The following is a 42,179-nucleotide window of genomic DNA, read 5'->3' on the forward strand; positions in this document are numbered from 1 at the left end:
TTCCACATGCCGACACATAAATGTCAACCAATTGGACTGATTATTTCGTCTTACCTTTGGTATAGGCCAATTTGAAAGAAAAAGATGTGCTGTTGCAGCATGACTTGTTGATCCTGTTGCCCTAATTTGCATCCCAACTGGACTAGCACTACGGCTTACAATCATCTCCTGCTTCGCAGGCCACGCTTCGGAGGGAACACCATGCCGTCTGCATCACGCCATCTGACCGCCGCCCTGGTGCTGGCCCTGGGAATTCCGTTCGCACCGCTAGCCGATGCAGCCAGTTACCTGGTGCATGACGCCGGCGAATACGCCACGGCCTCCGCCAACCTGCAGCCGGGCGATGAGATCGTGCTGGCCAACGGCACCTGGAACAACGCGCGCCTGCTGCTGAAAGGCAACGGTACCGCCGCCGCGCCGATCACCCTGCGCGCGCAGACGCCGGGCCAGGTGGTGCTCACCGGACAGTCCGACCTGCGCCTGGCAGGCCAGTACCTGCACGTGGCCGACCTGGTGTTCCGCGATGGCTACAGTCCCAGCGATGCGGTGGTCGCCTTCCGCGAATCCAGCAAGGCGGTGGCGCGCAACAGCCGGGTCACCGGCCTGGTGATCGACGATTACAGCAACCCGGATCCGGCCGACCAGGACCAGTGGGTGATGCTGTACGGCGCGTTCAACCGCCTGGACCACAGCCAGCTGCGCGGCAAGACCAACGCCGGCCCCACCGTGGTGGTGGTGCGTGATGCTGCCCAGGGCCTGGACAACCAGCACCGCATCGACCACAACTGGTTCGGCCCGCGGCCTGCGCTGGGCGTCAACGGCGGCGAAACGCTGCGCATCGGCACCAGCGATACCTCGCTCAGTGATTCCAACAGCACCGTCGAAGCCAACTGGTTCGAAGGCTGCGACGGCGAAACCGAGATCATTTCCAACAAGTCCGGCGGCAACACCTATCGCGGCAACGTGTTCTACCGCTCGGCCGGGTCGCTGACGCTGCGCCACGGCAACGGCAACCGCGTGCTGGACAACGTGTTCATCGGTGAGGGCAAGGCCGGCACCGGCGGCGTGCGCGTGATCAACGCGCAGCAGCAGGTCAGCAACAACTATTTCCAGGCGCTGGCCGGCAGCAGCAACCGCGCCGGGCTGGCGGTGATGCACGGGCAGGCCAACGCCGCGCTGTCCGGCTACTCGCCGGTGGTGGACGCGCTGATCGAGCGCAATACCTTCGTCGACGTGGCCAAGGTCAGCTTCGGCGTGGGCTACAACGCGGCCAGCGGCATCGTGGTGCCGCCCAGCAGCAGCCAGTTCCGCGGCAACCTGATTGTCAACCGCAGCGGTGCCAACCCGGTGACCGTCGATGGCAGCCTGGCCGGCGTAGCGTTCAGCGGCAACGTGCAATCGCCGCTTGCCTCCACCGCGCTGCCCGGCGGCGTGGACAGCATGACCGTGACCCTGGTGCAGGCGCCGAACGGCCTGTGGTCACCCTCGCCGGCGCTGGCCGCTGTGGGCGCGGCAACCAACCTGGCGGTGATGCCGCGCGACGCTACCGGGGTCACCTGGTATCCCAAACAAGGGGAATGGACGGATGCGGCCACTGTTGGCCACCGCCTGCCCGCCAACGGAGCTGATCGATGAAACACACGTGCCTGTCGCTTGCCCTCGCCGTGGCCACCGCTACCGGAACCCTTGCCCTGCTGCCAGCGTCGACAGCCTTCGCCGCGGCCCCGGCAGCAGCGGAAAGCAGCACCGCCCCGGTGCTGGTGACCGCCGCGCAATGGCAGCAGATGGCCAGCGATGGCGCGCGCTATCCCTGGTTCGCCAAGGAACAGGCGCGCAACAAGGCCATGCTGGAAAAGATGATGAAGGCCGGCATCGACGTGCCCTTCCCCAAGGACAAGGGCGGCGGCCGCACCCACGAACAGCACAAGCGCAACTACCAGGCGCTGCTGGCCGCCGGCACGCTGTACCGGCTCACCGGTGACACCGCCTACGTGGACTACGCGCGGCGCATGTTGCTGGAGTACGCCACGCTGTACCCGACGCTGGGGCCGCATCCGGAAGGCCGCGGGCAGATCCCGGGACGGGTGTTCTGGCAGGTGCTGAACGACTCGGTATGGCTGGTCAATGCAGTGCAGGGCTACGACGCGATCCGCGATGCACTGCCGGCCAGGGACCGCCAGACCATCGATGACAACGTGTTCCGTCCGATGGCCGAATTCCTCGCCAGTGAGCCGAAGAACTTCGACCAGATCCACAACCATTCCACCTGGGCGGTGGCCGCCACCGGCATGACCGGCTATGTGCTGCGCGACCAGGAGCTGGTGGAGAAATCACTGCGCGGCAGCCGCAAGGACGATGCGTTCGGCTTCCTGCGCCAGGTCGACCTGCTGTTCTCGCCGGATGGGTACTACGAAGAAGGCCCCTACTACCAGCGCTATGCGCTGGCACCGTTCCTGCTGTTCGCCAATGCGATCGAACGCAACGAGCCGCAGCGCGGGATCTTCCAGCGACGCGATGGCGTGCTGCTGAAGGCGGTCGACGTGCTGGTGCAGAGCAGCTATGACGGCCTGTTCTTCCCGATCAACGATGCGATCCTGGACAAGGGCGTGGACACCGAGGAACTGGTGGCCGGCATCGGCATCGCTTACGCCCGCACTGGCGACGACCGCCTGCTGTCCGTCGCCGAGCAGCAGGGCCGCCTGCTGCTGACCCCGGAAGGGCTGAAGGTGGCGCAGGGCCTGGCCGCCGGCAAGGCCAAGCCGTTCGATTACGCCCCGATGCTGCTGCGCGATGGCCCGGACGGCGACCAGGGCGGCCTGGCGATCCTGCGCATGGGCGGTGAGCGCGGCCAGGTGCTGGTGCAGAAGGACACCATGCAGGGGATGGGCCACGGCCACTTCGACAAACTCAACTGGCTGTTCTATGACAACGGCCAGCGGGTGGTGACCGATTACGGTTCGGCGCGCTTCCTCAACGTGGAAGCCAAGCGCGGTGGCATCTACCTGGCCGAGAACCGCAGCTGGGCCAAGCAGACCATCGCCCACAACACCCTGGTGGTGGACGAGAAAAGCCACTTCAACGGTGACTGGAAGGTAGGCGAGGACCATGCCCCGTCGGTGCGCTTCTTCGAGGCGGGCAAGGACACCCAGGTCGCCTCGGCGACGATGCGCGATGCGTATCCCGGCGTGGTGTTCACCCGTACCCAGGCCCTGCTGCAGCATCCGGAGCTGGGCCTGCCGGTGGTACTGGACCTGCTGCAGGTGAGTGCGGACAAGGCCGCGCGCTTCGACCTGCCGCTGCACTTCAACGGCCACATCGTCAGTACCGGATTCGAGGCCGAGCGCTTCGTCGACCAGCGCCCCGTGCTGGGCAGGGAAAACGGCTACCAGCACCTGTGGCTGGATGCGCGCAGCACGCCGGGCAGCGACCAGCGCACGCTGGCCTGGCTGCTGGACGGCCGCTTCTACAGCTACCGCTTCGGCAGCAGCGTGCCTTCGCAGGCCCTGCTGGTGGAGAGCGGCGCCAATGATCCCGAGTTCAACCTGCGTCGCGAGCCGGCGCTGGTGCAGCGCGTGGACGGGCAGCGCGCGGCGAGCTTCTTCAGCGTGCTGGAACCGCATGGTGAGTACAACGGCACCGCCGAATACGTGCACGGCGCCGACAGCCAGATCCGCGAGCTGAAGCGCGCACGCGGCAGCGATGCCGAGCTGATCGAACTGACCCTGGCCAGCGGCGCGCGCATCGCGCTGGGCGTGGCCGATGACAGCAGCACCGATGTCGAACACAGCGTCAACGTCGAAGGACGCAGTTACCGTTGGCGTGGCAGCCATGCGCGGATCGACCGCGCGGCCGGCAAGGGCGGCAGCCGATGAACGGCCCCACCGCCATCGCGCAGCTGCGCAAGGTCCCGGTGCGTTCGGCGGTGCGCTGGCTGATCGTCGGGCTGATCGCGGTCGCCACGGTGATCAACTACATCGACCGCAACGCGCTGGCGGTGATGTGGCCGGAGATCGCCCGCGAGGTGGGTGCGACCAAGGATGACTACGCGCTGCTCGTCACGGTGTTCATGCTGTTCTACGCCGCCGGCCAGTTCCTGTTCGGGCGCCTGTTCGACCTGATCGGCACGCGGATGGGCTTCGCCCTGTCGATCAGCGTCTGGTCGCTGTCCATCGCGCTGCATGCGGTGACCCATTCAATCCTGTCCTTCAGCCTGGTGCGGGCGATGCTGGGTGTCAGCGAAGCCGGCGCCTGGCCGGGCGCGGTGAAAGCCAACGCCGAATGGTTCCCCGCACGCGAACGTGCGCTGGCCCAGGGTGTGTTCAATGCCGGCGCTTCGATCGGTGCCATCGTGTCGGCCCCGGCGATCGCCGCGCTGTACCTCTGGCTGGGCTGGCGTGGCACCTTCGTGCTGGTCGGCGTGATGGGCTTCCTGTGGCTGCTGCCGTGGTTGTTCGTGTACCGCGCTGGGCCGGACAAGCATCCCTGGGTGAGCGATGCCGAACGTCGCCTGATCATGGAAGACCAGGCCGGTGCCGCCGATCCGGCGGCCCCCCGCCGCAGCGTGCGCGAACTGCTGGCGCATCGGCAGAGCTGGGGCATGCTGGCCTGCCGTTTCCTGCTGGACCCGATCTGGTGGCTGTTCGTGTCCTGGCTGCCGATCTACCTGGCCGAAACCTTCGGCTTCGACATCAAGCAGATCGGCCTGTTCGCCTGGGTTCCGTTCGTCGGCGCGATGCTCGGCAGCCTGACCGGTGGCTGGCTGTCCGGCCGGCTGATCCGCGCCGGCCACAGCGTGGACCGTGCCCGCAAATGGTCGATCACCCTCGGCTGCGTGGTGATGGCCCCTGCCCTGCTCGGCGCGGTGCTGGCGGCCGAGCCGCTGACCGCGGTGCTGACCATCGCGGCGGTGCTGTTCGGCTTCCAGGTGGCGATCGGCAACATCCAGACCCTGCCGGGTGACCTGTTCGGCGGACGCTCGGTCGGCACGCTGGCTGGCCTGGGTGGCCTCGCCGCGGTGGCCGGCACGCTGATCACCACCTGGCTGGTGCCGGTGCTGACCCGCGAGTCATACGCGCCGATGTTCATGCTGGTGGCCGCGCTGGTACCGCTCTCGCTGATCGCGTTGTGGTGGATCACCGGTCCGGTGCGCCGCCTCGATGCCCCTTCATCGGATTCCTGAGCGCACGCCTGCGCTCTCTCTTCTCCCTCACGTAAACAAGGAGTTTCACCCCATGTCATTCCAGGACAAGGTGGCCATCGTCACCGGTGGCGGCCGCGATATCGGCCGCGACATTTCGATCAAACTCGCCGCTGCCGGCGCCCGCGTCTGCATCAACTACGCCAACGATGAAGCCAGTGCACGACAGACCCTGGAGCTGATCCAGGCTGCCGGTGGACAGGCCATCGCGCACCGCGCCGACGTCACCGATCCGGCCGCGGTGGCCGGCCTGGTCGCTGCGGCGCAGGCGGCGTTCGGTCCCCGCATCGACGTGCTGGTCAACGTGGCCGGTGGCATGGTCGAGCGTCGCCCGCTGGCCGACATCGATCCGGCGTTCTTCCACAAGGTGATCGACCTCAACCTGACCTCGACCTACCTGACCACCCACGCGGTCGTTCCGCACATGGGCGAAGGCGCGGCGATCGTCAACTTCGCTTCGCAGGCCGGACGCGATGGCGGCGGCCCGGGCGCGGCGATCTACGCTACCGCCAAGGCCGGCGTGATGACCTTCACCCGCGCGATGGCCAAGGAACTCGGGCCCAGGGGAATCCGTGTCAATGCGCTGTGCTGCGGCATGATCGCTACCCGCTTCCACGACGAGTTCACCAAGCCGGAAGTGCGCACCGCGGTGGCCGCCGGCACGCCCCTGCGTCGCCAGGGCCTGCCCGCAGAAGCGGCCGACGTGGCGGTGTACCTGGCGTCCGACGCGGCGGCCTTCATGACCGGTGCCAACGTGGACGTCAACGGCGGTACGTTCTTCTCCTGACCGGAGCTTTGCCATGCTGCGCTGGATCACCGCTGTTTCGTTTGCCGTTGGTTCGGCGCTTTCCGCATCGGCTGCCCCTGCGCAGCCGGTGTGGGTCACCGCATGGACCGCCTCGCCCGCGCCGGATCGCCTGGATGGCACGCCGCAGGCCCCCGTGCAGTTCGCCGCGCAGACTGTCCGCCAGGACATGCGGCTGGGCAGCCGCGCCGATGCGTTGCGGCTGCGCATCAGCAATGAGCTCGGGGTTGCCCCGCTGCGCCTGCAGGATGTAACCGTACAGGGACCGTCCGGCACTGCGCTGCCGGTGAAAGTGGCCGGACGCGATGTCATCGAGGTGCCGGTCGGCGCAGCCCTGCTGACGGACGTGGTGCCGCTGCACGCGGCCGCACTGGATGAGATCCGGGTCACCGGCTACTTACCGCAGGCGACCCGGCCGGCGGTGCGCCGCACGACCGTGCGGGTCGTCGATGGCCGTCATCCGCGCATCGCCGATTCGGTGGCGGTGTCCTACCGGCAGAATGTGTTTTCCGCGGTGCTGGTACAGCGCGCGGATCGGCCGTCGGTGATCGTGGCGCTGGGTGATTCCATCACCGAAGGCGCGACCGCCCAGCGCGGCGCCTACAACCAGTGGCCGGAACGCCTGGCGGTGCGGTTGCAGAACGCCTGCCCGGACCGCTTCGTGGTGCTCAACCAGGGCATCAGTGGCAACAAGCTGCTCGACCACGGCCGCAGCCACAGTGCGTTATCGCGGCTGGATCGCGATGTGATCGCAACGTCCGATGCCGACCAGGTGATCGTGTTCGAAGGGATCAACGATATCCGCCATGGCGGCGGGCCGGCACCGCTGCCCGGACGCAACGCGGCGGACATGCAGGCCGGCTACCGGCAGATCGCCGAGCGGCTGCACCTGCACGGCGCGCGGGCCTTCATCGGCACGCTGACTCCGTTCGGTGGCTCGGAGCGCTACGAACCGGTTTCAGCGGCCACGCGCACGGCGATCAATGCCTGGGCACGTGGGCCGGACAGTGGCTATGACGGGGTGGTGGAGTTCGATGTGGCGCTGCGCGATCCGGCCGCACCGGAATCACTGCCCGCCGGAATCACCCGCGACCACCTGCATCCCAACGATGAAGGCTATGCACGCATGGCCGACGCGATCGATCTCGGGATGCTGGGCTGCCGGGCACGCTGATCGTCCAGCCGATCATCAGCCGGTGCGCGGGGCGAACATGATCACCGCCATGCCGGCCAGGCACAGCCCTACGCCGATCAGGTCCCAGCGGCCGGGGCGGATGCCGTCCACCAGCCACAGCCAGACCAGCGCGGTGCCCACGTAGACACCGCCGTAGGCCGCATACACGCGTCCGCTGGCCTCCGGATGCAGGGTCAGCAGCCAGGCGAACAGGGCCAGGCTGGCCGCCGCGGGCAGCAACAACCAGGCGCTGCCATCGCGACGCAGCCACAGCCACGGCAGGTAGCAGCCGATGATCTCGGCCAGCGCCGTCAACAGGAACAACCCGAAGGTTTTCACGACGCGCTTTCGGCGGCCTTCGCGTGCTGCCAGAGCGCTTCCTGGGCATCCAGGCCCAGCTCGGCCAGGCGCGTGCCGTGTTCGCCGGCGCGGGCTTCCATCGCGCGGAAGCGTCGCTCGAACTTGTGGTTGGCCCCGCGCAGCGCCGCGCCCAGATCAAGATCGGCGTGGCGTGCCAGGTTGGCGCAGACGAACAACAGGTCGCCGAGCTCTTCCTGCAACCGCAACTTGTTCGCCGCCACGTCACCGCGTTCGAATTCCTCGCGCAGTTCCTGCAGCTCCTCGGCGGCCTTGTCCAGCACCGGCAACGGGCCGGGCCAGTCGAACCCGACCTTGGCCGCGCGCGACTGCAGCTTCATCGCCCGCTGCCATTCCGGCAGTCCGCGCGAGATGCCGGCCAGCGCCGAAGCATCCGTCTCGCCCTTGGCGGCGCGCTCTTCGCGCTTGATCGCGTCCCAGTTGCGCAGCACCTCGGCGGCATCGCCCGCACTGGCATCGGCGAAGATGTGCGGGTGGCGGCGCACCATCTTGTCGTTGATGCTGCGTGCCACGTCGGCGAAGGCGAACGCGCCCTGCTCCTGCGCCATCTGCGCGTGGAAGACCACCTGCAGCAGCAGGTCGCCGAGTTCATCGCACAGATCGTCCAGGTCGCCGCGATCGATCGCATCGGCTACCTCGTAGGCCTCTTCGATGGTGTACGGCGCGATGCTGGAAAAATCCTGCTCCAGGTCCCACGGGCAGCCGCCCTGCGGGTCGCGCAGGCGCGCCATGATCGCCAACAGGCGGCCCAGTTCGGTGGCAGCGTCGCTCGTGCTCATGCAGTCTCCGGTTCGTCGGGGGGCAGCCAGTCGCGCCATGCCAGGCGGGTATCACCCAATGCCATGAAATCACCATTGAGCAGGCTTTCGCGGCGGTTGTAACGGAACGGCTTGCCGGTGGCGGTGGACAGCACCGCACCACCGGCCGCGTGCAGCACGCACTGCCCGGCTGCGGTATCCCACTCGCTGGTCGGACCCAGCCGCGGATACACATCCAGGTCGCCTTCGGCGATCCGGCAGAACTTCAACGAGGAGCCCTGGGCCACGGTCTCGATATCACCCATGCGATCCAGCAGCGCCTGCGTGCGCGCCGAACGGTGCGAGCGGCTGGCGGCGACCCGCAGCGGTGACTGTGCCGGCACGCGGGTGCGCAGCACGGTGTCATGCGCGCCCTGCCGACGGTAGGCCTGCTCGCCACGCATCGCGTGCCACACCAGTCCGGTCACCGGCGCCAGCACCACGCCGAAGGTCGGCGCGCCCTGGTAGACCAACGCGATGTTGACGCTGAATTCGCCATTGCGCTTGATGAACTCGCGCGTGCCGTCCAGCGGATCCACCAGCCAGTAGGCGCCCCAGTGGCGCCGCGTTTCCCATGCAGCGGCGGTGGCTTCCTCGGACAGGATCGGCAGGTCCGGCGTCAGCCGCGACAGGCCGCTGACGATGCGCTGGTGCGCGGCCAGGTCGGCGGCGGTGACCGGGCTGTCATCGGCCTTCAGGGTGATGTCGAAACCGGAGGCGTAGACCTGCATGATCGCCGCTGCGGCATCCTGGGCAATGGCGATCACGGTTTCGCGCAGGTCAGTGGTGAGGCGTGCGTGGGTCATGGCCCCGTCGCGCCGCGTTGCAGCCACTCACGGGCGATGAACAAGGCCGCCAGTGAACGGCCCTCGGAGAAGTCTTCGCGCAGCATCAGCTGGTCGATCCGTGACAGCTTCCACGGCACCACTTCCAGTTCTTCCGGCTCATCCCCCTGCAGCCGTTCCGGATACAGATCGCGCGCCACCACCAGCCACGACTGGTGGCTCATGTAGGTGGGAGCGAGTGTCATGGCACGCAGCACGTCCACCCGGTGCGCGCCGTAGCCGGCCTCTTCCTTCAGCTCGCGGTCGGCTGCCTGCTCCGGCGTCTCGCCGGCATCGATGCGGCCCTTGACCAGTCCCAGCTCATAGCGGTGCATGCCTGCGGCGTATTCACGCACCAGCAGGACGGTGTCGTCGTCCAGCATCGGCACCACCACCACCGCCCCGTGGCCGCGGCTGACCAGGCGCTCGAAGCGGCGCTGTTCACCGTTGGAAAACTCCAGGTCCAGGTGCTGGCGCTGGAACGGGCCGTTTTCCTCATCGGTGATGCGATGGATGATCGGCAGGGGACGGCTCATGCGGTATGCCCCGCGCGGGCCGATAGAATGGACGGAGGAAGCAACATGTTCATGAGCCCACGATGCTAGCAGAGACACCCCCCTCCCCGCAGGACGCCCGCCCATCCGCTCTGGAGAACGCCGCATGCGCGTGACCCGCTGCCCCGTGTCGATGCCCCTGCAGGCCGGCCAGACCGTGTCCCTGCCCGAGGACGCCGCCAACCACCTGCTGCGCGTGATGCGCCTGCGCGAGGGCGATGCCTGCGTGCTGTTCAACGGTGATGGGCATGACTACGCGGCGACGCTTGTCGTGGCCGGCAAACGCGATGCACAGGTGCGCGTCGAGGCCGCCACGCTGCTGGCCAATGAATCCGCCCTGCGGATCACCCTGCTGCAGGGCGTGGCGCGCGGCGAGAAGATGGACCTGATCCTGCAGAAGGCCACCGAACTGGGCGTGGCGGCCGTGGTGCCGGTCAATGCCGAGCGCACCGAAGTGAAGCTGGATGCCGCGCGCGCGGAAAAGCGGGTCGCGCACTGGAACAACGTGGTGCAGTCCGCCTGCGGCCAGTCGGGGCGTGCGGTGATTCCGCGCTTGGGTCCGCCCTTGGCGTTGGCTGCGGCGATGGCGGTACTTCCCGCCGACACCCTGCGCCTGACCCTGGATCCAGAAGGCAGCCACCGCCTGTCCACCCTGCAGGCGGCCCCTGCAGGCGGGGTGGTCATCGCCATCGGTCCAGAAGGCGGCTGGTCGCCGCGCGATCGCCAGCAATTGGCCGCCGCGGGGTTCCAGGGGCTGCAGCTGGGGCCGCGCATCCTGCGCACGGAAACAGCCGGGCTCGCGGCCATCGCGGCCCTGCAGGCACGCCTGGGCGACATGGGCTGAAGCGTTGCGCTCGCCGAGCATGGCTCGGCGCTACCAGTGCATCGGCGAGGACACGGTAGTGACGGCCGCTGGCCGTCATGCGGCTGCCGGGACGAGGCCGTGACGAGCACCGGTCGTCACCCGCCGGTTTGCTTGTTCAGTGCAGCGAATCCAGCGCAATTTCCACCGCGTCCAGGTTCGGCAACAGCGCGCTCTGCTCACCCAGCAGCACGCGCATGTGCACGCTGTCGGGAAGCGTTTCTTCGGAAGCGTCGGCCAGCAGGCCATCGCGCGGCACCGAAATCAGCTGCGGGAAGCTCTGCGTCAGCAACGCGAAATACGGGCGCTGCGCGTTGCCGGCCAGTGCCTTGAGCACCACGACCTTGTTGTTGCCGCCGATGCTTTCCTCGCCCAGCCCGGACAGCCGTGCGAACGACACCAGCGGCACGTCCCAGCCGTGCCAGGCCAGCGTACCCAGCAGCCAGTCAGGACCTTCGGCGCTCGCCTGCACCTGCACCTTGGCCATCATTTCGGCCACGGTGGCATTGGGCAGCAGCACGCGTTCGGGACCGGACTGGATCAGGACCCCGCGGATTTCATCGTTGTTGGCATGGCTCACTGCGCTTCCCCTTGTTCCGGACGTGCCCAACGGGCACTGATGGCCTGTGCGAGCTCCTGCGGCTCGCCGGCGAACATGCCGGCAGCCACCACGGCGGTGGCCGCAGCGGGGTCGTAGCAGCCCTCGCCCACCTGGCCGCCCACCCACGCGCCGGCCTCGGCCAGCGTCAGTGCCGGGTCGACCTGCAGCAGGTCGGCGCCGCTGAGCAGGATGACCGCGCTTTCGCCCGGCGGAAGCCGCGCCAGCTCCAGGCCCTGGGGCTGGCTTTCGAAATACAGTCCGCCGTCGCGCAGCGCGGTGGCGCTATCGTCGGACAGGATGTAGACGTGGCCTTCCAGCACATCGGCGCCGGTCTCCGCCAGCAGCACCGGCAGTGGCGAAACGCGCGCCATCTGCTTGACCAGGTTGCCGTAGCGCGCGCCGTCCAGCGGCATCCGCACCAGCAGCGGCACGTCCAGCGCCGACGGCAGCGCCGCCAGCAGGCGCCGCAGCGCATCCGGACCGCCTATGCCGGCCAGCACCACCACCGCGCCACGGGCGCCGCGGCGTGGCCCGGTGCCGGGCGGCGTGTCTTCCATGTCCACCAGTGAAAGGTGTGCCGAATCGAACACCGGCAACGCCGGCGGCGCGGCGGCCTCGCGGGTCACCGCGGCCGGTGCGCTGTCCTCGTCGAGCAGCGCCCAGCGGCTGTGGTCACCCAGCGGCGGCGGCGCCACCGCGCCGGCATCGGCAGGCGTAGCAGGGGCGTCGCTGTTGGCGTCGGCGTGGGCCTGCGGCAGGTTCGCCGCCAGCGCCTGTTCCAGCGTCTGCGGTTCCTGCCAGTGCGCGGGGGCCTCATACAGGCTGTCGCCCGCCAGCAGGTCCGCCGCGTCGGCCGCTTCGTCCAGGTGGAAATCCAGCGGCGCATCGACGTGCAGCTGGGCCGGCGTGTCCGGCATGCCGGGTTCGATCTGCAGGTCTTCTTCGACTTCCGCACCGGGTGGCAGCACCTGGCGGTGACCATGCAACTTGGCGGCCAGATGGCGCGCCCAACGCTGGGTTTCCCAGCCTTCGCGGCGTGCCGCCAGTTCGGCCTCGTCGAACACCAGGGTGAAAGCCGGCGAAGACAGTGCGTCGTCCAGTCGCTCCAGCGCCGCTTCCACCGCAGGTTCCAGCGCGATCACCACGGCCTGCGGGGCAACCGCGATCAGCGTCGCGGCGTCCAGCACATCCGGGTCTTCTTCCAGCACCAGCGCCACGTCGGCCTGCACCAGCGCTTCGCGCAGGCGGTCACGGGCCGCGCCCGGGCGTGCCAGCAGCGCGACGGCCGGCGGCAGGCTTGCATCATTCTCGGACACGGGCGATCCCCAGCAGGTCGTACACGTTACGCATCAGGTCCAGCTCCTGGTACGGCTTGCCCAGGTAACGCTGCACGCCGATTTCGAAAGCGCGCTGGCGATGCTTGTCGCCGCTGCGCGAGGTGATCATCACGATCGGCACATCGCGGTAACGAGGATCGGCGCGCATCGCGGTAGCCAGCTCGTAACCGTCCATGCGCGGCATTTCGATGTCCAGCAGCATCAGGTCCGGCACGCGTTCTTCCAGCCGTTCCAGCGCTTCCACGCCATCGCGCGCCACGCTGACGTCGAAGTTGTGGCGTTCCAGGATGCGGCTGGTGACCTTGCGCATGGTCAGCGAATCGTCGACCACCATCACCACCGGCACCTGGCGCTGCTGTTCCAGTTCGGCCACCGGCAGCGGACGCTCCGGGTTGGCGACGAAGCGGCGCACCAGCGGTGCCACGTCCAGGATCACCACCACGCGGCCATCGCCGGTGATGGTGGCACCGTAGATGCCCGGGACCGACGCGATCTGCAGGCCGACCGGCTTCACCACGATTTCGCGGTTGCCCAGCACCTGGTCGATCGCCACGGCGGCACGCAGGTCGCCCGCACGCACCAGCAGCAGCGGCACCTGGGCCTGCCCTTCGGCACGTGCCGGGGCCTGGCCGATCAGGCTGCCCAGGTCATGCAGGGTGTAGTCCTCGCCGCTGTAGCGGTAGGTGCTGTCGCCTGCCTCGAAACGTTCGCGCGAAATGCGGCCGATGCCACTGACCGAACCCACCGGGACGGCAAAGGTGGTCTCGCCGATCTGCACGAACACCGCCTGGGTGACGGCCAGCGTCTGCGGCAGGCGCAGGGTGAAACGAGCGCCCTGTCCGCGGACCGAGTGGATTTCCACGCTGCCGCCGAGCTGGCGCACTTCATTGCGCACCACGTCCATGCCCACGCCGCGCCCGGCCAGCTGGCTGAGCTGGTCGGCGGTGCTGAAGCCGGAGGCGAAGATCAGGTTGTCCAGTTCGTTGTCGGCCAGGGTGGCATCGGCCTGGATCAGCCCGCGTTCCAGCGCGCGCCGGCGGATCGCCTCGCGGTCCAGTCCGGCACCATCGTCAGCCACGTCGAGCACGATTTCAGAGCCTTCGCGGTGCAGGCGCAGCGAGATCTCACCTTCCACCGGCTTGCCCGCCGCACGTCGCTGTTCGGCCGTTTCCAGGCCGTGGGCGACGGAGTTGCGCAGCATGTGTTCCAGCGGCGCCACCATGCGATCCAGCACGTTGCGATCGAGTTCGCCGTGGGTTCCTTCCAGCGTCAGGTGGACCTGCTTGCCGGTATCGGTACCGGCCTGGCGGACCACGCGACGCAGGCGCGGCACCAGCCCGTCGAAGGGCACCATGCGCGCACGCATCAGCCCATCCTGCAGTTCCGAGCTGACCCGCGACTGCTGTTGCAGCAGCGAATCGTACTGGCGCGAGAGGTCGTCCAGCACCCCCTGCAGGCCGCCAAGGTCGGCTGCCGATTCGTTCAGCGCGCGGCTGAGCTGCTGCAGCGTGGAGAAGCGGTCCAGTTCCAGCGGATCGAAGCTGTGGTCGGCCTGTTCCTGCTCGCGCTGGTACCGGGCAACGATCTGCGCCTCGGTTTCCAGGTCTAGGCGGCGCAGCTGGTCGCGCAGACGCGCATTGGTGCGGTCCAGTTCGCCCATGGCGCCGCGGAAGGCACCCAGCTGCTGTTCCAGCCGCGAGCGGTAGATCGCCACTTCACCGGCGTGGTTGACCAGGCGGTCAAGCAGGTCGGCACGCACGCGCACCTGTTCCTGCTGCGGACGCGCGCCGCCTTCTTCCTCGCCGCCGGCTTCCACCGGCAAGGGCGCGGACAGCGGCAGGCTGGCGATGAGCGCGGCGGCGCTGGACGCGGCAGCGGCCGGTTCTTCTGCTTCGCCCTGCGTGGCCGGGCGGCCCTGGGTGCGTGCCTCGAAGGCGGCCACCAGGTCATCGGCCGCCGCCACCTGGCGATGGTTGCCGGTGAGGGTCAGCATCTGGTGCAGGCGGTCGAAGCCACGCTCCAGCAGCTGCACATCGCTGTGTTCGATGCTGGTGCGTCCGGCGAACACTGCTTCCAGCAGCGATTCGATGCCGTGGCCAAGATCACCGATCGGGTTGATGCCGGCCATGCGCGCGCCGCCCTTCAGCGTGTGCAGGTCGCGCTGCAGGCCGGCCAACGGCTCACGGTCCTCCGGCGCGCTGCGCAGCTCGCTGATCAGGCCATCGCAGTGGTCAAGCAGGTCCTTGCCTTCCTCGACGAAGATGTCGACCAGCTCGCGGTCCAGCACGCTGAAGTCCAGCGCATCGGCGGCCACCTCGGTGTCTGCTTCGACGGCTTCGACGGCTTCGACTGCTTCGCTGGTTTCGACCGTGACACCGTCGTCTGCTTCGACGTCCTCGGCATGGTCAGCGGCCTGCAGGGAAACGTCCTGCACTTCCTGCAGCGCCTCGGCGCCGGCAGCGTCCACGGCAGACAGTTCGTCTGCTGCGACGCCAGCGTCGACGGCGGAGTCTGCTGCCGGTGCAGCAACTGCCTCCATTTCGAAATACGGCTGCTGAGCGGCTTCGGCTTCGGCTTCGGCTTCCGCTTCGGCTTCGGCTTCGGCTTCGGCTTCTGCCTCTGCCTCTGCCCCTGCCCCTGCCTCTGCTTCTGCTTCGGCGGCAGTCGGCTCCGGTTGATCGACCTGCGGTGACAGGGACGGGGCCTGGTCTTCGATGAACTCGCCAAAGGGCGCTTCGTCGTCTAGCGATGCATCGTGGCCGGCAACGGAGACTGCCTCGTCGGCGTCATCCTCGACTGCGTCGTCGATGACGTGCAGCCCTTCTTCCAGCGCTTCCTGCAGCGACACGGCATCGCCGAACGCCGCGCTGCCCTGCAGCTCTTCGGGCAGCGCATCCTGCGCCTGGTCATCGCCTGCCTCGAAGCGGGGTTCAAGCGGTTGCCCATGCGGCGCCAGCGCTTCGACCGCGCCCGGCACGTAGCTGTCAGGCAGTGCAGCATGCGCTGCATCATCCAGGTACAGCGACAGATCCTCTGCGCCGGTCAGCTGGACCTCGACATCGCGGTCCTGCACCGGTTCGCCGGTGACCGGCACGCTGTCTTCGGCGGTTCCGGCAGCGTCTTCGGCCTCTGCAATGAAGACCGGTCCGGCGTCCCATTCGTGGCCATCGGACGTGGCCGGAGCCGGGGCCGGATCCAGGAACGAGGAAAGATCGTGGGCGCCGGTCAATTCCACCGCGGTATCGGCAGCGTCAGCGGACGCAGCGATCTGCTCGTCGCGCGAGTCATCCGGGACCGGTGCGGTGTGTCCATGCTCCGGCAGCAAGGCGGATTCGCTGACCTGCAGTTCGCCGTCGTCGACCATCGCTTCGGCGATCTGCTCGACCTCGGCCTGCTGGACCAGATCCGCAAAGTCGATCGCATCGACATCGCCGTCGGCATTGCTGGCTTCGGTGGCATCGCCGGCATCTTCCTCCTGCGCCTCTTCAGGCGCATCGGAGACCTCTTCCAGCACCGGCCAACGCGCTTCCGGCAGGGTCGCGGCGAGCGCCTGCAGGCGTTCGGCAAGCGCCTGCTGCAGCGGCACGCGGGGCGATTCGGCCTGCAGCGCCAGCATGGTGGCTTCGATCGCGCGCGCAGTGGCATCCAGCGCGTGCACGCCGTCATGGCTGGGCACTTCGGACGCCGCCAGCGAGCGCTTGATGTAGCTCTCGGCCGCGCCGGTGACAGAGGTGATCTCCGGCACATCGGTCATTGCGAAGGCACCGTTCATGGTGTGCACGGCGCGCAGCAGCGGGTCGGAGACCGGCTGCGGTTCGACCCGCGACGATGCCAGCCACCCGTGCAGGGTGGCCATGTGCGCTTCCACTTCGGCTTCCAGGATCTCGCGCAGCACGCTGTCGATGCTGGCCGGCGCGCCTTCCAGCGACGCAGCTTCCGCATCGGCGGCGAACGCTGCTTCCAGCGCATCGATCCCGGGCTGCTCGTCCGCAGCGGAACCCGTTGCCGCCACCGGATGGGCGGGCAGCGGCACGTGGAAGGTTTCTTCGCCGGCGCCGACGCGGTCGGCAATCGACTGCAGCGCCTGCAGGTCCGCGCTGACGCGCTGGCCACTGCGCAGCGCTGCATTGAGTTCGGGCAGGGCGTGGTAAGCCTGTTCCACCACGGCCACCACCGCCGGCGTTGCCGGGCGGGAGCCATCCAGCACGCGGTTGAGCATGCCTTCGATCTTCCAGGCAAACTCGCCCAGCGTACGCGCGCCCACCAGGCGGCCACTGCCCTTCAGGGTGTGGAATACGCGGCGGATCGGGCGCAGCCGGTCCATGTTGTCCGGTTGCGCGCGCCAGGCCGGCAGCAGCCCGCCCAGGTTGATCAGTTCTTCGTCGAACTCTTCCAGGAACACCTCGCGGATATCCTGGTCGATGTTCTCGGCCTGCTCGTCGAACCCACCGTCAAGCGTCTCGGCGGTGGCAACGGGCGTTTCGGCCAGCACCGGTGCCTGCGGCTCCGGCTGCGGATTGAAGTCCGCCGCCGCGGCGGCCAGCTCGGCCAGGAAACGTGCATCGGCATCGTCGAGCGCAACGGCCGCGGCCGGCGGCGCGTCGACGTCGATCGACGGCTCGGTTGCCGTCGGCGCGAACGCTGGCGGTTCGGCTGCGGTGATGACATCGAAACCTGCCGGCGCTTCGATGACCGAGGCTTCCAGCGCGTCCAACGACAGGACATCGTCGGCACGGCTGATGGCGCCCTCATCGAAGTGGAAGCTGACCGGCATGATCGCATCGTCCTCCGCCTCGACTTCGGCGAGCACCGGGTCGAAGTCAGCGCCATCGATCAGCAACAGGCCCTCGTCGGCATCGCCGAGCACTCCCGGCACGTCGCCGTGGGTGGACTCGGCATCGGCCACGGCCGTCAGATCCACGTGGGCGATCGGTTCGACCGTCCAGCGCGTGGCATCGGCGGCATCTTCTGCGACGACCGGATCGAAATCGGTGAAGGTCGGCGCGCGGCTGTCGTTCGCATCCGCTTCCGCGTGGAAGCTGCCGAGTTCCCAGGCCGGGACCGGCGGCGGAACCGCGGTGGTGGCGGCGAACACCAGCGTCGGTGCGGTCGGTTCGGTCGCTGCGCGCTGCAGGGGCGTGCCGTCGGAGGCCTCGACCGACGGCGCTGCGACGGCTTCGTCGACAACGTCCGCTGCGGTTTCCAGCACCTGCGCCTGCACGGTCGGCGCGGCGTCGAACACGAAGTCCGGCAGTGGCGGCGGGACCTGCGCGGGGGCCGCCGCCAGCGGCGGCAGCTCCAGCGTTTCCAGCCCCGGCACCGTGAGCGGCGGCGGCAGCACGGCTTCGCGCTGCACCGGCTGCGGCGCCACTTCGGCGTTCGGTTCGACGGCGGCCGCGTTGGCCACCGGCAACGGCCAGTAGCGCAGGGCTTCCAGGCTGCTGCGGGTGATGTCCAGGATGCTTTCGCGTCCGGCGCGACGATCGCGCAGCGCTTCCAGGTAGTACTCCAGGCTGGCCATCGCATCGGCCAGCGTGTCCAGCTGGCGTCCGCTGGGCACGCGCTGGCGACCGATCAACTCGGCGTCGATGTACAGCTGGACGCCCTTCAGGTAGTCGGCCGGTACCGGCAGGTCGAGCATGCGCAGCGCGCCGCCGACTTCGCCCAGCAGGCGCGGTACGTCCTGCAGCTGTTCGTGGTTCCAGTTGGTTTCGATGAAGGCGACGAAGTGCTCACGGGCCACGGTGAAGTTGGCGATCGCTTCGTGCGCCAGCACTTCCAGCGTGCGCCGGGTTTCAGCGGCGGACGGGTCGTCTTCGCCGCTGCCGGTGGCGCCCAGGTGGGCGACCTGGTCATCCAGCGAGGCGTCCACGTACAGCAGCGCACCGGCCACGTCGAGCAGCAGGCTCTCGTCGATCTGCTGTTCGCCCGCGACGACGCTGCTGAGCGCATCGCGCTGCTGCACCACCACGTTGCGCGCGACGTCCAGGCCCATCATGGCCAGCGTATCGCCCACCGCGGCAAGTTCGTTGACCTGCTGCTGCAGCTGCTGCGGCTGTCCGCCGGTGCGCAGGTGCAGGTCCAGCGCATCCTTGATGCGCAGCAGTTCTTCCTTCACCGCATTGCCAACGGTGTCGAGCAGTTCGCGGTTGCGTCCGCTCAGGCTGCCACGGGCATGGTCGAGTTCGGCTTCGGTGGCGCCGACGCTGTCCGGCGCAAAGGCCAGCAGCACGCTTTCATTGATGCCGGCCACGCCACGCGCGGCACGGATTTCGTTGAGCAGCGGCAACAGCACGATCGGAATGTCGCGGTGGCCGTTCTGGAGGCGTTCCAGGTAATCCGGAAGCAGCACGCTGCCGCGCATCAGGGTCGCGCAGGATTCATCGCGCTCGGCGACCTCGCCACTGCCGATCGCCACGGCGAGCTGTTCAAGTTCCTCGGCCACCATCGCCGGTGCGTACAGCTCCACCATGCGCAGCGTGCCCTGCACCTGGTGCAGGTAGCCGGCGCACAGGCGCATGCGGCTGGCGTCGGCGGGCGCCTCGACGAAGTATTCGACCTCGTTGCGCACCTGGCGCAGGGTCTCATCCAGCTCCGGCTTCACCCAGCCCAGGGCGGCATGGCTCATTGCATCGCGCAGGGTACTCATGGGCGGACTCCGGTCGCCAGCGAACGCATGCCGCGCGGGGCATGGCATGCAGTGTGGCGGAAATAGTGACGATGCTTCATCAGATGATCCTTGCTTCCCCGTACTGCCGGCTTACGCCGGCAGCTTGAAGTCGGCGACCGAGCGGCGAAGGTCGGCGGCCAGCTGTGCCAGGTGGCCGATCGATTCGGCGGTCTGCCCCGCACCCTGCGAGGTCTGGCCGGTGATCTGCCGGATCACGCCCATGGTATGGGTGATGTCCGATGCGGCCGACGACTGCTGCTGGGCGGCCACGGAGATGTTCTTGATGAGGTTGTTGAGGGCGTTGGACACGCGCTCGATCTCGGTCAGCGCGGTGCCGGCGTCTTCGGCCAGGCGTGCACCGGACACCACCTCGGCGGTGGTCTGCTCCATCGAGGTAACCGCTTCGTTGGTATCGGCCTGGATGGCCTGCACCAGGCCTTCGATGCGTCGCGTCGCACCGGAGGTGCGTTCTGCCAGGCGCTGCACTTCGTCGGCCACCACGGCGAAGCCGCGACCGGCTTCACCGGCCGAAGCCGCCTGCACCGCGGCGTTCAAGGCCAGGATGTTGGTCTGCTCGGAAATGTCGTTGATCAGTTCCACGATCGAGCCGATTTCCTGCGAAGACTCACCCAGCCGCTTGATGCGCTTGGACGTTTCCTGGATCTGGTCGCGGATCTGGTCCATGCCCTGGATGGTTTCGCGCACCACGCCGGCACCTTCGGCGGCGATCACCACCGAGCGCTGCGCCACTTCGGCGGACTCGGAGGAGTTGCGCGACACCTGTTCGATGCTTGCCGCGATTTCGCCGATGCGGTCCGATGCGGTGGTGATCTGGTTGGCCTGGTGGCCTGCCGCTTCGGCCAGCTGCATCGCCGTGGCCTGGGTTTCCTGGGTGGACACGGCGACTTTGGCCGAGGTGTCGTTGATGGTGGTCACCAGGTGGCGCAGCTCGTCGACGGCGTAGTTGATGGCGTCTGCGATGGCGCCGGTCATGTCTTCGGTCACCGACGCTTTCACGGTCAGGTCACCCTCACCGAGCGAGCTGATTTCATCCAGCAGCCGCATGATGGCCTGCTGGTTGCGGCTGTTGAATTCCACCTGGGTCTGGTAACGCAGTTCCTGCTCGCGCGAACGTCCGCGCACCGAGGTGCTGACGAAGCCGATGATGGCGATCAGCGACAGGATGCCGGACACCACGCCGATCCAGAAATTGGGGAACAGGCGGGTATCGCTGACCGAGCCAAAGGACGAGAACGCGTTGAACAGGCCCTTGCTGTCGGCCAGCATGTCCGACGAACCCGCGGTCAGGCTGGCGGCGGCGGCCTGGGCGGCGAACAGCTGGCGCGAACTGGCCAGGATCGCATCGGCGTCGGTCTTCATCGCCGTCCACTGCTGCTGGGACTGCTCCAGCGCGGCGAGCGCGGCGGCGCCACGTACCGCGACGATGCCCATGTCGTCGTTACCGTTGCGCAGGCCGTCGAGCACCTGGCTGAAGACGGTGATGTCGCGTGCCAGTGCATCACCGGCCGCCGCGGCGGTCGAGCCACCGGCGCGCATTTCAGTGACCCGGCGCGCCATGGTGCCGGCGACCACGACCTGCTGCAGCGCGCTGTAGATCTGCGATGACGGTGCGCCGGAGGCACTCATCGCACGCACCACTTCGTTCAACTGGGCCTGCAGGCCCGGCACCGCACCGGTGAAGTTGTTGGCGTTGCCGGCCAGGGTCAGCACCGCCGGCTCGCTGGACACCAGCTGGGCGGCGCTCTTGGCCAGCGGCTGCCAGGTCGCGGCCAGCTTGCCGATCGGGGCGGACACACCGGGTTCGGTGCCGTAGCGGCCCTGCAGGGTGGCGACGTTTTCATCGATCGCAGCGCGGGTGGCCTTGAACGCGGTGAAGGCCTGCGCGTTGCCGGCCACTGCCTCTCGTCCCTGGTTGGCCAGCTGCTGTGAAAGCACCTGCAGGTCGGCCGCCTTGGTGCTGGCGTCGGCCAGGCGGCTGCCCTGCCAGGTGGCCACGCCGGTGTTCAGGCCGAACAGGGCCATCGCCAGCAGCAGCAGGATCAACCACGCGTTGGTGCCACCGAGGCGCACCTTGGCCGCCTTGCTGGTATCGGAAGCAGTACTCATCGTTCAACCTCGATGTTCAATGCAATGCAGGAACGGAAACCGCGGTTCAGGCCGCGGCTTGCCGGAATTCGGGAGTGCGCGACAGCAGCGAGAGCGAGAAGACGCCCCAGTCGTGTTCGTCGGCATGGAAGGCACGTTCGACGAAGTGGGCGTAGCGCCCTTCGGCCAGTCCGCCCACCGCCACTTCCTGGTCCAGCTCGAAACTGCGCTGGCCGTAGAGTTCGTCGATGGTCAGGGCCACGTCGCCGCCGGCCTGGCGCATGACCAGCACGCGCTGGCCTTCCTGCTGCACCGTGCGCGCGCCTTCCAGGAACAGCTTCAGGTCGATCACCGGGAACAGGTTGCCGCGCAGGTTGCCCACGCCGAGCAGCCAGGGCTGCGCGCAGGGCACCGGCGTCACCGGTGGCATCGGCACGATTTCCACCACTTCGCGGAAGTCCGAGACCAGCCGGCGATGGCCGACCCGGTACCCGACGCCACGCCAGAGATCCTGCGCGAACTGGCGTTCCGGCAACTGCACCGCATGGGCCAGGCTGCGGCGCTCGTAGGCTTCGAGGATGTCGAAGGGAGAGCGCATCAGGACACCAGCTCGTTGATCCGCGCGATCAGGTCTTCCTCGCGCGGCGGCTTGACGATGTAATCGGCCGCCCCCTGGCGCAGGCCCCAGGCCTTGTCGGTTTCCATCGCCTTGGTGCTGACGATGATCACCGGGATGTGCTTGGTGGCCGCATCGCGGGCCAGTGCGCGGGTGGCCTGGAAGCCACTCATGCCCGGCAGCACGACGTCCATCAGCACCAGCTGTGGCAACTGGCTGCGGACCAGTTCCAGCCCGGCTTCGGCGTTGTCTGCCTCTTCGACTTCATGCCCTGCCTTGCGCAGCCATTGGCTGAACACCGCACGGTCGGTCGGTGAATCCTCGATCAGGACGATACGAGCCATTTTGCCTTTCCCCCCTGGTCAGGCGTTGACGTATGTGCGGATGGCACCCAGCAGTTCTTCGCGCGTGAAAGGCTTGGTCAGGTACTGCTCCGAGCCGACGATGCGCCCGCGCGCCTTGTCGAACAGACCATCCTTGGACGACAGCATGATCACCGGCGTCGACTTGAACAGCTGGTTGCCCTTGATCAGCGCACAGGTCTGATAGCCGTCAAGACGCGGCATCATGATGTCCACGAAGATGATCTGCGGCTGCTGGTCTGCGATCTTGGCCAAGGCCTCGAAGCCGTCGGTGGCGGTCACCACCTCGCAGCCTTCGCGTTTCAGCAGCGTTTCCGCCGTCCTTCGAATGGTCTTCGAATCGTCGATGACCATCACCCGGAGTCCTGCGAGCTCCCCGCCCGCAGTCATGTTCTCAGTCATTACCGTTCCCCATGCGCGGCACTTCGGTCGGCGCCGCTGCGAAGGCGTATCTATATCGCACTTGCGTGACCGCCAGCAAGTTCGGCGACGACTTTCGTGCGCGAGGCCCGTCCGGCCGTGGCGAAGGGGGGGGGATCGATTGGCCGCACGCACCGTTGCGCGCAGACAGGCGGGCACGCCGCGGGCGGAGCCGCTACCATCAGCACCTTGCCTGACAGGTGCCGCCATGCCGTTGAACGTCATCGTGGTGATGGACCCCATCGCCCATATCAAGATCGCCAAGGACACGACTTTCGCCATGCTGCTTGAGGCCCAGCGCCGCGGCCACGCCCTGCACTACGTGAGGCCCGGCGGATTGAGCCTGGACAACGGCCGCGCCGTCGCCCTCACCGCCCCGCTGCAGGTGCGCGACGACCCGACCGACTGGTACACCCTGGGCGGGTTCAGCCAGACGGTGTTCGGGCCCGGGCAGGTCGTGCTGATGCGCAAGGACCCGCCCGTGGATGCCGAGTTCATCTACGACACCCAGGTGCTCGACGTGGCCGCCACGGCAGGCGCGCGGGTGGTCAACAATCCGCAGGGCCTGCGCGATTACAACGAGAAACTGGCCGCCCTGCTGTTCCCGCAGTGCTGCCCCCCGACCCTGGTCAGCCGCGACGCCAAGGCGCTGAAGGCCTTCGTGCTGGAACACGGCCAGGCGGTGCTGAAGCCGCTGGACGGCATGGGCGGACGTTCGATCTTCCGCAGCGGCACCGGTGATCCGAACCTCAACGTGATCCTGGAAACGCTGACCGACGGCAACCGCAAACTGACCTTGGCGCAGAAGTTCATCCCCGACATCACCGCCGGCGACAAGCGCATCCTGCTGGTGGACGGCGTGCCGGTGGATTACTGCCTGGCGCGGATCCCGCAGGGCGATGAATTCCGCGGCAACCTGGCCGCCGGCGGACGCGGCGAAGGCCGCCCGCTGAGCGAACGTGACCGCTGGATCGCCGCCCAGGTGGGCCCGGAGATGAAGCGGCGTGGCATGCGTTTCGTCGGCCTGGACGTGATCGGCGATTACCTCACCGAGGTCAACGTGACCAGCCCGACCTGCGTGCGTGAACTGGACGCGCAGTACGGGCTGAACATCGCCGGCCAGCTGTTCGACGCCATCGAGGCCGACCTGCCGCGATGAGCGCGACGGTTTCCCTCGCTGCCGGCGGCCGCGAAGCACAGCGGCTGGGCGCGACCCTGGCCCTGTCCGTCGCCCTGCATGCGCTGCTGATCCTGGGCGTGGGGTTCGCGGTGCGCGGCGACGCCCCCCTGGTGCCGACGCTGGACGTGATCTTCACCCAGACCCAGACCGCGCTGACGCCCAGGCAGGCTGATTTCCTGGCCGCCGCCAGCCAGGTCGGCGGCGGTGAGCATGACAAGGCGATGCGTCCGCGCGAAAGCCAGGCCGGGGTGGTGCCGCAGGCGCTGCCCGGCAGCAGTCCCGTACCGCAGCAACGGCAGGATGCCGCTGCCCCGCCGCCACCGCAGTCGCGGGTGGTGAGCAGCCGCAATGGCGAAGAGCAGGTCGCCCGGGCCCAGCAGCAGCCGATGCCGGAACAGCCGCGCCCGGATGCGCCGTTGAACGCGCGCGAGCAGCGCGATGCCGAGATGGCCCGGCTCGCCGCCGAGGTGCACCTGCGCTCGGCGCAGTATGCGAAGCGGCCCAACCGCAAGTTCGTTTCCGCCAGCACCCGTGAGTACGCGTGGGCCAACTACCTGCGCGCCTGGGTCGACCGGGCAGAACGCGTGGGCAACCTGAACTACCCCGATGAAGCGCGCCAGCGTCGACTGGGCGGACAGGTGGTGATCACCGTGGGCGTGCGCCGCGATGGCAGCGTGGAAAGTGCGCGCATCCTGCGCTCCAGCGGGACCCCGCTGCTGGACGAGGCGGCCCTGCGGGTGGTGCGGCTGGCGCAGCCGTTCCCGGCGCTGCCGCAGACCAAGGATGACGTGGATATCCTGCAGGTGACCCGCACCTGGGCGTTCCTGCCCGGTGGCGAACTGCGCGACGACTGAGGGTGGGTGTGCCGGGCTGCGCCCGGCGGCTGCTTGTTCGAGCAAGGTCAACTGCAACGTCAACTGCAACGTCAACGTCAACGTCAACAGCTGCAGGGTTGCTTGCTGGCGGGGCGGGATGGGTTGGCGGGGGACGGCAAAAGCCGCTCCTGCGGGCCTCGTTTCGCGCCATCCATGGCGCTCTACGCCCCCGCCAACCCACCCCGCCCCACCTTCGACAGGTCCATGGTGGCCATGGACAAAACAAGGGTTGGAAGGCTGGGAGAGACATGGGGTCAGAGTCCTTTCGCTACGCGAAAGGACTCTGACCCCTGCCTTTGTTCTTTTATTTTCAATACGCGGCTGGCGGCGCCCCGGAACCTGTCAGGAGTCGGGTGGGTGGGGTTTGCAGGACGCTGAGCCGCATGGATGCGGCGACGCAGCCTACAAGGATGTACTTGCGGCGTGTCCTGCAAATCCCACCCACCCGGCGCCAAGCCAGCAATGTGCTGTTGGACGCCACCCGCGAGGGGGTCCCACCCGTTCGCTATCTCACCGCTGCCTGGACGCCCGCAACGCCTGTTGCTCGACCAGCGTCAATGCCACGTTGTCGCGCAGGTAGGCCGGCTCCACCCGTTCAGGAGCGATCGCTTCGCCGCGCGCCAACATCGGCAGGGCAAGCGCCAGCACGTCCGAAGCATGCGGCAACGCGGTGGCGTCCACACAGCTCAATGCATCGCCCAACTGCGCCACGATCGCGCCCTCGGCCGCGGCAAAGCCGGTGCCCACCCCGGCGCAGCGGATGCCCTCGGGCAGCACCACGGCCTGCGGCGGGCACACCCGCTCGGCATCCTGCAGCAGGGGCACGCCGTCGACCTGCTGGTAGCGGGCAACGTAGACCTCGCCCATCCGCGCATCGATGGCGGCCAGCACCTGTCCTGCGTCGGCCGGCGCGCGCATCGCCAGCGCGTGCAGCGTGGAAACCGGGACCAGCGGACGATCCAGCGCGAGCGCAACACCCTGCGCCAGCGCGATCGCCAGGCGCACGCCAGTGAACGCGCCGGGACCGCGGCCCAAGGCAATCGCATCGAGCTGCGAACGCGCGATGCCGGCTTCGGCAAGCAGTTCCTCGGCCCACGGCAGGGCCAGTTCCGCGTGTCGGCGCGGTGCGATCTCGAAGCGCTCACGCACCTCGCCATCCACGTGGACGGCAACGGAACAGGCTTCGGTGGACAGTTCAAAGGCGAGCAGTTTCATCGTGTCATTGTTCAGAACAGGGAGAGCGGCGTACCGGGCGGCAGCACGTCATCGGGAAGAGGCGCAGGCGCCGCCGGCGTCCATTGTGGGGCAAAGAACGCCTGTACATCGGCCAGCGCGCGGGTGCGCCGGAACGGCGGCAGCGAGTCCAGGAAGATCCGTCCATAGCCACGGTTGAGCAGCCGCGGGTCGCACAGCACCAGCACGCCCCGGTCGGTCTCGCTGCGGATCAGCCGGCCAACGCCCTGCTTCAGCGCGATCACCGCCTGCGGCAGCTGCTCGTCGCGGAAGGGGTTGCCGCCCTGGGTCCGGATCGCATCCAGGCGGGCCTCGAACACCGGGTCATCCGGCGCGGCGAAGGGCAGTTTGTCGATGACCACCACGCTCAACGCATCGCCGACCACGTCCACACCCTCGCGGAAACTGGCCGAGCCCAGCAGCACGCCGTTGCCGGATTCGCGGAAGCGCTGCAGCAGCGTCGCACGCGGCGCCTCGCCCTGCACGAACAGCGGCCAGGGCCCGCCGCGCAGCGCTTCTGCCGCCTCGCGCAGCGCCCGATGCGACGCAAACAGCAAGAAGGCGCGCCCGTGCGAGGCCTCCAGTACCGGGCGCAGGGTGACGATCAGCGCGGTACCGAAACCCCGTGCGGCCGGATCCGGCAGGCCTTCCGGCAGGTAGCACAGCGCCTGGGTCGGCCAGTCGAAGGGGCTGGGCTGGACCAGGGTGCGCGGGTCGTCCAGGCCCAGTCGCTGGGTGACGTGCTCGAACCCGCCGCCCACGGTCAACGTGGCCGAAGTGAATATCCACGCCGCCATCGTGCGTTGCCGGTGTTCGCGCAGTGGACCAGAGACATCCATCGGCGTGCGCTGGCAGCGGAATCCCCGCGGGGTCAGCTCGTACCACAGCACGTCACCGGCGTCGGCAGGCACCGCGTCCGGCTCGGCATCGAAGTCCGGCAACGGCGCGTCATCGCCCAGCCAGCGGCCGAGCCGCGACACCGCCTCGCGCGCCCGCGCATGGCACGCGTCCAGCCCGGAAGAGGCCTCACGCAGGCTGTCCAGGACCTGCAACAGCGCGTGCAGTGCGCTCATCGCCGCATCGAAGCCATCGCGCACCTGCGGCACCGCCAGCGCACGCCACTGCGTGCCGCGCTGCGGCAGCCCGTCCATCGCGGTACGCAGGTCGATCAACGCGTGCTCCAGCGCGGACACCGGCGCCTGCAATGCCGCCTGTGCGCCGGCGACGCTGCGCGCTTCCAGCAGGCAGTCGCGCGCCAGTTCCTGCCAGGGCCGCATGCCGAAGCCTTCGCCGAAGAACTGCGCGGCCAGTTCGGGCAGCTGGTGGGCTTCGTCGATGACGAAGGCCTCGGCGCCCGGCAGCAGCTCGCCGAAGCCTTCCTGCTTCAACGCCAGGTCAGCCAGCAGCAGATGATGGTTGACCACGACCACGTCGGCAGCCTGCGCACGCTGGCGCGCCTGCACCACGAAGCAGTCGTCGTAGTAAGCGCAGTCCGGCCCAAGGCAGTTGTCCACCGTGGAAGTGACCATCGGCAGCAGCGGGGAGTCATCGGCCAGGGCGTCCAGTTCGGCCATGTCGCCGTGCCGGGTGCGCCCGGACCAGGCCAGGATGCGCTGGAACTCGGCCGCCTGCTGGGGCGTGCTGAAACGCGGCTCGCCGCGGGCCTGTTGCAGGCGGTAGCGGCACAGGTAATTGGCGCGCCCTTTCAACAACGCGCTGCGGTGGCCGACGCCGAGCGCCTGCCGCACGCGCGGCAGGTCGCGGTGGTACAGCTGGTCCTGCAGCGCACGGGTGCCGGTGGAGATGATGGTCTTCATGCCGGACAGCAGCACCGGCACCAGGTAGGCGTAGGTCTTGCCGGTGCCGGTGCCCGCTTCGGCCAGCAGCAGGTCGCGCTGCTGCAGCGTCTCGGCGATGGCTTCGGTCAGGCACAGCTGTGCCGGGCGCGGCACGAACGCGTCCAGGTGGGAGGCGAGTGCCCCGCCCTGGCTCAGCGCCTCGCGGCTGGCATGGACAAGATCAGGCTTCATCAGCGCTGACAGGATACCGGGTGGGGAGCGTTTTCGCCGGGCGGCGCCCGGCAGCGCAGAAGCTGACGTCAAGATCAAGGTCAACGTCAACGTCAAGGTCAAGGTCAACAGCTGCAGGGCTGCTTGATGGTGGGGCGAGGTGGGTTGGCGGGGGACGGCAAGAGCCGCTCCTGCGGGCCTCGATTCGCGCCATCCATGGCGCTCTACGCCCCCGCCAACCCACCCCGCCCCACCTTCGACAGGTCCATGGTGGCCATGGACAAAACAGGGGGTGGCAGGGGGGAGAAACAGGGGGTCAGCGTCCTTTCGCGCAGGGAAAGGACTCTGACCCCTTCCTTTGTTCTTTTCATTACGCGGGTGGCGGCCCCCGGAACCTGTCAGCGGGTCGGGTGGTGGGGCTGGACGGGGGCGTTGAGCGCCATGGATGGCGCGAAACGAGGCCCGCAGGATGCGGTTGTTGCCGTCCCCCGACCAGTCCCACCACCCGGCCCACCCCCAGCTGCAGCTTCAAACAACAGCCACCCGCGAGGGGGTTCAACCCGCTCGCCAACCTCAGTAGCGCATGATCGGCGGCACGGTGCAGCTGGCAATCTGCGCCCGCGCAGATACCGCATTCTCCTGCTCGCCGCGCGCCAGGCGCGATTGCTCAATTGTCGCCCAATGCCGGCGGCACAACGGGCCGGTCTTGGAGCCCAGCTGGATCGCCTGCTGCGCGAACTGTTCAGCCGGCGCCCACTGCCCCTGCAGCAGCGCGATCTCGGCGCGTTCCTGCAACACTGCCGGATCTTCCGCCACCAGCCCCAGCGCCTGGTCCAGATGCGCGGCAGCGGCCGCCAGGTCACCGGCCTGGCGCTGGGCGTGCGCAGACTGGCGCAGGTCGTCGACCTGCGGATCGCGCAACGGCGCCACCGACAGCTCCTTGTCATCAGGACCGGCGGCGGCTTCAACGGCGGCCATGCGCTGGGCCGGCGTGGTGGTATCCACCGGTGCCACCACCGGCGGCGGCGCGCTGACACAGGCAGCCAGCGAGGCGCTCAGCGCCAGCACCAGCAGAGACACGCGCGGAAAACGGAAAGACATGGCAATCACCTTGGGGTCGTCGAAGGCGCTGGCTGCGCCGAAGGTTCTGCCGGCGCGTCCGGCTTGGGATCCAGGCCGAACCAGCTGCGCCAGCCCCCACCCTGCTCGCCGCCCTCTTCGGGCAGCGCGGCGGGCGGGGCACACGGCGCGTACGCCGGCGCGTAGCCGACCACGAACGGGAAGCGGCGTGCGCCCGGACAGGTTTCATCGGTCGATCCGGTGCCGCTGGCTTCAACGTACTGGTAGTCCAGGCCCTTGTCACTGACCCGCAGCGGCGCGGTCGGCAGCCGCGAGAAGATGCCGGACCAGACCCGCATCGCGCCGGTGGCGCCGAACAGGCCGGTCTGCTCGTTCTGGTCGTTGCCCATCCACACCACCGCCAGGTGGTCACCGGTGTAACCGGCATACCAGCTGTCACGGCCATCGTTGGAGGTACCGGTCTTGCCGGCGGCCTGCAGGCGCGCCAGGCCATCGGCGTTCAGGCGCTGCGCGGTACCGCTGGACACCACCTGCTGCAGGCCGATGCTGATCAGGTTGGCGGCAATCGAATCGCCTTCCTGGGCAGGCGCCGGGGTCTTGTCGTAGCGCTTCAGCAGCTTGCCCTGCGGGTCCAGCACGCCACGCACCGCATGCAGCGGCTGTATTTCACCGCCGGATGCCAGGAACTGGTACAGCTGGGCCATCGCATACGGGCTCTGGTCGGTCGCGCCCAGGATCACCGCCGGATTCGGCTCGGCCTTGATCCCGGCCAGCACGTGGATCAGTTGGGTCACCCGCTCCGGGCCCACCTGCATGCCAACCCGAACGGTGGCCTGGTTGTACGAATGCGCCAGCGCATCGACCAGCCGCACGGTGCCGTGGCTGCGGTTGTCCGCATTGCCCGGCGACCAGTTGCGGTTGCGCCCCAGGTTCACGGTGACCGGCGAATCATCCACCCAGCTGGCCAGCGAATAACGGTCCGGCTGGGCAAGCGCCAGCAGGTACACGAACGGCTTGAGCAGCGAGCCGACCTGGCGCTGCGCCTCGATGGCCCGGTTGAAGCCCGGCGCGGAAACATCACGGTTGCCGACCACCGCCAGCACGTCACCGTTGTGGACGTCGGTCAGCACCAGCCCGGCCTGGATTTCCGGTCGCTTCTTGTTTTCCAGCGACTTCACGGTGCGGGTCACCGCCCCTTCGGCATAGGCCTGCGCGGACGGCGCCATGCCGCTCATCACGCTCATGCCTGCGCCCTGCAGCACGGATTCGGGGTAGTCATGACCGAGCTGGCGCCGCACCAGATCGATGTAGGCCGGGAACCGGTTGGCGGCGACGATGCCGGGATTCTTCGGCACGCCCAGCGGTGCCTTCAGCGCGCGCTGGTACTCCGCATCGTCGATCAGCGTGGCTTCGTGCAGCTTGCCCAGCACGAAGTTGCGCCGGTCCAGCGCACGCTCCGGGTTGCGCCGCGGATCGTAGTAGGACGGCCCCTTGACCAGTCCGATCAGCAGCGCGATGTGCTCGCTTTCCAGCGAAGCGAGATCGCGGCCGAACCAGAACTCGGCACCGGAGGACATGCCGTGGATGGCTTGGCTGCCGCGCTGGCCCAGATAGACCTGGTTGAGGTAGGCCTCGAAGATGGTGCGCTTGTCATACCGCGCTTCCATGATCAGCGCGAACAGCACCTCGTTGAATTTGCGGGTGACCGTCTGTTCCTTGCCGATGCCCAGCAGGCCGCTTCGTGCCAGCTGCTGGGTCAGCGTGGACGCGCCCTGCCGGCTCTGTCCACCCGAGCGCACCGTCACCCACACCGCACGCGCGATGCCGGACAGATCGATGCCGTGGTGACGGTTGAAATCCTTGTCTTCCACCGCCTGCAGGCCGGTGACCAACAGGTCCGGCGCTTCCTCCATGCGGATCAGGCGGCGCTCTTCCTGCTTCTGCCCGTACAGCGTGGCGATGCGCGCAGGATCCAGGCGCGCGGCCTTGAGCGCCTTGCGCCCTTCGGCATCACGCAGCGAGGCGATGCTGCCGCCGGACAGCGTCAGCTCCACCCGTCGCGGTGCCACGCGGCCATCTACATCGTTGTAACCGCGGCTGGAAATGGTGAAGCGCGAGCCCTGCACCGCGTAGGTCGCCGGCGCCTCACCGACGCCGTCATCGCGGTACGCCGAGGCGGCCAGCTCGGTCTTCAGCGTGGCAGCGTCCATTGCCTTGCCGGGCACCAGCACCAGCGGTCGCGCGTACACCCGCGTGGGGATCTGCCAGCGCAGCTCGCCGAAGCGCTGGGTCACCTGATGGTTCAGGTACACCGTATACGGAATGAGGAAGCCCAGCCCAAGCGCAACGGCGGCCATGCTCCAGGTGATCAACCGGCGGCGCCAGGGCGAGGGGCCGGTCTCGTTGTCGTCGTCGAGATCGTCGATGTCGTCGGAATCGTAGCGTCGGGGCACGGGCAGGGCGCGATATTTGAATGCGCCGAGTCTACCCCAGCCCTCGCGAAGACCGCTTGTCCCTGGCCGCGCGGTTGGCTTCAGTTCAAGCAGTCGGGTGCCATCGCTGCAGCAACAGCCCTGGCCTGGGCCGTGCCCCCCGACTCAACCCGGCAATCCACCGCCGCGTCCCAGCAGGCCATCACGCACGCCTCTGCACATGAACACCAGCCGCTGCCAGCGCTGGGGAAGGAAAAGCGCATTGCCAACGAACTTGAGCACCAGCCGGGGCACATCCTGGGCTATCCATACCCGGGGGGTGTAGCGGCGGCGGTAAAGCAGCACCCGGTTGCGCATGATGAAGTACAGACGGAACGGTTTGTGCACGATCACACCGTCCTGCTTCACCCATGAAGCACGCAGCTCCTCGCCGATGCTGTGTGCCATCTGCGCATCGCAGATACCGTGCAGGGAGAACCCGGCGCGCTTGGCACGGAAGCACCAGTCCATGTCGAGGTTGTCGATGAACAGCGCTTCGTCCATCGGTCCGATCCGCTCCAGCGCCGCCACTGGAACCAGAGAGCCCGAGGTAATCAGGAAATCACAGGAAATCCGCTGCCCGGCACCCCCGCGCAGTTTCCGGTTGAGCGGGAATCCGAAGCGAACGAACGGTGCCGGCTCGCCGCTTCGCGCGTCGCGGAACTGCGGCCCCACGGCCGCCACATGCCCTGCCTGCTGCAGGTCAACCAGGGCCGTGCCCAGGATCTGGACCATGCCTTCTGCAAGCACGCTGTCCTGGTCCATCAGCAGCACGTACTGGAACCCCATCTGGCGGGCGCGTTCGCAGGCACGGTTGAGTGCAGCGCCGAGGCCGACATTGAGCCCCGAAGGCACCACGCTGACGCGCTCCTGCCCGGCAAGCAGACCGACCACGTCGACCGCGCGGCTGCCGTTGTCGAACACGACAACATGGCCCACCTGCGAAGCAACGCTTGCCACGACCTTCCGCAGCAGCACCGGATCCGGTCCGTAGGTCACGATCACCGCACAGACCATCAGCGCATCGAAATCGCTGGACTGCCCCGCGCCCGGGGTGTTGCGCAGGACGATCTCGGTGGGAGGAACAGCAGCAGACATGGCAGGCCGTGGCAGAAAGGTGCAGCGGCAGGACTATAGCGGACACCGACCGCTGCCGACAGCGCGATGGTTCAGCGTCCAATATCCCCGGCCTGCCGTACCCGTGCTTCAAACGCGGGCAGCTCAGCGAGCGTGGGCTGCCACTGGCGTGCCTGCTCGGCCGCGCGGGTGGCGAACCCCACATCGCCACTGCCCAGTCGTTCGCTGCCGATCGCCAACCACCGCAGGGCCAGTCGATTGCGCGCCACCCCGATCGCCGCGTCGGTCGGTGCAAGGGTCTGCCATGCCTGCAGACAAGCCCCGGCCGCTTCAACCCGGTTCTGCCGCAGCGCGTCTTCGAAGCAATGCCGGCTGGCGGGCAGCAGCCGCTTGGCGGCGGCCATCACACGCGGGTCGTCCGGGGCCAGCGACTGGGCTTCGCGAAGCGCGTCGAACGCGCTGGCGCCGGGCGGAGCAATCAACTGGCCGCGTGCCTCGGCCTGCTGCAGGCGCTCCAGCAAGCGCTCGAGCTGTTGCCTGCCTGCACGCGAGGGTGCGATGCGTCCCTGCTGTGATTGCCGCGCCACGCGGGCCCGGTCCACCTGCTGGCGTGCTGCGGCAACCTCGCGTGGCGATGCCTGCATGCGCTGCGCATCATCGATCCGCGCCACGGCGTCAGCGAAGCGGTAGTCCGCCGCGAGCCGCAGCCCCTCCTTGACCAGTGCCGCCGCCAGCCGTTCACGCTGTGCGGCAACCACCGCCTCGTCGCCGGCAGCGTCCAGCGCCGGTTGGAGCTGCTCGATGGACGCATCCAGGCGGCCCCGCCGCAGCTCGCTGGCTGCGCGCCGGACACACGATTCGAGCGCCCGTGAAAGCGCTTCCTGGCTGGCTGGAATGTCGGCATGGCCGGGGTCGTAATCGCGTGCTCGCTGTACCAGCCGCGCCGCCTGACTGACATCACCTTCGTCACTGGCCGCACGGGCGCGCAGCAGGAGATCGCTCAAGGCATCCTCGCGTGCTTCAAGCGCCGTCACGTCCAACGGACGCAGTTCCAGTACGCGCTGCAACAACGGCAAGGCATCATCGGGCGTGTCATCCAGTCGTCCGGCAGCCAGGGCTTGGCGCGCCTGGGCCAGCAGCGCGTCCAGGCCCGCGCCCGCAGCGCGGCGCTCCCGAAGCTGCCGCGCGAGCGCCTCGCTGTCCCGCTGCGGCACCTGCAACTGCCGCGCCAAGGCCAGGGCCTCGGCGGCTTCCTCCAGCGCGCCGCTGGCCAGTGCAGCCTCGCCCGAACGCAGTGCTGCGGCGCCGGTTCGCGCAAGACCATCGCGGGCCTCGCTGCGATCGCCATCCCGCGCCAGGGCTGCCTGGAAGTAATCGCGCGCGCCGCGGCCATCGGCACTGCTCAGCTGCCCTGCTGCCAAGGCACGATCGCCCTGTTCGATCAGCTGCTCTATCTGCGGCTCGTCCCAGAACCAATCGGCCAGCGGTCTGCGCAACAGGATCAGGGCAAGGAACAGCACGCCGGCAGCCAGCAGCGCCCAGCGCCATATCCTGCGCGTGTGCCGCGCCTGCACCCACCACCAGCGCCCCTCCCGGCGCACGCGCTGCAGCGCGTCGTGTCCCTGCTCGCCTGCGCGACGCGAATTCCTGTCCATGTGCGAAGACTAGCCCGGTTGGCGTGAAGTTCAGCCCAGTCTGCGCACCTGGCTCACGCCAGGCAGTGCGTCCATTTTGCCCAACAGCGCGGACAGCTGGTCGAAATCGCTGACCTTCAAGCGCAGCCGAAGATGGGCCTGGCCGCTGTTGCGCACGTTGTCACTGTGGATATCCAGCACATAGGCGTCTTCCTGTGCGATCAGGTTGGTGATGTCCTTCAGCAGCCAGCGTCGGTCCACCGCATCGACCACCACGTCCACTTCATAGCCGCTGCCAGCCTGGCCCCATTCCACCGGCAGGATGCGCTGCGGGCTGGCCGCCGACAGGCGCGCCAGCGACGGGCAGTCGGCACGGTGCACGGTCACCCCGCGGGTCCGCGTGAGGTAGCCCACGATGGGTTCACCGGCCACCGGCTGGCAGCAGCGCGCGAGCTGCACCAGCAGGTTGCCCACGCCCTGCACGGTGAACTTGCTTTTGCCCAGGCCTTCGCGGCGTGCCGTCGGCCGCGGCAGCGCCGGCGGCGCCGGTGGCTGGTTGGCGGCCCGTTCGGCCTCCAGCAACGCGCGACTGACCTGGTTGGGACCGGTGTCTGCCAGTGCCACCTGGATGTACAGGTCCTCGACACTGTCGGCATGGAACTTCTTCAGCACGGCGCCCAGGTCCGCCTGCGCCAGTCCCAGGCGTTTCAGCTCGCGGTCCAGCAGCTCGCGACCGGCCTGCACGTTGCGCGCGCGGTCCAGCTTGTGGAACCAGTTGCGTACCTTTTCGCGCGAACGGTTGCTGGCCAGGTAGCCATTGGCCGGCAACAGCCAGTCGCGCCGCGGATCGGCTTCCTTCGCGGTCAGGATCTCCACCCGGTCACCGCTGCGCAGCCGGTAGGTCAGGGGCACGATGCGCCCGTTGATCTTCGCACCGCGGCAGCGGTGCCCGACCATGGTATGCACGTGGTAGGCGAAATCCAGCGGCGTCGCCCCCTGCGGCAGGTCCATCACCTCGCCCTTGGGACTCAGCGCATACACCCGGTCTTCGGTGAGCTCGGCATCCAGCGCGCCGGCCAGGCCACTGGCCGATGCCTCCTGGGCCTGCTCCAGCAGCTGCCGCATCCAGGTGATCTTGCGGTCGAACGCCTTCTCCCCGCCCTTGCCGCCCTCCTTGTACTTCCAATGGGCGGCCACGCCGAGCTCGGCCTGCGCGTGCATGTCATGGGTGCGGATCTGCACCTCGATCGTGCGTCCTTCCGGACCGACCACCGCGGTATGCAGCGAGCGGTAATCGTTGGCCTTGGGACGGGCGATGTAATCATCGAATTCGCTGGGCACCGGCGCCCACAGCGCGTGCACCACGCCCAGCGCGGCGTAGCATGCCCCGACGTCGTCCACCATCACCCGCACCGCGCGGATGTCGTACAGCTGGTCGAAGGACAAGCGCTTCTTCTGCATCTTCCGCCAGATGCTGTAGATGTGCTTCGGTCGGCCGCTGACTTCAGCGTTGATGCCATTGGCCGCCAGATCGCGTGACAGCAGCCTCTTGACGTTCTCCACGTAGCGCTCGCGGGCAATCCGCGTCTCGTCCACTTCGCGTGCGATGCGGCGGTAGGTGTCCGGCTCGAGGTAGCGGAACGCCAGGTCTTCCAGCTCCCACTTCAGCTGCCAGATACCGAGCCGATTGGCCAGCGGCGCATGGATGTCACGCGTCAGCTGGGCCAGCGCGCGACGCTGCTCTTCGTCGTCCAGTCTGTCCGCCGCGCGCATCCGCGCAAGCTGCCGGGCCAGCAGCAGCGGCACCACGCGCAGGTCCTGGATGATCGCCAGCAGCAGTCGACGCAGGCCTTCGCTGTTGCGGCCGGCCTCGCGCCCGGCATGCAGCGCCCACACCTGGTCTGCGGCATCCAGGCCGTCCAGCAGCCCATTGACCGCGGCCGGGTTGCCCAGCGGCAGGCTGGCACTGCGCTCACGCAGCGCCGGCAGGTCGAACAGCAGGGCGGCCACCAGCGAACTTTCGTCGGCGGACAGCAGCGCCAGGGCATCGAAGGTGTCGCCCAGCACCGACCAGTTGGCCTCGGCACCGACCTGGTGGCCGGCCAGCGTCCACTGCCCGAGCAGTGCGGTGCGCAGCGGTTCGTGGACCGCTGAGGCGGAGGGACGGTTCAACAAGGCATCCAGGCCGGGTACGGAAGCGCGGTTCACAACGATCACGGGTAAGACAGGTACGACCTACACTAGCGCCGCACCCGTTCAGGAACAATCGTTGCGCGGACATCCGGCCGCCTATGTTCATGCCCGGCGTGGCTGGCCTACACTCGGCCCACTCCCTCTGGAAGCTGCCCCATGTCCCTGCCCACGCCCCGCCTGCTTGCCTGCTCGCTCGCCCTGCTGGCGTTTTCTTCGACCGCCTGGGCCCAGCGCGTGGTGGAGGGCGACCTGCAACAGCAGATGAGCCCGGCCGAGTTCAAGGCCGCCGGACTGGACAAGCTGGAACCAACCGAACTGGCCAGCCTGAATCGCTGGCTGCAGGGCAAGGTCGAAGCCGCGTCGGCCGCCGCGGTGCAGGTCGCGCGCGAAGAGGGCCGCAGGGCCGTCGTCGAAGAGCACCGCGGCTTCTTCGACTTCGGCAGCCGCGAGCCGATCACCAGCGTGCTGCCCGGCGAATTCCGCGGCTTTGCCCAGGGTCGGGTGTACGTACTGGCCAACGGCCAGCACTGGGAGCAGACCGACAGCGCCAATGTCGGCGGCGTGCGCCGGCAGGACCCGCAGGTCAGCATCGCCCCGTCGGTGAGCGGTGCCTGGTATCTGCAGATCCCCGGCGTCAACACCCGCGCCAAGGTGAAGCGGGTGAAGTGAAGGCGGGCCGGGCCGACCGCGCCCGGCCGGGCTCCGCGCTAGCGCGCCTTGTGCAGTTCGGCGACGCGCTGTGCGACCTTCTTGGCTGAAATGCCGCCGCGCCCGATCAGCTCCTGCGCGAACAGCGACACGCGCAGTTCCTCGATGTCCCAGCGCAGTGCCTGCCATTGCGGCCGGTCCTGCATGCCTTGCTCGCGCGCCGTCTGCAGCGCCTCCAGGAACGGATGCAGTTCCAGCATGCGGGCCTGGTCGCGCGGCGGATCGCGCTTGGCGCGTTCGGTCCGCAGCAGCATCGCCTTGAGATAGCGCGGATACTGCGACAGCGCGTCGGCGGGCGTGTCACGCAGGAAGCCGGCATGCACCAGCCCGGCCAACTGCCGCTCCATGTCATCCAGATTGCCGCGTGCCCAGCCCATCAACGGTGCCTCGAGCGCCGGCTTGATCTCAGCCACCAGGCCGAGGATCGACTCGGCCAGCTTCAGCCGCTCCATCGCTTCGGCAAACAGTGACCTGCCCGCGCTGTCGCGCCGCTGCGCGAACGCCTGCGGGTCACGGATCGCATCCAGGCCTTCGGCCAGCACGGCATTCATCGCCGCGTCCACGATGTCACCGCGCAACCGCTCCTGCGACTCGATGGCCGCATACAACAAGCCGGTTTTCGGCGACACCGGCAGCTGCTTGCGCGCCTGCTTGGCCTTCTCGGCCAGGCCGATCTCCAGCAGTCGGCGCACGCCGCGCGGATGCGCTTCAGCGGCCTGCTGCGGATCGGCGAAGATGCGCAGCGCAGCCGAATCCCCTTCGTCCACCAGTGCCGGGTAGGCCGGTACACCGGCTTCGCCGGGCACCTGCAGCGGGATCGGCGCAGGCGGGAAATCGCGCAGGCCTTCTGCCGCCATGTCACGCCCAGCACGCGCAGCGAAGGCATGCCCGGCCTGGTCACCAAAGCGTGCGCGAAGCCCGTCCAGGTCACGCGAGGTCGCCAGCACCTTGCCCTGCTCATCGCGCAGGCGCAGGTTCATGTGCAGGTGCGTATCGACCGACTCCAGGTCGAAATCGAGCGCGGCCACCGCCGCCCCCGTCGCGCGCGACAGGAAACGCGCCAGCTCGCCGCGGATGTCATCAGCACTGGGCTGCGGGAACGCTTCGGCGAAGGCCCGGGCGAAGTCCGGTGCCGGCACGTAGTTGCGCCGCATCGCCTTGGGCAGGCTGCGGATCAACGCCGTGGCCTTGTCCGCCACGAACCCCGGCGCCAGCCAGCCCAGTTGCACCGGATCCAGTGCATTGAGCAGGTGCAGCGGCACGTCCAGGGTCACGCCATCATCGTCGGCGCCCGGTTCGAAGCGGTAGCTCAGCGGCAGCCGGGCATCGCCCAGCGCGAAGTACTTCGGGAACCGGTCTTCTTCGCTGCCTTCGCCCGGCAGCAGATCGACCAGTGACCAGGACAGGCCATGCCGCTGCGCAGGCGGCAGGCTCTTCCACCAGGCATCCAGTCCGGCCGCGGAATGGATCTCCGACGGAATCCGGTCCAGGTACCAGCGCGCCTGCCAGCCTTCGTCGGCGACGATGCCGGCGCGGCGCAGCTTGGCTTCTTCCTCGCGCGCGTGTTCCAGCACCTTCTGGTTGTCGGCGACGAAGCTGGCGCGGGTGGTGATCTCACCGGTCACCAGCGCTTGGCGAACGAAGATGTCGTGCGCTTCGGCCGGTTCGATGCGGCCGTAATGCACCGGCTTCTTCGGCGCCAGCACCAGCCCGAACAGGCTGATCTGTTCCGAGGCCAGCACCTGTCCCTGCGCGCGTGACCAGTGTGGATCGAAGTGCTTGCGCAGCAGCAGGTGCGGCAGCTCGGCAATCACCCAGTCCGGCTCGATCGCCGCATTGGTCAGGCCCCAGATCTTCTGCGTATCCAGCAGGGTGGCGGCAAGCAACCACGGGGGCGGCCGCTTGGCCAGGGTGGAGCCCGGGAACGGCTGGAAGCGGCGCTGGCGGGGTGCCTGGAAATCGCCTTTTTCAGTCCGGTGGCCGATCTGCGTGGGCAGCCCGGCGATCAGCGCGCGGTGCAAGGTCTGGTAGGCCGCCGAACGGGCGCGTTCGCTGAAGCCACCGCTTTCCGGTGCCTGCTCCTTCTGCGCACGCACCGCCACCGGCGCAGGCGCCTGCTCGGCCGGCTTGCCCTCGCGCGCCAGTCGCGCGGCGCGGTGCAGCTGGCCACGCGTGGCCTTGATCGCAGTGGCGTCGTCGCTGGCCGCGGCCGGTGCCTTGCTGCCGGCCAGCAGCGGCGCCAGCGAGGCCTCGCTGGCCTCTTCGGTCCAGCCCAGTTCCTCGCACAGCAGGCGCAGCTGTCGATGCAGCTCGCGCCATTCGCGCATGCGCAGGAAGCCGAGGAAATTGCGCCCGCACCAGTCACGCAGCTTGGACTGGGTCAGGTCTTCATGTGCCTGCCGGTAGGCATCCCACAGCCGCAGCACGCCGACGAACTCCGAGCGTCCATCCGCGAACTGGGCATGCGCGGTATCTGCGGCGCCACGGGCTTCGGGCGGACGCTCACGCGGATCCTGGATGCCCAGGAACGAGGCGATCACCAGCATCGGCTTCAGGCAGCCGGCCGCCTGCGCGGCCACCAGCATGCGCGCCAGCTTGACGTCTACCGGCAGCCGCGCCATCTGCCTGCCCACGGCGGTCAAGCGGCGCTCGCCATCGACCGCGCCGAGCTCGGCCAGCTGCTGCCAGCCGTCGGCAACCGCGCGCTCGTCCGGCGCTTCCAGGAACGGGAAATCCTCGATCCGTCCCAGGCCCAGCTGCAGCATGCGCAGGATCACCCCGGACAGGCTGGAGCGCCGGATTTCCGGATCGGTGAAGTCCGGCCGGGCCTGGAAATCAGCCTCGGCGTACAGGCGGTAGCAGATGCCTTCGGCCACGCGTCCGCAGCGGCCCTTGCGCTGGTTGGCGCTGGCCTGGGAGATCGGCTCGATATGCAGGCGATCCAGCTTCTGCCGTGGGCTGTAGCGCTTGACGCGGGCGAAGCCCGGATCGACCACGTAACGGATGCGCGGCACCGTCAGCGAGGTTTCAGCCACGTTGGTGGCCAGCACGATGCGCCGGTTCGGGCCGGGGTTGAACACCCGGTCCTGGTCCTGGTTGGACAGCCGCGCGTACAGCGGCAGCACTTCGGTGTTGCGGTACTTGCGCCGTTCCAGCGACTGGTGCGCATCGCGGATCTCGCGTTCGCCGGGCAGGAAGATCAACACATCGCCACGTGCATCCAGGCGGGTGATCTCGTCGATGGCACTGACGATGGCATCGTTGACCGTGCGTTCGCCCTGCGCTTCGCCTTCGCCTTCCAGCGCGCGGTAACGCACTTCGACCGGATAGGTCCGCCCTTCCACGCTGATCACCGGCGCATCGTCGAAATGTTCGGCAAAGCGGCCGGTATCGATGGTCGCCGAAGTGACGATCAGCTTCAGGTCCGGGCGCTTCTTCAGCAGCTGTTTCAGGTAGCCGAGCAGGAAATCGATGTTGAGGCTGCGTTCGTGTGCCTCGTCGACGATGATCGTGTCATAGCGCGACAACCAGCGATCGCTGGCGATCTCGGCCAGCAGGATGCCGTCGGTCATGAACTTGATGCGGCTGTCTTCGCTGACCTTGTCGTTGAAGCGCACCTGGAAACCCACCAGCTGGCCCAGTTCGCTGTTCAATTCCTGCGCCACGCGGCTGGCCACCGCACGCGCCGCGATCCGCCGCGGCTGGGTGCAGCCGATCATCCCCGCCTCACCGCGGCCGGCAGCCAAGCACAGCTTGGGCAGCTGGGTGGTCTTGCCCGACCCGGTTTCACCGGCGATCACCACCACCTGGTGGTCACGGATCAGCGCGATGATCGACTCGGCTTCACGCGCGATCGGCAGCTGCGGGTCCAGAGTAATGGCCGGTTTCTGGCTGGCCCGTGCCTGGCGGCGCTGTACCGACGCCTGCAGTGCCTGCTCGAACGCCTGCGCCAGCCCTGCATCCTGCGGCTTGGACTGCCAGCGCGAGAGCATGCCGAGCAGGCGCCCCCGGTCGCGGGTCATCGCGCCGTCGAGGGCGGTCCGCTGCTGCGACAGGCGGGAGGCCGGGTTTTTTTCAATAGAGTTCATCAATCGATTCGTTTAAAAACTTGATAGCGACCAGACATTAGTTCTGGTCTATCGTGAAGATCATCTCATCCACAAGGAGAAACGTCCCCATGGCAAAGACCAAGAGCATCACCAAGGCCCCGGCACTGGCAAAGGCGGATGTCGCCAAGACCGGCAAGCAGAAGCTCGCCGCGGCCGCACCGTCGGCACCGGGTATTGATATCGGGATCAAGGAAGGCGAGCGCAAGAAGATCGCCGACGGGCTGTCGCGCTACCAGGCTGACGCGTTCACCTTGTACCTGAAAACCCACAACTTCCATTGGAACGTGACCGGGTCGATGTTCAACTCGCTGCACGCCATGTTCGAAACCCAGTACACCGAACAGTGGGCTGCCCTGGACGAAGTGGCCGAGCGCATCCGCGCACTGGGCTTCAACGCACCGGGCTCCTACCGCGAATTCGCCGCGCTGACCTCCATCCCGGAAGAACCCGGCCTGACCAACAGCGCCGACTGGCGTGAAATGGTACGCCAGCTGGTGGTCGCCAACGAAGCGGTCTGCCGCACCGCCCGCCAGGTGCTGGACGTGGCCGACGACGCCGACGACGCCCCGACCGAAGACCTGATGACCCAGCGCCTGCAGACCCACGAAAAGTACGCCTGGATGCTGCGCTCGCTGCTGCAGTAATCCCTTCCGGGCTTCGCCCCTTCGGGATTCCCATGATTCCGTACCGGAATCATGGACCCTGCTTCATTCGCCTGCCTATCCCCGCGCCTGTCGGCGCGCCCCCCTTAGCAGGAGCCATGCGGCTGCGCCGCACGGCTCCTGCCCCCGCATCCCTCCTATCCCCCCGCCTTCGGCGCGCCCCCTTAGCAGGAGCCATGCGGCTGCGCCGCACGGCTCCTGCCCCCGCATCCCTCCTATCCCCCCGCCTTCGGCGCGCCCCCTTA

The 42,179-nt window shown here is 68.2% G+C and carries 29 protein-coding genes; 10 read left to right on the plus strand and 19 right to left on the minus strand.

Going from position 1 to position 42,179, the window contains the following annotated elements; translation table 11 throughout:
- Positions 1 to 201: 201 nt before the first annotated feature.
- Genes RTX79_RS13225 through RTX79_RS13245 form a run of 5 tightly spaced genes read left to right on the plus strand, consistent with a single transcriptional unit; the run spans position 202 to position 7,176 of the window.
- On the plus strand, positions 202 to 1,635 hold the full coding sequence (locus RTX79_RS13225; protein ID WP_312684180.1) for a polysaccharide lyase 6 family protein: 1,434 nt from the start codon (positions 202 to 204) through the stop codon (positions 1,633 to 1,635).
- Complete coding sequence (locus RTX79_RS13230; protein WP_312684181.1) at positions 1,632 to 3,872, plus strand: oligoalginate lyase; 2,241 nt, start codon at positions 1,632 to 1,634, stop codon at positions 3,870 to 3,872. Before RTX79_RS13225 ends, RTX79_RS13230 begins: the two co-directional genes overlap by 4 nt.
- Positions 3,869 to 5,179 (plus strand): MFS transporter, encoded by a 1,311-nt coding sequence (locus RTX79_RS13235; protein WP_057508172.1) that lies wholly within the window; start codon positions 3,869 to 3,871, stop codon positions 5,177 to 5,179. Before RTX79_RS13230 ends, RTX79_RS13235 begins: the two co-directional genes overlap by 4 nt.
- Before the next feature lie 52 nt (positions 5,180 to 5,231).
- A complete protein-coding gene (locus RTX79_RS13240) occupies positions 5,232 to 5,984 on the plus strand; it encodes an SDR family NAD(P)-dependent oxidoreductase (RefSeq protein ID WP_123699537.1) in 753 nt (250 codons plus the stop codon).
- A 13-nt stretch (positions 5,985 to 5,997) separates the two neighbouring features.
- A complete protein-coding gene (locus tag RTX79_RS13245) occupies positions 5,998 to 7,176 on the plus strand; it encodes a GDSL-type esterase/lipase family protein (protein ID WP_312684184.1) in 1,179 nt (392 codons plus the stop codon).
- Between the two features lie 15 nt (positions 7,177 to 7,191).
- Here RTX79_RS13245 and RTX79_RS13250 read toward each other — a convergent pair whose 3' ends face one another.
- From RTX79_RS13250 to nudE, 4 genes are read right to left on the minus strand one after another with little or no spacing between them, the layout of a single operon-like run.
- On the minus strand, positions 7,192 to 7,515 hold the full coding sequence (locus tag RTX79_RS13250) for a YnfA family protein (protein WP_057508175.1): 324 nt from the start codon (positions 7,513 to 7,515) through the stop codon (positions 7,192 to 7,194).
- The gene (gene mazG / locus RTX79_RS13255) at positions 7,512 to 8,333 is read right to left on the minus strand and encodes a nucleoside triphosphate pyrophosphohydrolase (protein ID WP_312684186.1); all 822 of its coding nucleotides are present in this window, start codon (positions 8,331 to 8,333) and stop codon (positions 7,512 to 7,514) included. The genes RTX79_RS13250 and mazG overlap by 4 nt, the downstream gene beginning before the upstream one ends.
- On the minus strand, positions 8,330 to 9,157 hold the full coding sequence (cysQ, locus tag RTX79_RS13260; protein WP_057508177.1) for a 3'(2'),5'-bisphosphate nucleotidase CysQ: 828 nt from the start codon (positions 9,155 to 9,157) through the stop codon (positions 8,330 to 8,332). Before cysQ ends, mazG begins: the two co-directional genes overlap by 4 nt.
- A complete protein-coding gene (nudE, locus tag RTX79_RS13265; RefSeq protein ID WP_057508178.1) occupies positions 9,154 to 9,711 on the minus strand; it encodes an ADP compounds hydrolase NudE in 558 nt (185 codons plus the stop codon). The genes cysQ and nudE overlap by 4 nt, the downstream gene beginning before the upstream one ends.
- A 124-nt stretch (positions 9,712 to 9,835) precedes the next feature.
- Between nudE and RTX79_RS13270 the strand changes: the two genes are divergently transcribed.
- Positions 9,836 to 10,573 (plus strand): 16S rRNA (uracil(1498)-N(3))-methyltransferase, encoded by a 738-nt coding sequence (locus RTX79_RS13270; protein WP_312684187.1) that lies wholly within the window; start codon positions 9,836 to 9,838, stop codon positions 10,571 to 10,573.
- 136 nt (positions 10,574 to 10,709) lie between these two features.
- Here the strand turns inward: RTX79_RS13270 and RTX79_RS13275 are convergent, their stop codons facing one another.
- The 7 genes from RTX79_RS13275 to pilG all read right to left on the minus strand — a co-directional run bounded on the left by RTX79_RS13275 (position 10,710) and on the right by pilG (position 22,685).
- Complete coding sequence (locus RTX79_RS13275; protein ID WP_312684188.1) at positions 10,710 to 11,171, minus strand: chemotaxis protein CheW; 462 nt, start codon at positions 11,169 to 11,171, stop codon at positions 10,710 to 10,712.
- Complete coding sequence (locus RTX79_RS13280; protein WP_312684189.1) at positions 11,168 to 12,508, minus strand: chemotaxis protein CheB; 1,341 nt, start codon at positions 12,506 to 12,508, stop codon at positions 11,168 to 11,170. Before RTX79_RS13280 ends, RTX79_RS13275 begins: the two co-directional genes overlap by 4 nt.
- Positions 12,495 to 19,178 carry an Hpt domain-containing protein gene (locus RTX79_RS13285; RefSeq protein WP_312684191.1) on the minus strand — a complete coding sequence of 2,228 codons (6,684 nt, stop codon included), beginning with the start codon at positions 19,176 to 19,178 and terminating at the stop codon, positions 12,495 to 12,497. The genes RTX79_RS13280 and RTX79_RS13285 overlap by 14 nt, the downstream gene beginning before the upstream one ends.
- 111 nt (positions 19,179 to 19,289) lie before the next feature.
- Positions 19,290 to 21,326, minus strand: coding sequence for a methyl-accepting chemotaxis protein (locus RTX79_RS13290; protein WP_312684192.1), 2,037 nt, complete (start codon positions 21,324 to 21,326; stop codon positions 19,290 to 19,292).
- Positions 21,327 to 21,372: 46 nt separating this feature from the next.
- Complete coding sequence (locus tag RTX79_RS13295) at positions 21,373 to 21,903, minus strand: chemotaxis protein CheW (RefSeq protein ID WP_057508184.1); 531 nt, start codon at positions 21,901 to 21,903, stop codon at positions 21,373 to 21,375.
- The gene (locus tag RTX79_RS13300) at positions 21,903 to 22,265 is read right to left on the minus strand and encodes a response regulator (protein WP_057508185.1); all 363 of its coding nucleotides are present in this window, start codon (positions 22,263 to 22,265) and stop codon (positions 21,903 to 21,905) included. Before RTX79_RS13300 ends, RTX79_RS13295 begins: the two co-directional genes overlap by 1 nt.
- 18 nt (positions 22,266 to 22,283) lie before the next feature.
- Entirely contained in the window at positions 22,284 to 22,685 is a 402-nt protein-coding gene (gene pilG, locus RTX79_RS13305; RefSeq protein WP_042614342.1) for a twitching motility response regulator PilG, read from the minus strand.
- A 226-nt stretch (positions 22,686 to 22,911) separates the two neighbouring features.
- On the opposite strand from pilG, the gene gshB reads away from it, so the two are divergent.
- Complete coding sequence (gshB, locus tag RTX79_RS13310) at positions 22,912 to 23,862, plus strand: glutathione synthase (protein WP_312684194.1); 951 nt, start codon at positions 22,912 to 22,914, stop codon at positions 23,860 to 23,862.
- Positions 23,859 to 24,737 carry an energy transducer TonB gene (locus RTX79_RS13315; RefSeq protein ID WP_312684195.1) on the plus strand — a complete coding sequence of 293 codons (879 nt, stop codon included), beginning with the start codon at positions 23,859 to 23,861 and terminating at the stop codon, positions 24,735 to 24,737. Before gshB ends, RTX79_RS13315 begins: the two co-directional genes overlap by 4 nt.
- 531 nt (positions 24,738 to 25,268) lie before the next feature.
- Here RTX79_RS13315 and tsaB read toward each other — a convergent pair.
- The 7 genes from tsaB to RTX79_RS13350 form a co-directional block, all read right to left on the minus strand.
- Positions 25,269 to 25,973, minus strand: coding sequence for a tRNA (adenosine(37)-N6)-threonylcarbamoyltransferase complex dimerization subunit type 1 TsaB (gene tsaB, locus RTX79_RS13320; RefSeq protein ID WP_312684197.1), 705 nt, complete (start codon positions 25,971 to 25,973; stop codon positions 25,269 to 25,271).
- An 11-nt stretch (positions 25,974 to 25,984) separates the two neighbouring features.
- Positions 25,985 to 28,021 (minus strand): ATP-dependent DNA helicase, encoded by a 2,037-nt coding sequence (locus RTX79_RS13325; protein ID WP_312684199.1) that lies wholly within the window; start codon positions 28,019 to 28,021, stop codon positions 25,985 to 25,987.
- 552 nt (positions 28,022 to 28,573) lie between these two features.
- The gene (locus RTX79_RS13330; RefSeq protein ID WP_312684201.1) at positions 28,574 to 29,101 is read right to left on the minus strand and encodes a hypothetical protein; all 528 of its coding nucleotides are present in this window, start codon (positions 29,099 to 29,101) and stop codon (positions 28,574 to 28,576) included.
- 5 nt (positions 29,102 to 29,106) lie between these two features.
- Positions 29,107 to 31,533 (minus strand): penicillin-binding protein 1B, encoded by a 2,427-nt coding sequence (mrcB, locus tag RTX79_RS13335; RefSeq protein WP_312684203.1) that lies wholly within the window; start codon positions 31,531 to 31,533, stop codon positions 29,107 to 29,109.
- Positions 31,534 to 31,677: 144 nt separating this feature from the next.
- Complete coding sequence (locus RTX79_RS13340; protein ID WP_312684205.1) at positions 31,678 to 32,649, minus strand: glycosyltransferase family 2 protein; 972 nt, start codon at positions 32,647 to 32,649, stop codon at positions 31,678 to 31,680.
- Positions 32,650 to 32,720: 71 nt separating this feature from the next.
- Positions 32,721 to 34,283, minus strand: a complete 1,563-nt coding sequence (locus tag RTX79_RS13345) for a hypothetical protein (protein ID WP_312684206.1) — start codon at positions 34,281 to 34,283, stop codon at positions 32,721 to 32,723.
- A gap of 30 nt (positions 34,284 to 34,313) precedes the next feature.
- Positions 34,314 to 36,470, minus strand: coding sequence for a RelA/SpoT family protein (locus RTX79_RS13350; protein WP_312684208.1), 2,157 nt, complete (start codon positions 36,468 to 36,470; stop codon positions 34,314 to 34,316).
- Positions 36,471 to 36,611: 141 nt separating this feature from the next.
- On the opposite strand from RTX79_RS13350, the gene RTX79_RS13355 reads away from it, so the two are divergent.
- Positions 36,612 to 37,124, plus strand: a complete 513-nt coding sequence (locus tag RTX79_RS13355) for a hypothetical protein (RefSeq protein ID WP_312684211.1) — start codon at positions 36,612 to 36,614, stop codon at positions 37,122 to 37,124.
- A 38-nt stretch (positions 37,125 to 37,162) separates the two neighbouring features.
- On the opposite strand, the gene hrpA is transcribed toward RTX79_RS13355, so the two are convergent.
- Positions 37,163 to 41,251 carry an ATP-dependent RNA helicase HrpA gene (gene hrpA / locus RTX79_RS13360; RefSeq protein ID WP_312684213.1) on the minus strand — a complete coding sequence of 1,363 codons (4,089 nt, stop codon included), beginning with the start codon at positions 41,249 to 41,251 and terminating at the stop codon, positions 37,163 to 37,165.
- A gap of 89 nt (positions 41,252 to 41,340) precedes the next feature.
- Between hrpA and RTX79_RS13365 the strand changes: the two genes are divergently transcribed.
- The gene (locus RTX79_RS13365; RefSeq protein ID WP_312684216.1) at positions 41,341 to 41,916 is read left to right on the plus strand and encodes a Dps family protein; all 576 of its coding nucleotides are present in this window, start codon (positions 41,341 to 41,343) and stop codon (positions 41,914 to 41,916) included.
- The last annotated feature ends 263 nt before the right edge of the window (positions 41,917 to 42,179 follow it).

This window comes from Stenotrophomonas chelatiphaga, assembly GCF_032054965.1.
Taxonomy (GTDB): Bacteria; Pseudomonadota; Gammaproteobacteria; order Xanthomonadales; family Xanthomonadaceae; genus Stenotrophomonas; species Stenotrophomonas chelatiphaga.

Excerpts from the sequence above, each read along its gene's own strand:
- RTX79_RS13270 (WP_312684187.1), top strand. The coding sequence starts at position 9,836 with ATGCGCGTGACCCGCTGCCCCGTGTCGATGCCCCTGCAGGCCGGCCAG.
- RTX79_RS13230 (WP_312684181.1), top strand. The coding sequence starts at position 1,632 with ATGAAACACACGTGCCTGTCGCTTGCCCTCGCCGTGGCCACCGCTACC.
- RTX79_RS13325 (WP_312684199.1), bottom strand. The coding sequence starts at position 28,021 with ATGAAGCCTGATCTTGTCCATGCCAGCCGCGAGGCGCTGAGCCAGGGC.
- RTX79_RS13290 (WP_312684192.1), bottom strand. The coding sequence starts at position 21,326 with ATGAGTACTGCTTCCGATACCAGCAAGGCGGCCAAGGTGCGCCTCGGT.
- nudE (WP_057508178.1), bottom strand. The coding sequence starts at position 9,711 with ATGAGCCGTCCCCTGCCGATCATCCATCGCATCACCGATGAGGAAAAC.
- RTX79_RS13235 (WP_057508172.1), top strand. The coding sequence starts at position 3,869 with ATGAACGGCCCCACCGCCATCGCGCAGCTGCGCAAGGTCCCGGTGCGT.
- RTX79_RS13245 (WP_312684184.1), top strand. The coding sequence starts at position 5,998 with ATGCTGCGCTGGATCACCGCTGTTTCGTTTGCCGTTGGTTCGGCGCTT.
- pilG (WP_042614342.1), bottom strand. The coding sequence starts at position 22,685 with ATGACTGAGAACATGACTGCGGGCGGGGAGCTCGCAGGACTCCGGGTG.
- mazG (WP_312684186.1), bottom strand. The coding sequence starts at position 8,333 with ATGAGCACGAGCGACGCTGCCACCGAACTGGGCCGCCTGTTGGCGATC.
- RTX79_RS13225 (WP_312684180.1), top strand. The coding sequence starts at position 202 with ATGCCGTCTGCATCACGCCATCTGACCGCCGCCCTGGTGCTGGCCCTG.
- cysQ (WP_057508177.1), bottom strand. The coding sequence starts at position 9,157 with ATGACCCACGCACGCCTCACCACTGACCTGCGCGAAACCGTGATCGCC.
- hrpA (WP_312684213.1), bottom strand. The coding sequence starts at position 41,251 with ATGAACTCTATTGAAAAAAACCCGGCCTCCCGCCTGTCGCAGCAGCGG.
- tsaB (WP_312684197.1), bottom strand. The coding sequence starts at position 25,973 with ATGAAACTGCTCGCCTTTGAACTGTCCACCGAAGCCTGTTCCGTTGCC.
- RTX79_RS13285 (WP_312684191.1), bottom strand. The coding sequence starts at position 19,178 with ATGAGTACCCTGCGCGATGCAATGAGCCATGCCGCCCTGGGCTGGGTG.
- RTX79_RS13355 (WP_312684211.1), top strand. The coding sequence starts at position 36,612 with ATGTCCCTGCCCACGCCCCGCCTGCTTGCCTGCTCGCTCGCCCTGCTG.
- RTX79_RS13345 (WP_312684206.1), bottom strand. The coding sequence starts at position 34,283 with ATGGACAGGAATTCGCGTCGCGCAGGCGAGCAGGGACACGACGCGCTG.
- RTX79_RS13300 (WP_057508185.1), bottom strand. The coding sequence starts at position 22,265 with ATGGCTCGTATCGTCCTGATCGAGGATTCACCGACCGACCGTGCGGTG.
- gshB (WP_312684194.1), top strand. The coding sequence starts at position 22,912 with ATGCCGTTGAACGTCATCGTGGTGATGGACCCCATCGCCCATATCAAG.
- RTX79_RS13330 (WP_312684201.1), bottom strand. The coding sequence starts at position 29,101 with ATGTCTTTCCGTTTTCCGCGCGTGTCTCTGCTGGTGCTGGCGCTGAGC.
- RTX79_RS13340 (WP_312684205.1), bottom strand. The coding sequence starts at position 32,649 with ATGTCTGCTGCTGTTCCTCCCACCGAGATCGTCCTGCGCAACACCCCG.
- RTX79_RS13240 (WP_123699537.1), top strand. The coding sequence starts at position 5,232 with ATGTCATTCCAGGACAAGGTGGCCATCGTCACCGGTGGCGGCCGCGAT.
- RTX79_RS13365 (WP_312684216.1), top strand. The coding sequence starts at position 41,341 with ATGGCAAAGACCAAGAGCATCACCAAGGCCCCGGCACTGGCAAAGGCG.
- RTX79_RS13315 (WP_312684195.1), top strand. The coding sequence starts at position 23,859 with ATGAGCGCGACGGTTTCCCTCGCTGCCGGCGGCCGCGAAGCACAGCGG.
- RTX79_RS13295 (WP_057508184.1), bottom strand. The coding sequence starts at position 21,903 with ATGCGCTCTCCCTTCGACATCCTCGAAGCCTACGAGCGCCGCAGCCTG.